This window comes from Aquamicrobium defluvii, assembly GCF_004363725.1.
In the GTDB taxonomy this organism is placed as follows: Bacteria; Pseudomonadota; Alphaproteobacteria; order Rhizobiales; family Rhizobiaceae; genus Mesorhizobium; species Mesorhizobium defluvii.
In genome coordinates this window covers 1-56,528 of record NZ_SNZF01000018.1, presented here as the reverse complement: position 1 = coordinate 56,528, position 56,528 = coordinate 1, and the positions used below count along the sequence as shown (strand labels likewise).

Annotated in this window: 55 protein-coding genes (1 of these 55 running past the window's edge); 8 read left to right on the top strand and 47 right to left on the bottom strand. The window is 64.6% G+C overall.

Annotated features, from left to right (window positions below; all coding sequences use genetic code 11):
- The 5 genes from DES43_RS14255 to DES43_RS14235 all read left to right on the top strand — a co-directional run.
- Nucleotides 1-150, top strand: partial view of a WYL domain-containing transcriptional regulator gene (locus DES43_RS14255; RefSeq protein ID WP_035746472.1) — the 3' end only. Its footprint begins 714 nt before the window's first position; only the last 150 of its 864 coding nucleotides appear in the window; its start codon lies beyond the left edge, outside the window; it ends in the stop codon at nucleotides 148-150.
- Nucleotides 151-175: 25 nt separating this feature from the next.
- On the top strand, nucleotides 176-3,688 hold the full coding sequence (locus tag DES43_RS14250) for a helicase-related protein (RefSeq protein WP_035746470.1): 3,513 nt from the start codon (nucleotides 176-178) through the stop codon (nucleotides 3,686-3,688).
- Nucleotides 3,685-6,483: a DUF1156 domain-containing protein gene (locus tag DES43_RS14245; protein ID WP_133675712.1), complete on the top strand. Its 2,799-nt coding sequence runs from the start codon at nucleotides 3,685-3,687 to the stop codon at nucleotides 6,481-6,483. The genes DES43_RS14250 and DES43_RS14245 overlap by 4 nt, the downstream gene beginning before the upstream one ends.
- Nucleotides 6,484-6,496: 13 nt before the next feature.
- On the top strand, nucleotides 6,497-9,796 hold the full coding sequence (locus tag DES43_RS14240; protein WP_035746468.1) for a DUF499 domain-containing protein: 3,300 nt from the start codon (nucleotides 6,497-6,499) through the stop codon (nucleotides 9,794-9,796).
- 89 nt (nucleotides 9,797-9,885) lie between these two features.
- Nucleotides 9,886-12,006, top strand: coding sequence for a UPF0149 family protein (locus tag DES43_RS14235; RefSeq protein ID WP_035746467.1), 2,121 nt, complete (start codon nucleotides 9,886-9,888; stop codon nucleotides 12,004-12,006).
- Between the two features lie 167 nt (nucleotides 12,007-12,173).
- On the opposite strand, the gene DES43_RS14230 is transcribed toward DES43_RS14235, so the two are convergent.
- Entirely contained in the window at nucleotides 12,174-13,160 is a 987-nt protein-coding gene (locus DES43_RS14230; RefSeq protein ID WP_051930700.1) for a LysR family transcriptional regulator, read from the bottom strand.
- A gap of 250 nt (nucleotides 13,161-13,410) precedes the next feature.
- On the opposite strand from DES43_RS14230, the gene DES43_RS14225 reads away from it, so the two are divergent.
- A complete protein-coding gene (locus tag DES43_RS14225) occupies nucleotides 13,411-14,043 on the top strand; it encodes a TetR/AcrR family transcriptional regulator (protein ID WP_133675710.1) in 633 nt (210 codons plus the stop codon).
- On the opposite strand, the gene DES43_RS14220 is transcribed toward DES43_RS14225, so the two are convergent.
- From DES43_RS14220 to DES43_RS14050, 35 genes are all read right to left on the bottom strand, one after another.
- On the bottom strand, nucleotides 14,038-14,259 hold the full coding sequence (locus tag DES43_RS14220; RefSeq protein ID WP_133675708.1) for a DUF2274 domain-containing protein: 222 nt from the start codon (nucleotides 14,257-14,259) through the stop codon (nucleotides 14,038-14,040). The two genes, DES43_RS14225 and DES43_RS14220, sit on opposite strands and share 6 nt — an antisense overlap.
- 2 nt (nucleotides 14,260-14,261) lie before the next feature.
- Nucleotides 14,262-15,395, bottom strand: coding sequence for a TraB/TrbI/VirB10 family type IV secretion system protein (locus tag DES43_RS14215; RefSeq protein WP_133675705.1), 1,134 nt, complete (start codon nucleotides 15,393-15,395; stop codon nucleotides 14,262-14,264).
- Entirely contained in the window at nucleotides 15,392-16,417 is a 1,026-nt protein-coding gene (gene trbG, locus DES43_RS14210; protein ID WP_133675703.1) for a P-type conjugative transfer protein TrbG, read from the bottom strand. The genes DES43_RS14215 and trbG overlap by 4 nt, the downstream gene beginning before the upstream one ends.
- Nucleotides 16,414-17,103: a conjugal transfer protein TrbF gene (gene trbF, locus DES43_RS14205; protein ID WP_133675701.1), complete on the bottom strand. Its 690-nt coding sequence runs from the start codon at nucleotides 17,101-17,103 to the stop codon at nucleotides 16,414-16,416. Before trbF ends, trbG begins: the two co-directional genes overlap by 4 nt.
- Entirely contained in the window at nucleotides 17,100-18,458 is a 1,359-nt protein-coding gene (gene trbL, locus DES43_RS14200; RefSeq protein ID WP_133675699.1) for a P-type conjugative transfer protein TrbL, read from the bottom strand. The genes trbF and trbL overlap by 4 nt, the downstream gene beginning before the upstream one ends.
- A gap of 2 nt (nucleotides 18,459-18,460) precedes the next feature.
- Nucleotides 18,461-18,748, bottom strand: coding sequence for a putative entry exclusion protein TrbK-alt (trbK-alt, locus tag DES43_RS14195; protein WP_035746458.1), 288 nt, complete (start codon nucleotides 18,746-18,748; stop codon nucleotides 18,461-18,463).
- A gap of 17 nt (nucleotides 18,749-18,765) precedes the next feature.
- A complete protein-coding gene (trbJ, locus tag DES43_RS14190; RefSeq protein WP_035746456.1) occupies nucleotides 18,766-19,548 on the bottom strand; it encodes a P-type conjugative transfer protein TrbJ in 783 nt (260 codons plus the stop codon).
- Nucleotides 19,545-22,052, bottom strand: a complete 2,508-nt coding sequence (gene trbE, locus DES43_RS14185; protein WP_133675697.1) for a conjugal transfer protein TrbE — start codon at nucleotides 22,050-22,052, stop codon at nucleotides 19,545-19,547. The genes trbJ and trbE overlap by 4 nt, the downstream gene beginning before the upstream one ends.
- 10 nt (nucleotides 22,053-22,062) lie before the next feature.
- Nucleotides 22,063-22,344, bottom strand: coding sequence for a VirB3 family type IV secretion system protein (locus DES43_RS14180; RefSeq protein ID WP_035746452.1), 282 nt, complete (start codon nucleotides 22,342-22,344; stop codon nucleotides 22,063-22,065).
- Entirely contained in the window at nucleotides 22,344-22,673 is a 330-nt protein-coding gene (locus tag DES43_RS14175) for a TrbC/VirB2 family type IV secretion system protein (RefSeq protein WP_035746450.1), read from the bottom strand. The genes DES43_RS14180 and DES43_RS14175 overlap by 1 nt, the downstream gene beginning before the upstream one ends.
- On the bottom strand, nucleotides 22,670-23,668 hold the full coding sequence (gene trbB, locus DES43_RS14170; protein ID WP_133675695.1) for a P-type conjugative transfer ATPase TrbB: 999 nt from the start codon (nucleotides 23,666-23,668) through the stop codon (nucleotides 22,670-22,672). The genes DES43_RS14175 and trbB overlap by 4 nt, the downstream gene beginning before the upstream one ends.
- A gap of 404 nt (nucleotides 23,669-24,072) precedes the next feature.
- Complete coding sequence (locus DES43_RS14165; RefSeq protein WP_133675693.1) at nucleotides 24,073-25,989, bottom strand: ATP-dependent helicase; 1,917 nt, start codon at nucleotides 25,987-25,989, stop codon at nucleotides 24,073-24,075.
- A complete protein-coding gene (locus tag DES43_RS14160; RefSeq protein WP_166647756.1) occupies nucleotides 25,986-27,899 on the bottom strand; it encodes an ATP-dependent nuclease in 1,914 nt (637 codons plus the stop codon). Before DES43_RS14160 ends, DES43_RS14165 begins: the two co-directional genes overlap by 4 nt.
- Nucleotides 27,900-28,178: 279 nt before the next feature.
- Nucleotides 28,179-28,622 carry a ribbon-helix-helix domain-containing protein gene (locus DES43_RS14155; RefSeq protein ID WP_058096996.1) on the bottom strand — a complete coding sequence of 148 codons (444 nt, stop codon included), beginning with the start codon at nucleotides 28,620-28,622 and terminating at the stop codon, nucleotides 28,179-28,181.
- 4 nt (nucleotides 28,623-28,626) lie between these two features.
- Entirely contained in the window at nucleotides 28,627-30,612 is a 1,986-nt protein-coding gene (locus DES43_RS14150) for a conjugal transfer protein TraG (protein WP_133675689.1), read from the bottom strand.
- A gap of 25 nt (nucleotides 30,613-30,637) precedes the next feature.
- A complete protein-coding gene (locus DES43_RS14145) occupies nucleotides 30,638-32,392 on the bottom strand; it encodes a relaxase/mobilization nuclease domain-containing protein (protein WP_133675687.1) in 1,755 nt (584 codons plus the stop codon).
- Nucleotides 32,393-32,635: 243 nt separating this feature from the next.
- On the bottom strand, nucleotides 32,636-33,400 hold the full coding sequence (locus DES43_RS14140; protein ID WP_133675685.1) for a lytic transglycosylase domain-containing protein: 765 nt from the start codon (nucleotides 33,398-33,400) through the stop codon (nucleotides 32,636-32,638).
- Between the two features lie 2 nt (nucleotides 33,401-33,402).
- Nucleotides 33,403-33,738: a DUF736 domain-containing protein gene (locus DES43_RS14135; protein WP_012092633.1), complete on the bottom strand. Its 336-nt coding sequence runs from the start codon at nucleotides 33,736-33,738 to the stop codon at nucleotides 33,403-33,405.
- Between the two features lie 68 nt (nucleotides 33,739-33,806).
- Complete coding sequence (locus DES43_RS14130) at nucleotides 33,807-34,352, bottom strand: S26 family signal peptidase (RefSeq protein ID WP_012092632.1); 546 nt, start codon at nucleotides 34,350-34,352, stop codon at nucleotides 33,807-33,809.
- Nucleotides 34,349-34,834, bottom strand: a complete 486-nt coding sequence (locus DES43_RS14125; protein WP_133675683.1) for a DUF2840 domain-containing protein — start codon at nucleotides 34,832-34,834, stop codon at nucleotides 34,349-34,351. The genes DES43_RS14130 and DES43_RS14125 overlap by 4 nt, the downstream gene beginning before the upstream one ends.
- A complete protein-coding gene (locus DES43_RS14120) occupies nucleotides 34,831-35,085 on the bottom strand; it encodes a hypothetical protein (RefSeq protein WP_133675681.1) in 255 nt (84 codons plus the stop codon). Before DES43_RS14120 ends, DES43_RS14125 begins: the two co-directional genes overlap by 4 nt.
- Nucleotides 35,082-35,825: a DNA-methyltransferase gene (locus tag DES43_RS14115; protein ID WP_012092629.1), complete on the bottom strand. Its 744-nt coding sequence runs from the start codon at nucleotides 35,823-35,825 to the stop codon at nucleotides 35,082-35,084. The genes DES43_RS14120 and DES43_RS14115 overlap by 4 nt, the downstream gene beginning before the upstream one ends.
- Nucleotides 35,822-36,475, bottom strand: a complete 654-nt coding sequence (gene parA / locus DES43_RS14110; protein WP_012092628.1) for a ParA family partition ATPase — start codon at nucleotides 36,473-36,475, stop codon at nucleotides 35,822-35,824. The genes DES43_RS14115 and parA overlap by 4 nt, the downstream gene beginning before the upstream one ends.
- Nucleotides 36,472-37,647: a replication initiator protein A gene (locus DES43_RS14105; protein ID WP_133675678.1), complete on the bottom strand. Its 1,176-nt coding sequence runs from the start codon at nucleotides 37,645-37,647 to the stop codon at nucleotides 36,472-36,474. Before DES43_RS14105 ends, parA begins: the two co-directional genes overlap by 4 nt.
- Nucleotides 37,648-37,665: 18 nt before the next feature.
- A complete protein-coding gene (locus DES43_RS14100) occupies nucleotides 37,666-37,947 on the bottom strand; it encodes a helix-turn-helix transcriptional regulator (RefSeq protein WP_133675677.1) in 282 nt (93 codons plus the stop codon).
- A 140-nt stretch (nucleotides 37,948-38,087) separates the two neighbouring features.
- On the bottom strand, nucleotides 38,088-38,597 hold the full coding sequence (locus DES43_RS22710) for a DUF2285 domain-containing protein (RefSeq protein WP_245514586.1): 510 nt from the start codon (nucleotides 38,595-38,597) through the stop codon (nucleotides 38,088-38,090).
- Complete coding sequence (locus tag DES43_RS22945; protein WP_101753485.1) at nucleotides 38,563-38,859, bottom strand: transcriptional regulator domain-containing protein; 297 nt, start codon at nucleotides 38,857-38,859, stop codon at nucleotides 38,563-38,565. The genes DES43_RS22710 and DES43_RS22945 overlap by 35 nt, the downstream gene beginning before the upstream one ends.
- A gap of 112 nt (nucleotides 38,860-38,971) precedes the next feature.
- Entirely contained in the window at nucleotides 38,972-39,247 is a 276-nt protein-coding gene (locus DES43_RS14085) for a DNA -binding domain-containing protein (protein ID WP_166647758.1), read from the bottom strand.
- Between the two features lie 96 nt (nucleotides 39,248-39,343).
- A complete protein-coding gene (locus DES43_RS14080; RefSeq protein WP_058099093.1) occupies nucleotides 39,344-39,595 on the bottom strand; it encodes a helix-turn-helix domain-containing protein in 252 nt (83 codons plus the stop codon).
- 232 nt (nucleotides 39,596-39,827) lie between these two features.
- Nucleotides 39,828-40,229: a single-stranded DNA-binding protein gene (locus DES43_RS14075; RefSeq protein WP_133675675.1), complete on the bottom strand. Its 402-nt coding sequence runs from the start codon at nucleotides 40,227-40,229 to the stop codon at nucleotides 39,828-39,830.
- A gap of 702 nt (nucleotides 40,230-40,931) precedes the next feature.
- Complete coding sequence (locus DES43_RS14070) at nucleotides 40,932-41,348, bottom strand: hypothetical protein (protein ID WP_039194765.1); 417 nt, start codon at nucleotides 41,346-41,348, stop codon at nucleotides 40,932-40,934.
- 160 nt (nucleotides 41,349-41,508) lie between these two features.
- A complete protein-coding gene (locus DES43_RS14065; protein ID WP_133675673.1) occupies nucleotides 41,509-42,444 on the bottom strand; it encodes a DUF2493 domain-containing protein in 936 nt (311 codons plus the stop codon).
- 338 nt (nucleotides 42,445-42,782) lie between these two features.
- Entirely contained in the window at nucleotides 42,783-43,826 is a 1,044-nt protein-coding gene (locus tag DES43_RS14060; RefSeq protein ID WP_133675671.1) for a DUF7146 domain-containing protein, read from the bottom strand.
- Nucleotides 43,826-48,175, bottom strand: a complete 4,350-nt coding sequence (locus tag DES43_RS14055; protein WP_133675669.1) for a strawberry notch family protein — start codon at nucleotides 48,173-48,175, stop codon at nucleotides 43,826-43,828. The genes DES43_RS14060 and DES43_RS14055 overlap by 1 nt, the downstream gene beginning before the upstream one ends.
- A 158-nt stretch (nucleotides 48,176-48,333) precedes the next feature.
- On the bottom strand, nucleotides 48,334-48,756 hold the full coding sequence (locus DES43_RS14050; RefSeq protein WP_074970573.1) for an antirestriction protein: 423 nt from the start codon (nucleotides 48,754-48,756) through the stop codon (nucleotides 48,334-48,336).
- 160 nt (nucleotides 48,757-48,916) lie between these two features.
- Between DES43_RS14050 and DES43_RS14045 the strand changes: the two genes are divergently transcribed.
- Both DES43_RS14045 and DES43_RS14040 read left to right on the top strand, forming a co-directional pair.
- Nucleotides 48,917-49,174 carry a type II toxin-antitoxin system Phd/YefM family antitoxin gene (locus tag DES43_RS14045; RefSeq protein ID WP_028034381.1) on the top strand — a complete coding sequence of 86 codons (258 nt, stop codon included), beginning with the start codon at nucleotides 48,917-48,919 and terminating at the stop codon, nucleotides 49,172-49,174.
- Nucleotides 49,171-49,554: a type II toxin-antitoxin system VapC family toxin gene (locus DES43_RS14040; RefSeq protein WP_133675667.1), complete on the top strand. Its 384-nt coding sequence runs from the start codon at nucleotides 49,171-49,173 to the stop codon at nucleotides 49,552-49,554. Before DES43_RS14045 ends, DES43_RS14040 begins: the two co-directional genes overlap by 4 nt.
- Before the next feature lie 17 nt (nucleotides 49,555-49,571).
- On the opposite strand, the gene DES43_RS14035 is transcribed toward DES43_RS14040, so the two are convergent.
- The 11 genes from DES43_RS14035 to DES43_RS13985 form a co-directional block, all read right to left on the bottom strand.
- On the bottom strand, nucleotides 49,572-50,216 hold the full coding sequence (locus tag DES43_RS14035) for a hypothetical protein (protein WP_012092613.1): 645 nt from the start codon (nucleotides 50,214-50,216) through the stop codon (nucleotides 49,572-49,574).
- Nucleotides 50,209-50,625, bottom strand: a complete 417-nt coding sequence (locus DES43_RS14030; protein ID WP_133675665.1) for a hypothetical protein — start codon at nucleotides 50,623-50,625, stop codon at nucleotides 50,209-50,211. Before DES43_RS14030 ends, DES43_RS14035 begins: the two co-directional genes overlap by 8 nt.
- A gap of 67 nt (nucleotides 50,626-50,692) precedes the next feature.
- Entirely contained in the window at nucleotides 50,693-51,250 is a 558-nt protein-coding gene (locus DES43_RS14025; RefSeq protein ID WP_088233764.1) for a hypothetical protein, read from the bottom strand.
- A 131-nt stretch (nucleotides 51,251-51,381) separates the two neighbouring features.
- Nucleotides 51,382-51,750 carry a thermonuclease family protein gene (locus DES43_RS14020; protein ID WP_012092610.1) on the bottom strand — a complete coding sequence of 123 codons (369 nt, stop codon included), beginning with the start codon at nucleotides 51,748-51,750 and terminating at the stop codon, nucleotides 51,382-51,384.
- Nucleotides 51,751-51,789: 39 nt separating this feature from the next.
- Nucleotides 51,790-52,170, bottom strand: a complete 381-nt coding sequence (locus DES43_RS14015; RefSeq protein ID WP_012092609.1) for a DUF6915 family protein — start codon at nucleotides 52,168-52,170, stop codon at nucleotides 51,790-51,792.
- Nucleotides 52,171-52,180: 10 nt separating this feature from the next.
- Nucleotides 52,181-52,669: a DUF6878 family protein gene (locus DES43_RS14010; protein WP_179285847.1), complete on the bottom strand. Its 489-nt coding sequence runs from the start codon at nucleotides 52,667-52,669 to the stop codon at nucleotides 52,181-52,183.
- A 202-nt stretch (nucleotides 52,670-52,871) separates the two neighbouring features.
- Nucleotides 52,872-53,036, bottom strand: a complete 165-nt coding sequence (locus tag DES43_RS14005; protein ID WP_166507195.1) for a hypothetical protein — start codon at nucleotides 53,034-53,036, stop codon at nucleotides 52,872-52,874.
- A gap of 424 nt (nucleotides 53,037-53,460) precedes the next feature.
- Nucleotides 53,461-53,757, bottom strand: a complete 297-nt coding sequence (locus DES43_RS14000; RefSeq protein WP_088233761.1) for a hypothetical protein — start codon at nucleotides 53,755-53,757, stop codon at nucleotides 53,461-53,463.
- Entirely contained in the window at nucleotides 53,754-54,020 is a 267-nt protein-coding gene (locus DES43_RS13995) for a DUF6117 family protein (RefSeq protein ID WP_012092596.1), read from the bottom strand. The genes DES43_RS14000 and DES43_RS13995 overlap by 4 nt, the downstream gene beginning before the upstream one ends.
- Before the next feature lie 71 nt (nucleotides 54,021-54,091).
- Entirely contained in the window at nucleotides 54,092-54,568 is a 477-nt protein-coding gene (locus DES43_RS13990; RefSeq protein ID WP_133675663.1) for a hypothetical protein, read from the bottom strand.
- Nucleotides 54,569-54,666: 98 nt separating this feature from the next.
- Nucleotides 54,667-56,430: a ParB/RepB/Spo0J family partition protein gene (locus DES43_RS13985; protein WP_208110842.1), complete on the bottom strand. Its 1,764-nt coding sequence runs from the start codon at nucleotides 56,428-56,430 to the stop codon at nucleotides 54,667-54,669.
- Between the last annotated feature and the right edge of the window lie 98 nt (nucleotides 56,431-56,528).

The window sequence follows — 56,528 nt, the reverse complement described above, 5'->3', positions numbered from 1 at the left end:
TCCGTCCGCTACGCGATGCTTTTCTATGTGCTGAAACGGCTTGGTTTGCTTGGCGACGCTGCGAAGCAAAGTGCCTATACGCAGCATATTGTGACAGTAAATCGTAAGGAGACGGAGGCCGCCCTGGAGAAGGCGGGGCTTCGACTTTGAACGTGCCGAAAGGAAGTGCTGACCGATGACAGCAAGGCTTGAAGACATCAAGAACGGCGCATCGGTGCGGGGAATTGCCTCGATCCAACCCGTGCAGGTCGTGTCAGTGGACTGGATCGGCGATCAGGCAATCAACGTCGTCTATCGCGACCACAACGGCACGGTGGCTGAAGCTGTCCTTTATCGAGACGATGAGCATCGTCTTGATGTCGAGCAGAACGGACGGCCCTGGTCGTTCGACGCGGATGGTGCCCTGCTGCGCCTGGTGACGGAAGCCAACCGCATCAAGCTGGCGCATTTTTTCGACCCGTATCTGGCGATCCACACGAGCCTCGTCGATCCGCTGCCACACCAGATTTCGGCGGTCTATGGCGAGATGCTGCCGCGGCAGCCGCTTCGCTTCCTGCTCGCCGACGATCCCGGTGCCGGCAAGACAATCATGGCAGGCCTGCTCATCAAGGAACTTATCGCCCGCAGCGATCTCGAACGCTGTCTCGTCGTTGCGCCGGGCAGCTTGGTCGAACAGTGGCAGGACGAACTCGGCCAGAAGTTCAATCTCGAATTCGACATCCTGTCCCGTGACATGATCGAGAACTCGCGGTCAGGCAATCCGTTCAGCGACCGGGATCGGCTGATCGTCCGCCTCGACGTGCTGGCGCGCAACGAGGAGCTTCAGGAGAAGCTCATGAGCGCCCGTGAATGGGACCTGATCATCTGCGACGAAGCCCACCGCATGTCAGCCACCTATTTCGGGGGCGAGGTCAAATATACGCGGCGCTATCAGGTCGGCCAGAAGCTCGGCCAGGTCTGCCGGCATCTGCTGCTCATGTCGGCGACACCGCACAACGGCAAGGAAGAGGATTTCCAGCTCTTCATGGCCCTGCTCGATGGCGATCGGTTCGAGGGCAGGTTCCGGGACGGCGTCCACTATGCCGACACCGAAGACATGATGCGGCGGCTGACCAAGGAGGAACTGCTCAAGTTCGATGGCCGGCCGCTCTTCCCCGAGCGGCGGGCGCGCACGGTCAAGTATCAGCTCTCGGAAGGAGAAGCCGCGCTCTACACCGCCGTCACCGAATATGTTCGCACCGAGATGAACCGTGTGCAGCGCTTCGCCGAGGGAGACGGGAAGAAGCGCAACAATGTCGGCTTTGCCTTGCAGATCCTGCAGCGGCGTCTCGCCTCATCGCCGGCCGCCATCTACCAGTCGCTCAAGCGCCGGCGCGAACGGCTGGAAAACGAGTTGGGCGAAGCGCGCCTTGCCGCCAAGGGCCGCCGGGCCGGTTTCGACGAGCCGACTATCAACACCGACATGCTGGGCAACATGGAGGAATACGGGCAGGAGGAAATAGACGAGCTCGAGGATCTGATCTCGACCGGCGCGACAACAGCCGAGACGGTCGAGCAACTTGCACTGGAGGTTGAGACGCTGAAGGGCCTGGAGTCTATGGCACTTGGCGTGCTGCGTTCGGGCGTGGACACGAAGTGGAGCCAGCTCAATCGTATTCTTGACGACGACCTCATGATCGACGCCGCCGGCAATCGCCGCAAGCTGATCATCTTCACCGAACCCAAGGACACCTTGCACTACCTGCTCGACAAGGTGCGGGCTCGGCTCGGTAACACGCAAGCCGTGGAAGTGATCCACGGCGGCGTCTCGCGCGAGGAACGGCGCAAGGTTGTCGAGCGGTTCATGCAGGACAAGGACATGCTGGTCCTGATCGCCAACGACGCGGCCGGCGAGGGCGTGAACCTCCAGCGCGGCCACCTGATGGTGAACTACGACCTGCCGTGGAATCCGAACAAGATCGAGCAGCGGTTCGGCCGCATCCACCGCATCGGCCAGACCGAGGTTTGCCACCTCTGGAATCTCGTCGCGGCCGACACGCGCGAGGGCGAGGTTTATGCGCGGCTGCTTGAAAAGCTGGAAGCCGCGCGCGAAGCCCTCGGCGGGCGCGTCTATGATGTACTTGGCGAGCTGTTCGAGGGAACGGCGCTCAAGGATCTACTGTTCGAAGCCATCCAGTATGGCGAGCAGGAAGACGTCAAGGCGCGCCTCTTCCAGCAGGTCGATGGCGCCGTCGATCAGGGGCATCTGCTGGAACTGTTGCGCCGCCGGGCGCTGTCCAACGACACCATGCCGGAGGGGAAGGTCGAGGAGTTGCGACTCGAAATGGAGCGCGCAGAAGCGTTGCGCCTGCAGCCGCACCACATCCAGAGCTTCTTCGTCGAAGCGTTCCAGCATCTGGGCGGTCGTCTCAAGCGCCGCGAGGAGGGCCGCTGGGAGATCACCCATGTGCCCGCGCGCATCCGCGAGCGTGATCGTCAGATCGGCACCGGGGCACCGATCCAGAAGCAGTATGAGCGCATCTGCTTCGAAAAGGACAAGATCAACCAGCAGCCCGTTGCCGCCTTCGTCTGCCCCGGCCACCCACTACTCGAAGCTGTGATCAGCCTGATCCGAGAACAGTATGAGCAGATCATGCGGCAAGGCGCGATCCTTGTGGACGACACGGATTCGGGCGACGCATTGTCAGCGATCTTCCTGCTGGAGCACACGGTCCAGGACGGTCGCGTGACCAGCGCCGGCAAGCCGCATGTGATTTCGCAGCGGCTTCAGTTCGCCGCTATCGACAAGACCGGCCAGACCATCAACGCGGGGATTGCGCCGCACCTCAACCTTCGACCAGCCACGGCCGAGGAGGTTGCCAGTGTCAGCGACCTCCTGGCTGAAGACTGGCTGACCACCGAACTGGAAAAAGCGGCTGTCCGGTTCGCAACGGTGGAGCTTGCCCAGCGCCATGTCGCCGAGGTCAAGGCGCGACGCCTGCCCGAGATCGAAAAGGTCGAGCGGGAAGTCCGCGCGCGGCTGAAGAAGGAAATCAACTATTGGGACTCGCGCGCCTTCGAATTGAAGGAAGAGGAGCGGGCCGGCAAGAAGACGCGGGTCAACTGGCAGAACGCGCAGCGCCGGGCCGAGGAACTGGCGGAACGTCAGAAACGCCGCATGGATCAACTCGAACGTGAGCGTTTCATTTCATCGCAGCCCCCGCGCGTGCGGGGCGGCATGGTCGTCATCCCGCGCGGGCTTCTGGACGCGCGCCAGACCCCCACCTCACCGGGTGTGCCGAACCATTTCGCGGAAGACCCCGCCGCGCGCCGTGCGATCGAACTTGCCGCGATGGAGGCCGTCATGGCGGCCGAGCGCGCCTTGGGCAACGAGCCCACCGACGTATCCGCGCAGAAGATCGGCTACGACATCGCTTCGCTCGATCCCCGCGCCGGGCATCTGCGCTTCATCGAGGTCAAGGGCCGCATCGACGGCGCCGACACGGTGATGTTGACCCGGCAGGAGATCATCACCTCGCTGCACGAACCGGGCAAATACGTCCTGGCCATCGTCCAGATCGACAGCGGCTTTGCCCGTGAGCCGCGATATGTCCGGGGGGCGTTGTCGGAGCACGAGCCCGCGTTCGAACACACCGCGATCCAGTTTAATCTAAAGCGCCTGCTTGAGCGGGCAGAGGTGCCCGCATGACCCAACCCTACAAGAAGAAACTGATCGAAGTCGCCATCCCGCTCGAGGCCATCAACGCCGCCTCGGCTCGGGAGAAGTCGATCCGGCATGGGCACCCCTCCACCCTGCATCTGTGGTGGGCGCGGCGGCCGTTGGCGGCGTGCCGGGCGGTGCTGTTTGCGCAGCTGGTGGACGATCCCTCCAGCCTCCCCGACCAGTTCCCCACCCATGAGGATCAGGAGCGCGAGCGGCAGCGGCTGTTTGCCATCATCGAGGACCTGGTGAAATGGGAGAACTCGACCAACGAGGAGGTGCTGGAACGCGCGCGGGCGGAAATCCGACGCTCGTGCGGCGGGGTGCTGCCGCCGGTCTATGACCCGTTCTCGGGCGGCGGGTCGATCCCGCTCGAGGCGCAGCGGCTGGGCCTGCCGGCCTATGGGTCCGACCTGAACCCGGTGGCGGTGATGATCGGCAAGGCGATGATCGAGATCCCACCGAAGTTCAAGGACATGCCCCCGATCCACCCCGGCATCAAGGAACGGTCGTTCTATCGCAACGCCGAGGGGCTGGCCGAGGATGTGAAATATTACGGCGAATGGATGCGCGAGAAGGCGTGGGAGCGTATCGGGCATCTTTACCCGCAGGTGGACCTGCCAAAGGAGTATGGAGGAGGAAAGGCGACGGTGATCGCCTGGATCTGGGCGCGGACGGTGCCGAGCCCAGACCCGGCATTCGCGGATGTGCAGGTGCCGATTGCATCGAGCTTTCTGCTGAGTTCCAAGGCCGGACGCGAGGCTTGGGTCGAGCCCGTCGTGGACCGTCACGCCAAGACCATCAGCTATCGCATCCGGCAGGGCGGAACGAAGGCCGAGCTTGCGGCGGCGAAAGAGGGCACCAAGGCCGGTCGTGGAGCCAACTTCCGTTGCATCATCTCGGATACGGCAATCACGCCGGACTATGTGAAAGCCAAGGGCAAGGCCGGCCAAATGGGGCAGACCCTGATTGCCATCGTGGCCGAGGGCAACCGCAGCCGCGCCTATGTCGAACCGAAGGCCGATCATGCCGAACTGGCGCTTTCCGCCAAGCCGGAATGGTCGCCGGAAACGCCCCTGCCGAGCGATCCGCGCAATTTCTGGACGGTGGATTACGGACTTGATACGTTCGGAAAACTGTTCACCAACCGCCAGCTTGTCGCGTTGAACACGTTCAGCGATCTGGTGCATGAGGCGCGGGCGCAGGTTCAGGCCGACGCCCTCGCCGCCGGGATGCCCCCCGACGAAACCCCGCTCCGCGACGGCGGCAAGGGCGCAAAAGCCTATGCCGAGGCGGTGAGCGTGTATCTGGGTTTTGGCGTTAGCCGCCTGTCTGATATTCAAAACTCACTTTGCCGTTGGGAGTCATCGAAGACACAAGTTCGGAACTTGTTTGGCCGACAGGCCATCCCGATGCTGTGGGACTTTGGCGAGAACAATGCATTCGCCGATGCCGCTGGAGATTACCGAACAAGCCTTGGCAGTATCGTCAAAGTCATTGAACGCTTCAGCCCTCGTGCAGATGGACTAGAGCGAAACCACGACGCTCAAACGGTTGACTACCCCGTTGGGACGGTTATTTCGACTGATCCACCTTACTATGATAATATCGGCTATGCCGATCTTTCGGACTTTTTCTTCTGTTGGCTAAAGCCCGCGCTTCGCCCAGTTTATCCAGATATTTTCGGGGTGCTAGCAACCCCCAAGGCTGAGGAACTCGTCGCGACGCCATATCGGCATGGCGGCAGAGATGCGGCCGAGGCATTTTTCATGGACGGCATGGGAAAAGCTATCGCAAATATGGCGCAACAGTCGTCTGATGCCTTCCCCGCCTCGATCTATTACGCATTCAAGCAGAGCGAGATAGACCAAGAAGGCATCAGTTCCACCGGCTGGGCAACCTTTCTGCAAGCCGTGGTCGAGGCCGGTTATGCCGTCGTCGGCACATGGCCGATGCGCACCGAAATGGCGAACCGGATGATCGCCGCGGGCACCAACGCCCTCGCCAACTCGGTCGTGCTTGTCTGCCGCAAGAAGGAGGCCTCCGCCGAGGTCATCACCCGGGCCGAGTTCATCCGCGCGTTGAGGCGCGAACTGCCCCCGGCCATCGCCGAGCTTCAGGCCGCCAACATCGCCCCCGCCGACATGCCGCAATCGGCCATCGGCCCCGGCATGGGCGTGTTCTCGCGCTACCGGGCCGTGCTGGAATCCGACGACAGCCCGATGAGCGTCAAGACCGCGCTGCAACTGATCAACCGGGAACTGGACGAATATCTCGGCGGCATCGAGGGCGAGTTCGATTCTGAGTCCCGCTTTGCCATCACCTGGTTCCAGCAGAACGGCAACGGCAAGGGGGATTACGGCGTGGCCGACAACCTCGCCCGCGCGCGCGGCATTTCGGTCGAAAGCGTCAAGCACGCCGGAATCGTCGAAAGCGCGGCAGGCAAGGTCCGCATCCTGACCCGCGACGAACTTGCCGAGGATTGGGAGCCGGAGAGCGACGGCCACCTGACGGTGTGGGAATGCCTCCAGCACCTCGTCAAGGCGCATGAGCGGGACGGCATCTCGCACGATGCCGCCGTGTTGCTGAAAAAGATCGGCAGCCAGGCCGAGGCGGTGAAAGACCTAGCCTATTGCCTTTACGACATCAGCGCGAACAAGCGGAAGGATGCGAAGGAGGCCACGGCCTACAACGCCCTGATCGCCGACTGGGCCGAACTGACGAAGGCGGCTGCGGGCATTCACGACACAAGCGGGGATCGCCAGATCCGTATGGGATTCTGAGGGGAGCCAGAACATGGCCAAAAGCACGCGGCAATATGTATTCGAGGGGATGGAACTGATCCCGACGGCGCTGATCCCCTTTGTCGAGAAGCGGCTGGAAACCGCGATCAAGGGGCATTGGCAGCTTGAGGTGGTCCAGCGCGTTCAGGGGTTGCGCCCGAACTCGACCGGGAATGTGGGCTGGGACCAGCAGGGCTTGCTCAAGACCATGATGGCCTTCTGGAAGGAGGCGTTCGCCACGGTCCTCGGGCACCCGGAGCGGTCCTATGTGTCCGAGCTGCTGGATGTGCGCAACAAGCTCTCGCACAACGAGCCGTTCACCTATGACGATGCCGAGCGCGCGCTGGACAGCATGCGCCGCCTGATGGAAGCGATCAGCGCCGGAGAGGTCGCCGCCGAGATCGGCAAGATGCGCGACACCATCCTGCGCACGAAATTCACCGAACTGGCGCGCAACGAGGAGCGGCGCAAAAGCCAGCGGCTGGAAATCTCGGTCGAGACGGTGGCGGGCCTGCTGCCGTGGCGCGAGGTGGTCGAGCCGCACCAGGATGTGGCGACGGGGGAGTTCCAGCAGGCCGAGTTCGCGGCCGACCTCGCCAAGGTGCATACGGGCAGCGCGCCGGCCGAGTATCGCGATCCGAAGCAGTTTTTCAGCCGGACCTATCTGACCGAAGGATTGAGCACGCTGCTAATCGGCGCGGCCAAGCGCCTTGCGGGTGCTGGCGGGGATCCGGTGGTCGAGTTGCAAACGAATTTCGGCGGCGGCAAGACACACTCGATGTTGGCGCTTTACCACATGGCGGGGCCGACGCCGGTTCAGGACTTGTCGGGGCTGGACCAGTTGCTCGACAAGCAGGGGCTGAGCGTTCCGAAGGCTATCCGCCGCGCGGTGCTGGTCGGCACGTCGCGGGGACCGCAAGACGTGCTGAACGCCGAGGGTGGCCGGAAGATCCGCACGACCTGGGGCGAATTGGCATGGCAGCTTGGCGGGCCGGAAGGCTTCGACATGGTGGCGGAGAATGACGCCAGCGGCATTGCGCCGGGCTCGAACCTGCTTGAGGCGCTCTTCAAGACATACGCGCCCTGCCTGATCCTGATCGACGAATGGGTCGCCTATCTGCGGCAGATCTACAAGGTCGAGGGGCTGCCGTCCGGTTCGTTCGACGCGAACCTGTCTTTCGTCCAGTCGCTGACCGAGGCGGTCAAGGCCAGCCCCGGCACTCTGCTGGTGGCGTCCTTGCCAGCGTCGCAGATCGAGGTCGGCGGCGAAGGTGGGCAAGAAGCACTTGCCCGCCTCAAGCAGACCTTCAGCCGCGTGGAGTCCTCATGGCGACCGGCAAGCCAGGAAGAAAGCTATGAGATCGTCCGGCGGCGGCTGTTCAAGGAAATCCCCGGCGACAAGTTCCATCACCGCGACAACACGCTGAAGCAGTTCGCCAAGCTGTACCGGGAAAACGCCAACGACTTCCCGCAGGGTTGTGCCGACGAAGATTACCGGCGCAAGCTGGAAAAAGCCTATCCGATCCATCCCGAACTGTTCGATCAGCTTTATACGAGTTGGGGATCGCTGGAAAAATTCCAGCGCACACGCGGCGTGTTGCGCCTGATGGCGCAGGCCATTCACGAGCTTTGGATGAGCGGTGACCCCTCGGTGATGATCATGCCCGGCAGCGTGTCGGTCAGTTCGCCGCGCGTTGAGCCGGAGTTGCTGCATTATCTCGACGTGACCTGGCAGTCGATCATCGCCGGCGATGTCGATGGCACGGCATCCACGCCATACAAGATCGACCAGTCGGCACCGAACCTGAACCGCTATTCGGCGACTCGGCGCGTTGCGCGCACGATCTTCATGGGCACAGCTCCGACGCACCAGCAGCAGAATACCGGCCTCGACGACAAGCAGATCAATCTCGGGGTCGTGCAGCCGGGCGAGCGTCCGGCGATCTTCGGCGATGCACTGCGGCGGTTGACCAACCAGGCGAAGTTCATGCACGCCGATCTTGGCCGCTACTGGTACTCGATGTCGGCGAGCCTCAACCGTATCGCAGCGGATAAGGCGGCACAGATTGAAGCGGCACTGGTCGATGTGACAATCGACGCGGAACTCGGGAAATATGTAAATGGCCTCGCCGATCGCGGGCATTTCGACGCGGTTCAGGTCGCGCCGGCCTCGTCAGCCGAAGTCCCCGATGAGGCGGGCGGCGTGCGTGCCGTTGTGCTGGGGGTCCAGCATCCGCATAACGGGCGCGACGGTTCGGACGCGCTGGTCGAGGCGAAAGACATCTTGATGCAGCGCGGCAGCACGCCGCGCGTCTATCGCAACATGCTGGTATTCATCGCTGCGGAAAGTCGGCAACTCGATAATCTGAAGGATGCCGTGCGCGCCTCCCTTGCCTGGGGCGAGATCGTCCGTGACACCGAGCGGCTCAACCTCACCCAGAGCGACAGTGCGCTGGCCAAGACACAACTGTCGGAGGCCAACGAGACGATGAAGACGCGCCTGAAAGAGGCATGGTGCTATCTGCACTATCCGACCCAGGAGAGCGCCCAGGCTGACTGGGAATGGGTGTCGGGCAAAATTCCGGCGCAGGACGGGCTGCTGGCGCGCGCCAGCAAGAAGCTGGTCGCCGAAGAAGGCTTGCTCGTGGAACTGGGGCCGTCTCGCCTCGACCGTGATCTCCAGAAATACATCTGGAACGGCAAGCCCCATCTGTCCCTGAAGGAACTGCGAGAGTTTCTCAATCGCTACATCTATCTTCCGCGCATCAAAAGCCAGGAGGTGCTGATCAAGGCCGTGCAGGCTGCCGTGAGCGGCATTCTGCCCGGCCCCTTTGCCTATGCCGAGCGGTGGGACGAGAAGACAGGCACCTATCTGGGTCTCGCGATCTCACACGCTGGCAACGCCGTTGTGGTCATCGATAGCGACAGCATTATTGTGAAACCGGATGTTGCGGAAACACATAGACCGTCGCCAGTGCCGCCTGAGCCGACCGGTAATCCCGACGAGGCGACCGAGACCTCAGGGGAAACTAGCGGTAGCCAGAACACCGGCGGTACATCAGAATCCACCACCACGGAAAAGAGGCCGACCCGATTTGCCGGAACGGTGATGGTATCTGCCGAGAGGCCGGCGCGGGACATGCACCAGATCGTTGAGGCCATCGTCGAACAACTCACCATCATTCCCGGTAGCGATGTGAAGTTGAGGCTCGAAATCGAAGCCGAGGTCCCTTCTGGCCTCGATCGGGCAAAGGTCAGAACGCTGGTCGAAAACGCCAACACACTCGGGTTCATCGAAAAGTCGGTCGAATAGTCGAGATGGGTTGCTCGTCGTCCCGCAGGTAAGAATGATGGTACAAATTGGCCACGGCAGCGGTGGCGTGATTCAGAAAGTAGGGATACGTGTCGGAAGGACCGATCGAGACAGCATTGGCGGAACTGTCGCGGCTGCGGGACGATGATAACGCGCGCGGCGAGATTCTCGACCGCGCAAGCTTTACGATGCTGCATCGGCCTGCATTGGGTGGGCGTCTGGTCGCGAAGCTCTGCGCCACGGAGGAGAGTGCCCCGGAGCTGGAGCCACTCACCGAATTGCTGGCATCGGCACTGAGTGCCGCGCGTATCGCCAAGGAGAACCGAAAGAAGCGCGGCGATGCCTTTCTTGAGGCGGTGGCGGACGCGGTCGAACTGGCTTCTGGCCAGGGGCGCCTGAGCCCCTTCCACCGCCTGCTTCTTGCAAGCGCATGGACGAGGAACGGACTGCCCGCACCCGCATCTCTGGAGGTTTCTTCCGCCGATATGATGCGCGCAGCGCCCGATCCTGCTCCGCAGGATTTTATCGCGGCGGAGGCGGCGCTGGAAGATCTGTTCCGCAGTCTGATCGAGCAGACCGAGGGCGATGCGCTCGCGCTGCATGCAGCGCTGACCGAGACGTTCCCGGCAATGCCGTCGGCAATGCGTCAGCACGTCATTGCATGGTCGGTTGGACGATCGGAGCCGATCCACGTGAAGCTGGCATGTTTCTGGCTGCTCGATCCGTCAGCGCAGATCCGCGCTGCGGCTGCATGGGCGCTGAGCGAACGCGCCACCGCCGGCACGCTGTCGGAAGAGGTTGCAGGCAAGATGGTGATCCTGCGCAGCTGGATGCCTCAGGACGAGGCCCGCGCCTCGGTGGACAAGGCATTGAAACTCGCCATGCGGTCGGGCCTGGTGACCGGCGCATCAGCCAAGCCGTGGACCATCAATTCGGTCATGGCCACACTGCCCGATGGCGGCGGCGCGCAAAGCCTCATGATCGCGCTGCAATCGGGCGGAAGCCGCAAGACCGCGATGCTGCTCTTCAAGCAGGGCCACGGGGTCAAGGACGCCTATGCCGTGCCCTGCACGTCGGCGAGCGAACAGAAGGCGCTGATCAGCCGCATCAGCCAGGAAACCGGCGCGGTCAAGGTGCCCCTCTCCTGGCTCGAAGGCAGCCTCGCCATGGCGCTGGCCGATGGCCTGGCAGCAGGGCTGCCCCCGGCCCCGGGACTCATCGAGGTGGCGGAACTCTGCGGCCTCGACAAGCTGCGACCTGAAGCCGTCACGACCGAAGCCATGATCTCTGCCTTGCCCGCGTCGGAACGTATACGCGACCTCTCGGCGCAGGCGCGAGGCAAGCTGATCAATGCCAGCGAAGGCTGGTGGGATCGTCATGAGATCGTCCAGAGCTGGTTCGAGGAAAGCGATCATGCGCATGAGGTGCTCGAGGGCCGCCACAGCCCGCGCGCGCTGGACTCGGCGCTGTGGCGATGGCTCGAGACCCGACGCGACTTCTGGGCGCGACTTGTCGCGCGGGCGGCCGATGTGCTGACGGCGGCCGACCACCCGGACGCCAACAGCTTCACGGCCACGGCTGTGGCGCTCCTCGAAGGACGCGATCTGAAGAGGATCCCGGTCATGGCCGATGTCCACGACCAGACAGTCGAGGCATGGGTATTCGACGACCCGGACGTGAATCCGGACGCCACGCTCGAGGAATGGGCGGAAGAGGCGGAGGCATGTACGCCAAAGCCGGAGCGGAAGGGCGAACTGGCACGCCTCGTGAAGGGCTCGGCGATCACGGCGGATTGGATCGACGGGTTCCTGATGTCGGTCACCATCGCGCCGAAGGTGATCGCGCCCAACAGGTGGTTGCCCGAAATCCTCGGCAGCGCCATTGGAAACCTGACGCCGGACAGTATCCAGCGCTTCGCCGATCTGATCCTGATGCGCGCGAACGCCTGCGTAGACCAAGCGAACAAGCCTGCGGAATTCACGGCCGCAATGTCCGGGCGCAGCCAGATGGCCATGCGGAACTGGGCGGCCGGGTTCAGCCATGCCTGCGAGCACTTTCGATCGTCCTGGCCTGCGAAGTCCACGGCCCCGGACGATCGGGCGATGATGCAGCGCGCTGCCGATGCGATGGCCACGGGCTTCAGCGCGGCCGAATTGAAGAGTCTCGGCCAGTGGATCGCTGCACGTCATGATCGAAACAGGGGTTCCTGATAGTTGTTTCCACTGCAAATGTCGTCCGAAGGGGCGAGCGCCTGGGCTATCGCGGCGCGCATCCGGCGGAGGTGAGACTATCCGTCGGATCTGAAGGTGGTTGCTGTTCGAGAGCACGCGAGCCAGAGGAAAGCCCCACGACATTCTTGCTTCGAGGGTTGCCATCCTCAGAGAGGTGGTTGTGACAGCACAGAAGCTTTCCCCATCGCGCGAGCCATGCTCAACAAGCGTCGGCAGGCCGGGTTATCGTTTTGATCAGACCAGACCACGCTGAACGGCAACACTTCGTCCGCCAGTTGCCGGAATGCGATCCCCGGAAATTGCCCGACGGTGGTGGCTTCGCTCGTCAAGGTGAGGCCACGACCGACCGCGACCAGCGACAGGATGTTGTCGCGGCCCACATGCTGGGAGTGAATGTCAGGGTGATGACCGAGACCGGCAAGGTGAGCGACCAGATAGTCGTGGATCTCCTGGCCCGGTGCGACATCGCTCACGATGAAGCGTTCACCTGTCAGATCAGGCCATCCGAGTTGGGCTTTGGCAGCCAGCGGGTGGTCGGTCGGCAGCACGACAAAGACCCGTTCGCACCAGAGATGCTCCGTTTCGCAGCCATCCCAGCGAGCGGTTCCGGTAATGAAGGCGATGTCCAGGTCCAGCTTCCGGACAGCCGCGACATGCTCGGCAGGATTTCCGTCCATGAGGTCGATCTGAACCGTCGGATGGTGCCTCCCGAACTTCCGCAGGAGGTCAAACAGAAACCCCGACGCCAGCGACGAGAAAATTCCGACCTTGAGCAGTCCCTGGTCAGCCCGGCCAACCGCAGCGACTTTTGTCACGCCGATGTCGATCTGCCGAAGGGCATGCCGGGCGCTGCGCAGAAACTCCTGCCCGGCGACTGTCAGCCGCACCCCGCCCGAATGTCGTATGAAAAGAGAAGCACCCAATTCATCCTCAAGGTCGCGGATCTGGCGGCTGACCGACGATTCATTGATGGCGAGCGCGATTGCTGCCTTGCGGAAACTCCCTTGGTCCGCCGCTGCAAGGAAATGCCGCAGCTGGCGCAACCGGATTGTGTTCTTACCGGCGCTGCCCTCGACAATACGCGCGAGGACGGAGCTACCAGATGGGGCGTCCCTGTTCCGGCGCGCAGGCATGACGCATCATCCCGAACCGCAGTCGGCTTCTGGCCGGCGTTCGGTCGCGGCCTGCCGGCGAAGGCGACGGCGCGTGCCACAAGAGAGGCGCGCACCATGATGCCCAGATTCGTACGCGACCATCTCCCCTCCTCTCCGCCTCAAACTGAATGTCATTCAGTTCTTGGAATGGTGCTGCTTGACAACGGGTCCGTCAACGAAAAAAATAAATCACATTCAGTTTTCACGCACAGTTGCAGCAGGGATCCCGATGGCTCGGCCCAGGAAGGAGCAGGAACTTGATATTCCTCGCCGCGCGGTCGAGGAAACGATCCGCCTGCTGGCACAGCAGGGCGACTTCGGTGTTCCACTGACGGCGGTGGCACAAGCCGTGGGATGCACGGCGCCGGCCCTTTACGGCCATTTCCGTAACAAGAATGCTTTGCTGCGCGCGGCACGTGATGAAGGCTTTGGACGGCTCTACAATGAGAAGTTCGCGGTTTTCGAACAGATGCGAGGCGATCCGTTCGGCTATTTGCGCGATGGCAGCTATGCCTATGCGCGCTTCGCCCTGGAGAACCCCACTCTGTACCGGCTGATGTTCTCACCGCCCCCGAAGCTTGGGGTGAGCGATGATCCGTGGTCAAGCGAAGCGGGTCGTCAGGTCCTGAGTCTGCTGCTGACAGGCCTGCGCTCATCTCAGGAGCATGGTTACTTGCCGGGTGCTGACCTGCAACGCTACGGCTTCATGTTCTGGTCAACGATCCACGGAGCGGTCAGTCTGAACATTCAGAACCGCCTGCTGGACCACGCGGCGAAGTGGGACTCGACGCAGAGCGTGATAGACGCGCTCATGGAGATGATCGCGGCAACCGGCCCGGCCAAACACCCGATCACGTCATGAGCGGATCTTTCGCGCCTTTGCAAAGCCACGATCCGTGGCGATGAACCGCTCCAACATCGGCACGATAAGCCTGACGGGATCGGCGACGGACTGGCCGCTCTCGCGGGCCAGTACCTCGGCATAGGCGATCAGATCGCGGTGAAGCGGCGCGGGCAGTTCCACCGTGATCTTCACGGGCTTGTCGTCCGTCAGCGGGCCGAGTTTCAGCTTGGTCATGGTCAACCTCCTGTCGGCTCGAACACAAGGTCGCGGGTGACGATGATCCTGACCGGGAAACCGGGCCTGATGGTCAGCGTGGGCGCGACCTGCAACTGGCGCTGGACAATCTGCTGGCCTGCCTGATTGACGGTATCCTGCGCCCCGTCGCGGATGGCACGGATCAGCCGGTCCTCGTCGCTCGTCGCCAGCTCCGTGCCGACGGCTAGCAGCGTGGACAGCCCTGCGGCTTTCATCAGATCCCACCAGTGGTAATCGACGCCATCCTCAAGCCCGGCGTAGCCGCTGGCGTCCGCGCCCGGCAGGCGCTCCAGAACGATGGAACGGCCGCCCGGCAGGATCAGGCGGTTCCACACCAGCAACACGCGGCGCTGGCCGAAGGTCACGCCGTCATCGTATTGGCCGATGATGCGCGTTCCCTGCGGGATCAGGAGCAGGCTGCCGGTCGGGCTGTCATAGACGTTCTCCGTCACTTGCGCGGTGATCTGGCCGGGCAGGTCCGAACGGATGCCGGTGATGAGCGCGGCCGGGATCACGGCCCCGGCCTGAAGGATATAGGGCGATGCCGGCGGCGCGACGCGATCCGGCGCAACGGTCTGCCGATCCACTGGGCCGTTGAGGAAATCCGTATGGCGGTTCTGTCCGTCCGGCTGCCCGCCGAGGCCGAGGCCGAGGCCAGCAAGGCCGGACATGGACGTTCCCGACGGGGTTGCCGTGCGCGGGCCGGCCTGGAAGAACACACCGCTCAAGCGTGCGGCTTCTTCCTCGGCGAGACGGCGTTGTTCTTCGGGATCGACGGTCGATGTCGCGATGGTTGACGGCACGACCGGCTGTCCGCGGTTCTGCGCCTCGAGGATCGGACGGCCGAGGTCTCCCGGCAACGCCGGTCCCAAGACCGGGCCGGTATAGTCGCGCGGCAAGCCGGCAAGCCCATCTGCCGTGGGCCGGTTCTCGGTCGAATAGAGTTCTTCGCTTGCCGGTCCTGCATCGCGGGTCTGGAGGGCGTAAATCAGTGCGCCCCCGATGCCGAGAAGCGCGACGGCTCCCACGCCCGCCAGCATCTTGCGCGACAGGCGGGTGACGCGGGGCGGCTCGGCGCGCAACCGCATGGGAGCCGTGGTGTCGGTGCCGCTCATGAGGGTGATCCTCCCGTGGTCGCTCCGGCTGGTTGGGCTGCGGCCTCCGTCTGCTCGACGCGGACGATTCTGACGACCTGCTGGCGGTCGCCAGAGCCAAGGCGCAATTCGGCCGCACCAAACAGCCTGTCCACAATCAGGATGTTCTGATGAATGCGGCTGTTGACGATCTGCGGTTCACCGTCCGACCCAAGGACGAACAGGGGCGGCATCTCGCCCTGAATGATGCCGCGCGGGAAAACGACATAGACACGCCTGCCGTCGTCGAAGACGGAAACCGGCCGCCATGGCGGACTGCTGCCCTGCAACTGCAAGCCGTAACGATAGTTGCGCGCGGCCTCGGCCGGGATGACGGGGGCCGACGGCGCGGTCGCGCGGCTGCCCGGCGGTGGTGCGGGATAGGCCCAGGCGACGGCGGGCATGTAGAGTGCTTCTCGTGCGCGCAGCTCGATCATGTAGATCCGGCGGTCGGTGGTTATGACGAGGTTGGTCGCGATGTCCGGCCGAGTCGGCTTCACCAGCACATGCACCCGGCGGGTCGGGCCGCTGCCGCTCTCGGTGTCACCGATGATCCAGCGGGCAGTATCACCGGCGGCAATCGGTCCCGCGCCGGTCAGGCTCTCGCCCGGCTCCAGCGCAATGGTCGTGATCTGCCCGACGGCGGCATAGACTTGATAAAGCGCGCCTTCGCTCCACGGATAGATCTGGATGGCATTGTAGTAGCCTTCCCGGCGCGGCTCGACGCGGGCCGCGGCATTGGCGTTCTCGACGCGGGCCGTGGCCGTGCCGGCAGCCTCGCCGCCCCGCGCCACAGTCCAGGCGGGCGGGACATGCAGCGGCCGGGGCGTTGTGTCGGTCGCAGCCGCCTGCACGGTCGGCAAGGGCGGCACATCGGCATCGTAGCTGAACTGCGGCGTCCGATTGGTCGCGCAGCCGGCCAGCATGGTGGCGGAAAGCAGCAAAGCCGCACAGGGTTTACGGAAAACCGGAAAGGCGGGGTTACTCAGAGACGTGCGGATCATTGGCTCATCTCCCGCGACCAGTTGATCGCGTTGACGTAGATTCCCAGGGGATTGGCGCGCAGCCGCTCGGCGTCCCGCGGGGACTGGATCACGATGGTCAGGATCGCGGTCCATCGCTCGGTGGTGGAGAGCTGGCCGTTCTCGTAGTGGCGTTCGGTCCAGGCTACGCGGAAACTGTCCGGGGACGCCCGGATGATGCTCGACACCTCGACGGCGACCTGCTGTCGACCGACGCGCGTGAACGGATCGTTGGAGCGGGCGTAGTCGTTCAGCGCCGCCGCGCCCCGGTCGGTGGTGAACTCGTAGGCTCTGAGCCAGTTCTGACGGACGACGATGGCGTCGGCCGGGAGCGCGCGCACCTGTTCGATGAAACGGCCGAGGTGGAACGCGATCTGCGGATCGGTCGGTCGATAATCGGCCGCTGCCGGCGCGAGGGCCTGCGCATGGCCGAGATTGTCCACCTGAACCACCCAGGGCACGACGGTTCCGCGCGCCGATTGCCAGACGAGAGCCCCGGCGAAACCTGCCGCGAGGATCAGGGAGCCGAAGGCCATGTAGCGCCAGTTTCGTGCCTGGACGCGGGCAGAGCCGATACGTTCGTCCCAGACCTGCGCGGCGCGCTGATAGGGCGTCTCGGGTTCCGGCACCTTGCCGTAGTGGGTCGTCGGTCGTTTGAAGATGTTCATGTGCGGTCGCTTTCGGAAAGGCTGACGGAGGAGCCGCCACCGTGGCTGTCACCGGACCGGACGGCATGGGCGGCAGCGGTGACGCCATGGCTCATGGCCCGACTGCGGCGCATCTGCTGCGCCCAGGCCGGCGGACCATCGGCGGCTGAGGGTGATGACGGCTCGGGCGAAGGGCCGCCCCCGACCGTGCCCATGGAGGAGCTGCCGCCGGACGCCGCGAACCCGGCTTTTGCGCCATCGGAGTAGCTGGATCTCACACTGTCGGCGGCGCGGGAGGCTGCTCGTTTCAAAGGCGAGATGGCAGCCGAGCCTGCGGCCCGCGCCACACCGCCAAGCCCGGAGGCGACCCCGGCCGCACCGGAGTCGCCCATAGAGCCGAGGGTATAGGCTGACGAGGCTGCACCTGCGGCCGAGGCGCCACCGCGCGCAAGCGCAGCACCGCCCGAGAGTGCGGCACCGCCGCCCCGCGCGGCGAGCATGGTCGCGCCACTGGCAGCGATTGCGGCGCCGCCGACAGCCAGGCCGGTCCCAACAGCGGCACCAGCGCTGAGTTGCGGGCCGCCAGAGACGAGGCCGGTGGCGATGCCGGGGCCGAATATACCGAGACCCAGCAACGACAAAGCCGCCAGCACAATCGCCATCGCGTCGTCGATGGTCGGCGTCGCACCACCGAACCCGGCGGTAAACTGGCCGAAGAGCGTCGAGCCGATCCCGATGATGACGGCGAGAACCAGCACCTTGATGCCGCTCGAGACGACATTGCCCAGGACCCTTTCAGCCATGAAGGCGGTCTTGCCGAAGAGACCGAAGGGGATCAGCACGAAGCCTGCAAGCGTCGTCAGCTTGAACTCGATCAGGGTGACGAAGAGCTGGATCGCCAGGATGAAGAAGGCGAGGATCACCAGTGCCCAGGCGAAGAACAGGCAGAGGATCTGCACGAGGTTTTCAAAGACCGCGATCCAGCCCATGAGATCGGAAATGGATTCGAGCAGCGGGCGCCCGGCATCGAGGCCGATCTGGGCGACGCGGCCAGGGCGCAGGAGATCGGCGGCAGAAAACCCCGTGCCCGAGGCCATGAGGCCGAGGCCGGCGAAGCTCTCGAAGACGATGCGGGCGAGATTGTTCCAGTTGGCGATGATATAGGCGAAGACGCCGACGAAGATCGTCTTCTTCACCAGGCGCGCGATGATGTCGTCGTCGGCGCCCCAGGCCCAGAACAGGGCGGCGAGCGTCACGTCGATGACGATGAGCGTCGTGGCAATAAAGGCAACCTCACCGCCGAGCAGGCCAAAGCCCGAGTCGATGTAGCCGGTGAAGATGCCGAGAAAATTGTCGATGACCCCCGTCCCGCCCATGATTATCGCCCCTCATCCGGGCCAGGCGTCGACGGCGCGGGTGTCCGGCCGAGAAACTGGTCGCGGGTCTCGGCCCAGATGCCCAGGCAGGCGGCATCATTGGCTGCCGCCTCTCCCATCTCCTGACAGCGGCGCTGCCCTTCGCGCAGGGGATCGACCTGACGCGAAAGAGCAGGAGCGGAAGGTGCTGGCGCGGGGGCTTCCTCGCGGGTCATCTCGATGATCGCCGCGGTGATCGCGACGGCGACGAACACGATGGCGGCAATCCGGACCAGCACCTTCCCTTCCATGATCTGCCCTCCCCGGCTCAGTTGAACATCTGCGCGTTGCCGGGCTGGTAGCCCGAACCCGGGGTGAGGAACCGCTCGCGCTGGATGCGGCCCTGCTCGGCGGCGGTCGCGCGTTCGGCCTCCATGAGGGCCTCGGCCCGGCCATTGGCCGAGATGACCGCGATCAGGTCGGAAAGCTGCTGCGACTGGAGGGCGAGAAGCTGGTTGCCGGCCTGAGTGGCCTGAAGCGCGCCGGTCGCGCCCTGGCTTTCGCCGACGAGCGCGGACATCTCGGCCCGGTTGCTGTCGATGTTGCCGACAACGCCGGCCTGCACCCGCATGGCATCCTGGAGGCCCCCGACGGTATTCTCCCAGCGGGACCGGGCATCGGCAATGAGCTGCTGGTCGGTCGCGGTCAGGGACAGATTGCCGTAGTCCTGCTGGAACATCTGGTCGATGTTCTGCACATCGAAGGCGATGTTCTGGGCCTGACCGAGAAGCTGCTGAGTGCGCTGGACGTTCTGCTGAAGCTGCTGGAGCGACGAATACGGCAGGCTCGCGAGATTGCGGGCCTGGTTGATCAGCATCTGTGCCTCGTTCTGGAGCGAGGTGATCTGATTGTTGATCTGTTCCAGCGTGCGCGCGGCGGTCAGCAGGTTCTCGGCATGGTTGGTCGGGTCATAGACGATCCGGCCGAACCCGCCGAAGAAGGCATGGGCCGGTGTCGTGAACACCGGCGCCAGAGCCAGCGGCACGGAGAGCGCAAGCAAGAGCGTCGAGGCGCTTGCCATGCGGATGAACCGGGGAATTGCGCGCTTCATGGGGTAATCTCCTCTTCTTCCAGGATGATGCCGAATTCGTTTTCATCGACGACTGGCGGCAGGTGTTCGCTTTCGGTCGCGAGATTGGTGAGGTCCGGGATGAGATCGGCCGCCCAATCGACGCCGCGTACACGTAGCCAGGCGGCGAGAAACCCGTTGCTGCCATACTCGGCGAGGATGTCGCTGATCAGGGCCTGATCGGACTTGGCCGATGCCGCGCAAAGCGCCAGCCCGACTTCTGACAATCCGAGGTCGAACAGGCGGTTGCCGCGCCGCGACTGGCAGTAGTAGTCCCGCTTGGGCGTGGCCCGTGCGAGGATCTCGATCTGGCGATCGTTGAGGCCGAAGCGGCGATAGATCGCGGTGATCTGCGGCTCGATGGCGCGCTCATTTGGCAGCAGAAGCCGTGTCGGGCAGCTTTCGATGATCGCGGGTGCAATGGCCGAATTGTCGATGTCCGACAGCGACTGCGTGGCGAAGATGACGCTGGCGTTCTTTTTGCGCAGGGTCTTGAGCCATTCTCTGAGCTGGTCCGCGAACCCTTCGTCATCGAGCGCCAGCCAGCCCTCGTCGATAATCAGCATCGTCGGCCGGCCATCGAGCCGGTCGCCGATACGGTGGAACAGGTAAGAGAGGACGGCGGGCGCCGCGCCGGTGCCGACCAAGCCTTCGATCTCATATGCCTGCACATCCGACGAGCCGAGATGCTCGGCCTCCGCATCGAGCAGCCGACCATAGGGACCGCCGACGCAATAGGAGCGCAGCGCCTGTTTCAGGTCATTGGACTGAAGCAGCACGGCGAGGCCGGTGATGGTGCGTTCCCCGACCGGAGCCGAGGCAAGTGAGGTCAGCGCGGTCCAGAGATGTTCCTTCACCTCGGGCGTGATCTGGATGTTCTCGCGCATCAGGATCGCCACGATCCAGTCGGCGGCCCAGGCACGTTCGGATGTCTCGTGGATGCGGGCCAGCGGTTGCAACGAAACCGACGTCTCGGAAGCGTCGGTCAGTTCACCGCCGAGATCATGCCAGTCACCCTGCATCGCGAGTGCGGAGGCGCGGATGGAGCCGCCGAAATCGAAGGCGAAGACCTGTGAGCGCGCGTACCGACGGAACTGCAAGGCCATCAGCGCCAGCAGCACCGACTTGCCGGCGCCGGTCGGTCCGACGACAAGGGTATGGCCTACGTCGCCGACATGAAGGGACAGCCGGAACGGGGTCGATCCTTCGGTTCTGCCGTAAAGCAGCGGGGGTGCGCCGAAGTGATCGTCCCGTTCCGGCCCCGCCCACACAGCGGACGAAGGGACCATGTGGGCAAGGTTGAGCGTCGAGACCGGCGGCTGGCGGACATTGGCATAGGCATGTCCGGGCAGGCTGCCGAGCCAGGCGTCGACGGCATTGACCGTCTCGACCATGACGCTGAAATCGCGGGACTGGATGATTTTCTCGACCAGCCGCAGCTTTTCGTCGGCGCGGCGGGCGTCCTCGTCCCAGACGGTGACGGTCGCCGTGACATAGGCCATGCCGGCCATGTCGGCGCCGAGTTCCTGCAACGCCATATCCGCGTCGGCGGCCTTGTTCGCGGCATCGGTGTCCACGAGCGCGGATTGCTCGTTGGTCATCACCTCCTTGATGATCGCCGCGATGCTCTTGCGCTTGGCGAACCATTGCCGGCGGATTTTGGTCAGCAGCCGGGTCGCGTCGGTCTTGTCCATGAGGATGGCGCGGGTGGACCATCGGTAGGGAAAGGCCAGCCGGTTCATCTCGTCGAGGAGGCCGGGGGTGGTCGTGCCGGGAAAGCCGGTGATCGTCAGCACCCGGAGATGCGACAAGCCCAGGCGCGGCTCCAGCCCGCCGGTCAGCGGCTGATCGGCCAGCAGAGCGTCGAGATACATCGGCACTTCCGGCACGCGGACGCGATGCCGATTGGTCGAGATGGTGGAATGGAGGTAGGTCAGCGTGCCGGCGTCATCGAGCCAGCTACATTCCGGCATGAAGCCGTCGAGCAGCGCCAGCACGCGGTCGGTGCGGTCGATGAAGCCGCGCACCAGCTCCCACGGGTTCACGCCCGAGGTCTCGCGGCCCTCGTAAAGCCAGGACTCCGATCGTGCGGCATCTTCGGCGGGCGGGAGCCAGAGGAAGGTCAGGAAGTAACCGGAGACGAAATGGCTGCCCTCTTCCTCGAAATCGGCCTTGCGCTCGGCATCGACCAATGCCGAGGCGGGATCGGGGAAGCGGTCCGCAGGATAGGTTGCGGCCTCCGAACGCTGTGCTTCCACGAAAATGGCCCAGCCAGAGCCGAGACGGCGGAAGGCGTTGTTCAGCCGTCCCGCGACCGCAACCAGTTCGGCCGCGACGGCGGAATCCAGATCGGGGCCACGAAACTTCGCCGTCCGCTGAAACGAGCCATCCTTGTTGAGGACAACTCCCTCCCCGACCAGCGCCACCCAGGGCAGATAATCGGCCAGGCGGGAAGCGGTGCGGCGGTATTCTGCGAGATTCATCATGGATCAAACCTCACACCGAGAGATGGCCGGGGATGCGCAGATGGCGGCGCGCGACCTCGACGAAGAGCGGATCGCGCTTGGCGGCCCAGACGGCGGCGATGTGACCGACCGCCCAGATCAGGATGCCGGCGAGCCAGAGCTGGAGGCCGAGGCCGACTGCCCCGGCCAGCGTGCCGTTCAGGATCGCGACGGATCGCGGCGCCCCACCGAGCAGGATCGGCTCGGTCAGGGCGCGGTGGACCGGGACAGCGAAGCCCGGCACCGCGTCGAGCGCCTCGAAACTCACGGCCATCAGACCAGCGCTCCGCCGCCGAAGCTGAAGAACGAGAGGAAGAAGGAGCTGGCGGCGAAGGCGATGGAGATGCCGAAGACGATCTGGATCAGTCGCCTGAAGCCGCCGCCGGTGTCGCCGAAAGCCAACGTCAGGCCTGTGACGATGATGATAATCACCGCCACGATTTTCGCCACCGGCCCTTCGACGGATTCGAGGATGGATTGCAACGGCGCTTCCCAGGGCATCGAAGAGCCGGAGGCAAAGGCCGGGGATGTCATCAGGCTCACCCAGGCGAAGGCGGCGGCGGTTGCGATATGGTGACGGATGCGGAAGGCGCGACGGATCATGCAGGTTCTCCAGTGTTGCGAGTGGTGCCGGGTTCTGAAAAGGCGGGGAAAATCCGGTAGTCGCCGTCGGGACCGAGACCATCGACGCGGGCGAGTTCGACAAGCCGCCGTGCGGAACCGCGACCGGCAAGGACGGCCACGAGGTCGATGGTTTCGGCGATCATGGCGCGCGGGACGGTGACGACGGCTTCCTGGATCAATTGTTCGAGGCGGCGAAGCGCGCCGATGCCGGAACCGGCATGGATGGTGCCGATCCCTCCGGGGTGCCCGGTGCCCCAGGCTTTGAGGAGATCGAGCGCCTCGGCGCCACGCACCTCACCGATCGGAATACGGTCGGGACGCAGCCGCAGCGAGGAACGGACCAGATCGGACAGAGTGGCAACGCCATCCTTGGTCCGCATGGCGACAAGGTTGGGTGCCGCGCATTGCAGCTCGCGGGTGTCCTCGATGATGACGACGCGATCCTGCGTCTTGGCCACCTCGGCCAGCAGCGCATTGGTCAGCGTGGTCTTGCCGGTGGACGTGCCACCGGCGACGAGGATGTTCGCACGCGACTGGACGGCGGCGCGGAGCGTTTCCGCTTGACCGGCGGACATGATGCCGGCCGCCACGTAGTCGTCGAGTGTGAAGACCGTGACGGCGGGCTTGCGGATGGCGAAGGCGGGTGCGGCGACGACCGGCGGCAGCAGGCCCTCGAAGCGCTCGCCGGTCTCCGGCAGTTCGGCCGAGACGCGGGGGCTGCGGGCATGCACTTCCACACCGACATGGTGGGCGACCAGCCGCACGATGCGCTCACCATCGGCAGCCGACAGTATCTCGCTCGTATCGGCCAGTCCCTCGGACAGCCGGTCCACCCAGATCCGGCCATCGGGGTTCAGCATGACCTCGACGACCGACGGGTCTTGCAGCAGGGCTGAGATGGCAGGCCCGAGCGCCGTTCGGAGCATGCGCGCGCCGCGGTCCACCGTTGCCTGATTGTGGTTGATGCCTGCCATCTCGTCCCCGTTCCACCGGGGAGGCGAGAGTTCCCCGGATGGGGATGACTAAAAGAGACCCCAAAGCGGCCGTTTCAACAAGTTTCGACCGTCGTAGTAGTGTGGCGTGCAAATACAGGAGAATGGCGGTGATGCTACTCAGGGCCAAGGCGGCGCGGCGTGGGGGAGTCGCTCAACACAAGCCGGCTGATTCGATGAACATTGCGACCTTGCGGACCAAGTTGCCGTTCGCTGCTGAGGCGCGGTAATCGGCTGCACTGCAGCAAGCTCGACCAGCAGGGGCGAAAAGGCGGGCTTTCGCTGCTTCTGCGCCGGAGGCGTGGTGCAATGACGGGAGCGGACATTCGTGGGTTCGTCATCAGTGTCCAGCAGGCCAACCACTTGGTGCTGGACTGATCAGAGCTTCATTGCGCTGGTTGATCGGGCAACACGAAACCCATCTCGCGTAGAAAACGTGACGGTTGCTTGTTCCATCCCCGATAGTTGTCTGCATAGGAGAGGCAGAGCCACTCTCGCGCACGCGTGATAGCCACGAAGCAGTTGCGCCGCTCCTCTTCCATTTCAGCGCTGTTCTCGCCCGCCTTCAGGCTTTGAAAGCTCGGCAAGATGTCCTCCGCCAGTCCGACCACATAAACATGATCGAACTCCTTCCCCTTGGCGCCGTGGATCGTCATAAGGGTCACGGTATTGCTGCCGACTGGGGCTTCCTTTGAGCGGATGGCCAGTTCCTGGAGAAACTGTTCAAGTGGCGCATCGCGGCCGATGGTTTTGCCGATACTTCTCACAAGATCGGACCAAGCCGCCCGGTCTTCTGCAATGTCACTGGCTTCATCGTCCTGCGCCGGGATCATGGCGAGGACTGCGTCAACAAACTGCCTGAACCGCGCGGGCTCCTTTGCGAAGGTTGCAGCTACATCGACGAGAGCGTTGCCATTGACATCATCACCCAGTCCGGCTTTGACCGCTACCGCCCATTCATCGAGCAGGGAGCGTTCCGTCAATTCGGTGGCGGTGATGATGAGATCGACACGGGCGTCAGTGCCAAACCAACGATTGAAAGCGCCGGTCAGGGTTTCCAGCGCACGCCGATCAAGCGGGCGCAGCGCTTGGCGAAGTACGGCAGTGAGCCACAGGAACTGAGGTGATCGGAAATCATCGCGGCGCTGAGAAATGACCGCACTGACCTGCTTCTGCGTCAGCGCGGATTGAAGCTTTTCTAGCATGTAGCGCGTACGGGCCAGTACCGCGACTTCACCCCATCGAGCGCGGTCGATTTTGGCGATGCCTTCCGCAATCGACGCGGCTTCCACCTCGTCGGTGGAATAGCGTAGGACGCGGATGTGCTGTTCATCGGGATATTTCAGCGAGGTCTTGCCCGCCTCCAGCGGCTGCTTGGCGGCCGTGCGTTGCAGATTATGGACCACAAGATGGTTCGCGGCGGCAACAATTGCGGGCGGACAACGGTAGTTTGTGGGAAGCTGCAGTTCCTGCGGGGAAAAGTCGGCTCGGAACCGCTGGATCTGTTGGTAGCTCGCGCCGTTCCACTGGTAGATGATCTGGTCATCGTCGGCGACGGCGAAGACATTCCTGAAATCCTTGCCGGCGAGCGCGCGGATTAGTCGGTACTGCCCATCGGTAGTGTCCTGAAACTCGTCGAACATCCAGTAGGCATAGGTCTTGCGATAGCGTCCGGCGATGCCGGGGAAGTCTGTGACAAGGCGATAGGCCTGGGCGATGAGCGAACCAAAATCTAGGGCATTGGCTTGGGTGAGCGCCGCCTCGTATGCGGTGTATACCTGCTCCACCCGTGCGCCATCGGACGGATCACGAAAGTATCGGGCCGAGCCTGTCGGTTGGATAAGCTGCGACTTAAGCTTGTCAATGGTAGACAGAAGCCGAACGTCGTTTTGGCTCAGGCCCGCCTGTTTGATCGCGTCGCGCAAAATTTCCTGGCGATCGACGTCGAGCGAGTAGATTGCAAAATCAGGGTTGATGCCAATGTGGGAGCCGTGCTGCTGCAGCATCTGCATGCAGAAGGAGTGAAAGGTCCCGATCAGAGCGCGCCGTTCCTGTTCAGGTACCAATGCAGTGACGCGCGCGGACATTTCGTCAGCCGCCTTGTTGGTGAAGGTCAGAGCCAGCACGCGGAACGAACGATCGGGCGTATCGGCAAGCAGCTTGGCCACCCGCGTCGTCAGGACGCGGGTCTTGCCGGAGCCGGGGCCGGCGAGAACGAACATCGGGCCATCGCGCCAAGCGACAGCGATACTTTGTGCTTCGGTCAGTTCTGACAATGCCACGTTGAGGGCGGTATCGGTCATGTTAGGCCTCTCAATGCCAAGATTGCATTGCGGAATGATGCAGGCATGCGCTGCGCCAGCGCCGGGTTCTCGGCGCACTGTTTTGCGAGGACGGCTGCGTAGCCGCTCTTGTCGTTCTCGAGTGCCGCAATCAATGTCGCATCGTCAAAATCCGCTGCTCCTACGTTTCCAAAAGAGACAAGAATTGCTTTCAGTTCGTTTTGCAGTCCATCTGCTATGAGCTGCTGTTCGAGATAACCGGCCGGCAACGAGAAGGTGCGGCGAGCCATTTCCTCGGCGGAAAACTTTCGTGCGGTGATCCTGGCGATGTAGCCGAGCCCGGCGGCATCTCCATCGACGACGGCAAGCCAAGGATAACCGAGCGCTCTTGCAAGTACCGCAAATATCTCGGGGCTGCCATTGTTCTGGAAATCGATGACGGCGACGCCGTGTTCATCAAGGTCGTAGCCAAGGCCCTTGGCGATGCCATGAACCAGATGGTAATCGGACGGGCCCTCCACGAGAAGCCAGCGGCGTGCGAAGAATATTTCGCCACGGATCCGCCGAGCAAATGTCTCCAGCTGCTCCAGTTCCGCGTCCGAGACGAACTCCTGCGATGCATCGGATGCCTTACGCAGCGCGGCGTGGATGGTCTGTGTGTCAGGGCGTCCGCCGTAGGCGATGAGGAGATCGCGATACTGGTTTTGGGGCAGAGCGCCGGACAGCACGAGTTCGTTGAGACCGCGGTCATAAGTGATGAGGCCGGCGGAGGCTGCGATGATGGCGTCAATCTGGGGAACATGCGGGACGGGCGCGCGGAATTGACGGGGGAGAGAGCTTACAGTTGTGCCGTTTGCCTCGACACGGACGACGCGGATATCGCGGAACGGAACGTGCTGTAGGAAGTACGGCGAATGTGTCGTTACGATCTTCTGGCCTGGGAGCTCAGTGATATGACGCCAAAGGCTGCGGGCCGCCTGAGGATGGAGATGTGTCTCCGGCTCCTCAAGAGCCAGGACAGCTGTGCTTTCGGGCCGGTACAGATCGCTCAGGATCAGCTCAACGAAGGCTTTGAAGAGGAACATGACGGAAAGGCTCTGCACGCCTTGACCGTGCCGCGCCAACGGTAGCCACGGTTTGCCGCCCTCCGTCTGATAGATGACCTCCGCCTTCGAGAGGATATCCCATGTATTGAGGGGCAGCAGCCGCAAGTCCGCCTGGCCTGGGACGTCGGTGGCGGCGACGCGGCTGATATGGGAAAGACCGTTGGCAAGATTGGCCAGAAGCGGATCAGCGTCGAGCAAGCGTCGATTCAGAAGGTCGAAGATCCGCTTTGATTTCTGCTCGAGAGGTTCAGGGATTTGCACCGTCCGGAGCAACTTGCCCCAGAACTGGCTCCTTGAGGAAAACTCGTCCGTGACGTCGCGGAGCGCCTCAAGGTAGAAGACGGGCAGAAACTGGAAGAACTCCTGGAGATTGACGGCGCGAGCGCCGCGCCCGGCGAGTGGGTTCCTTTCGACGTTCAGGAATTCCCATCGTGGCACGAAACTCTCTTCGGCCGCTTCCCATGAGCAGCTGACGCGCATGATTATTGACGCGCGGCCGGTCACTGGATCGAGTTGGATGATGTCTTCGAGTTCGCCGTGGAGGTCCTCGGGCCACTCGTTGGCGACAGCCTCCTGGAACTCGACCTCGATAACGACGGGATCGCCGACTTTTGGATCTGGCCTACCGTCGCACAGATGCACATCATATTCAGTGAATCCGGTTCCGCGCTGTCCCCACCGTCTGGTAAGCGCGATGCGGATCGCTTCCAGTATCGCCGACTTTCCGGCGTTGTTGGTTCCTATAAGGACTGTAACCGCGCCAAACTGAATGTCTGCCTCTTTGATAGAGCGAAAGTTTGATATTTTAAGTCTACTTATTTCCACTGCTGAACATCCCTCCCGCCCTTGGCCAACGATACCGAGCGAACAGCGCTTTGCACAGCTTGAACCGCAAGTATCCGCCGAAGGCCGCCGCCGTGTCTTACTGATTGGGTGGATTTCCGTTCGGCAAGAGTGCGGTGTCCGCTTTCGGACATGTCGCCAGGCAGGATCGACAGCGCTCGAATGTCTACTTTGGGCCGGGTCTTCTTCCGCATCCGTGAGGGGCTGCGCCATACCGCAGTCTGCCTGAATGTCGCTGATGGGCTCGAAATGGTATACCAATCAGTGTGTCCCCGCACCCTGTTCTGATCCGGCCACATCCTCCGAGATTTCCTGCCGGAGCTTCGGCCCCTGCGCGAGGCGCCGGCCGAGTGCGGTGATGAACGCCTCATATCGTTCCGCCGACTTGGCCTTCGCGGCCTTCGCCGCTGGCTCAGGCAGCGCCGGCGTTGTCGTGACCCAGAACCGAATGAACACCGCCAGGCTTTCGACGGCGATGCCGACGTCCCGCTCAAGCCGCGCCATGCGGCGGTCGAGCTGGTCGAGGCGCTTGACGACAACCGCTTCGCGCCGCTCGGCATCGTCCGGCGACAGGAACGACGCGATGGCGGCTTCGGCGATCATGGATTGCGAGCGATCCCGGCGTGCCGCAAAGTCCGCCAGCGCCGAGGTGACATCGGGGTCAAGATAGATCGTGATCTTCGATTTCTTCCTGTGGCGTGTCATGGCGCTACAGCTCCATGCCGTCGTTCGGGTCCATGGCGACCTGCCGGGCAATCCCCTGCACCTGGCGGATCATGCGTCGGTTCCGGGCAACATCTTCTTCCACGTCATCGGAAAGATCGGGCTCGAACTCGTTCTCGATGGGCTTTTTCTTCTCCACCGGCTTCACGCGGCTGAGTTCGGGCTGCAAGCGGCGTTCGGATTCGGTCGGATCTTCATCATCCCTTATGTGGTCCTCGTCATCCTCGGCAGGACCGGGTCGCGCCGGGATCGGCAACGCGGTCCAGTCGTCGGCACGGGTTCCTTCCGGGCGCGTCAGATCAGGCGGGGAAAGAACGCGCTCCTGAAACCGGGTATCCTCAAAGTAGCGCGCCTTCGTCGCCCGGATCGGCGGGATGCCCGCCACCATGACGATCTCCTCATGTGGTGGGAGCTGCATGATCTCGCCCGGCGTGAGCAACTGGCGCGCGGTTTCCGAGCGCGAGACCATGAGATGCCCCAGCCAGGGCGACAGCCGGTGCCCGGCATAGTTCTTCATCGCCTTCATCTCGGTGGCGGTGCCGAGGGCGTCCGACACGCGCTTGGCGGTGCGCTCATCGTTGGTGGCGAAGCTCACGCGGACATGGCAGTTGTCGAGAATCGAGTTGTTCGGCCCATAGGCTTTCTCGATCTGGTTCAGCGACTGCGCGATCAGGAAGCTCTTGAGGCCGTAGCCCGCCATGAAGGCCAGCGCCGTCTCGAAGAAGTCCAGCCGCCCGAGCGCTGGAAACTCGTCGAGCATCAAGAGCAGCCGATGCCTTCCGGCATTCGCTTGCAGATCCTCGGTGAGGCGACGGCCAACCTGATTGAGCAGCAATCGCATCAGGGGTTTGGTGCGGTTGATGTCGGAAGGCGGCACGACGAGGTAGAGCGTGGTCGGCTGATCGCCGGCCACAATATCGCTGATCCGCCAGTCGGAGCGGCGCGTGACCTCGGCCACCACGGGATCGCGATAGAGGCCGAGAAACGACATCGCCGTCGACAACACGCCCGACCGCTCGTTCTCGGACTTGTTGCGCAGCTCGCGCGCCGCACTGGCCACGACCGGATGCGGCCCCGCCTCACCCAGATGCGCGGTTGTCATCATGGCGCGCAGGGTGGAGTCCACCGGACGCTTGGGATCGGACAGGAATCTGGCCACACCTGCCAGCGTCTTGTCAGGCTCGGCATAAAGAACATGAAGGATCGCGCCGACGAGGAGCGAATGGGAGGTCTTTTCCCAATGGTTGCGCTTGTCGAGGCTGCCTTCGGGATCGACGAGGATGTCGGCGATGTTCTGCACGTCCCTCACCTCCCACTCGCCGCGACGCACTTCGAGCAGCGGATTGTAGGCCGAGGATTTCGGGTTGGTCGGATCGAACAGCAGCACGCGACCATGGTGTGAACGAAACCCCGAAGTGAGTTGCCAGTTCTCGCCCTTGATGTCGTGGACAACTGCCGAGCCCGGCCAGGTCAGCAGCGTCGGCACCACCAGGCCGACGCCCTTGCCCGAACGGGTCGGCGCGAAGCACAGCACATGCTCGGGGCCATCATGCCGCAGATACTCGCGGTCATATCGGCCGAGGACTACGCCATCGGGATCGAGCAGGCCGGCGGCCTTCACCTCGGGCTTTGAGGCCCAACGCGCCGAGCCGTAGGTGGCGACGTTCTTCGCCTCGCGCGCCCGCCAGACCGACATGCCGATGGCGACCGCGATGGCGATGAAGCCGCCCGAGGCCGCGATGATGCCGCCCTTCGCGAAGATCGGCGGCGCATAGGCTTCATAGAAATACCACCACCAGAAGATCGCCGGGGGATAATAGATCGGCGTCCCGAGCAGTTCGAACCAGGGCGGGCCGAGTTGCGGCTGATAGCCGAGGCTCCAGGCGACATATTGCGTCGCGCCCCAGGTGGTGGCAAGGATGATGAGGAAGACGGTGGTGATCTGTCCCCAGAGAATTTTGGTGGCGGACATGGGCAGAGATCCTTTCCAGTTGAGGTCAGAGGCCGAGGCTGCGCTTGCGCCCAAAATCCCAATCGATGCCGCCATCGTCGCGGGCCACGCCGGAGACGTGACGGCCGATCTGCTTTTCCAGCGAGGGCAACCAGGGCACGAGCTGGAAGCCGAGACCCCCGTCAGGTCCGGGACCCTCGATCATGGCGAAGCGGCCGGAGGCGAGTGCGAAGCGCTGACGATAGGAACCGGCGACATATTCGCCGCTGGCGGCGCGCTCGAAGGACATGCCGGTATCTGCCGCGAGCTTCTCGGCGAGGCTGTCGAGTTCGCGCCTGCGCAGTGTGCTGAGCAGTCGGCGCGCGAAGACGACGCGGCCGCCCTGCCGCTCGGCATAGCCCTCGCCGATCAGATGCTCCGCGCGCTCATCCAGAGCCTGACGGACCTCGGCACCAAAGCCGCTGTCCGATAGGGCGATGGGCTCGCGGGCGATGGCCTGCCGATCGAGCCAGGTCGCACCCGAGGCGCCGATCTGCGCGCCGAGATCGAGATCGGAGCGGACGGCAAGCGCGACACGGCGCGCGCCTTGCGCATCCTCATAAGCGCGCAGCTCGACAATCGAGCCGGGCGGGCTGTCGCCAGCGGCGTCCAGATGCGGCAGCCTGATATGATGGCTGCGACCGTCAACGCCATCGACCACGGCATAGGCGGTGCCCTTCAACTCGTCATCAAGGCCGCGCTCGACCAGGCGGCCGATGACCGGAACGTCGAGGCTTTCGCCGGCCAGCACATAGCTGGCCGAGCCGCGCTCGATGCCGCGTTCGGTCAGGGCGCGGTGCATGCGCTTGATGATGTCGCCGCGCTCGCCCAGCTCGCGCAGGACCGTTTCGGCCTCGGGCTTGATGAACCATTGCGAATGGCCAATCTGCCCGGCGACGCCAAGAACTTCGAGGGTGCGGAGCCGGCCGACCTTCAGCGTATGGAACTCGTCCTGCGGACGGTCGGCGAGCGGGGCGAGATCGACGATACCGGATTTGCCAGCGTCGCGGACAAGCTGGCGGTCGAGTTGTGTCCAGCGTTCCGCCTCGATCTGGGCCTCAAGGCTGCGGCGGATGTCGAGATCGGTGCGCGGCCCCAGCTCCTGGGTGACGAGATCGCACGCCCGGTCCCGCATCCCCTCCTTGATGTAGTCGCGGGAAATCACGAGATCCTGCCCGTCGTCGCGGGTGCCGCGCACGATCAGGTGGACATGCGGATGCGCCGTGTTCCAGTGATCGACCGCCACCCAGTCGAGGCGTGTTCCGAGATCCTTCTCCATCTGCGCGACAAGATCGTCGGTGAAAGATCGGAGGTCCGACATATCCGGAGCGTCGTCGGGCGAAACGATGAACCGGAAATGATGCCGGTCATCGCCGCAGCGCTCCGCGAAGGCGCGACCATCGGCGTCCTCCGTTCCCGGCCCGAACAGCCTTGCCTTCTCGCCGTCTCGGGTCACGCCGTCACGGCGCAGATAATCAAGATGCGCCCCAAGCGGCGCCGACGACGCCATGTGGCGAACGACGCGCGCCTTGACGACGGCGCCCCGTGTGCGGGAGGTGATGAGGCGGTTGGCCTGGATGCTGGCGCGCTGGCCGCGCCCGAAACGGGAGCGATTACCGGAGGTGACGCGACCGGATCGCGAGACGCCGCCTCCGGCCTTCTTCGCGGCGGCAATTGCCTGCGCGATGAAGGGCCGGGTCTGCTGCGCGCGGGTCGAGCGGATGCGCCCCGGACGGATGCGAAACTCGTGCTCATCGGACATGGCACATCCCCGCACGGTGCAAAACAGAGAAGAAAATCAGGAAGATGGGCGCGAAGCACACGGCGCGCATCAGCGCGGCACGGTGCGAAACGCGCCAGAAACATGAACAAAAACAACCGCCCGCCTGAACCGCACCGTGCGCGCTTTTATCCTGCCATCTTTCGGTCGTGGTGCCTGCCGCCACCCTCTGCGCCCTCCATGACACGCCAGCGCCCGATGGGATGCGAATTGCGGTGCCGCTGCTCATGGCCGGTCCCCACCGGCATCGCGGGCGGCGAACAGCCCCTCCGACTGCAAGGCGGTGAGTGCGTCCGGTGCCGCCGGGACGAGCGAAGGGGCATCGTCCGGCGTGCGGTCGGGGGACGCGGGATCGGCAGCGGAAGCGCCGATTTCACGCGCGACGAAGAGCGCCGCCTCGCGCCAGTCGGGCGGCGGAACGACCGTCGAGCCGCTGCCGGAAGGCCGCTCGCCGAGCAGGATCGGCGTCAAAGCAGCGACATAGGCGCGCGTCTCGGCAGGCAGCGGACGAGCCGTCGCGCGGTATTCATCGTAGCGACCGGGACCGGCATTGTAGGCCGCGAGCATCGCGGCGACATTGCCGTAGCGATCCCACATCTCGCGTAGGTAGGCGGTGCCCGCGAGGATGTTGTCGCGCGGCTCGAAGGGGTCGCGGCCGAGAGCATGGCGGATGCGCAGCTCCGCCCAAGTCGAGGGCATGACCTGCATCAGCCCCATCGCGCCGGCAGACGATATGGCGTGCATATTGCCCGCGCTTTCGACCTGCATCACGGCGATGATCCATGCCGCCGGGATGCCGAACCGCTGCGAAGCCTCTTCGATATGGGCGCCGTGCGGATGCACGGCGACGGCACGACCCATCACGGCGATCTGCGCCAGGCCGGGCAGCGGGGCAATGGCTGTGACGAACAGGCCGGAAAGAAGAAGGAAGAGGATGCGGCGGCGGGCGCCACATCTCCCCGAGGCGGGACGGATGCAGGACTTGACCATGATCACTCCTGCTCGTCGCGCTTCTTTTGGCGGGTCCAGTGCAAGCCCCAGTCGCGGCCGTCTTCGTCCGACTGGAACAGGCGGGCGCGGATCGGCTGCTGGAAAACTGGATCGTCGAGAAGCACGGAGACGAACGGTCCCGCGCGCTCCCCGGAATGTTTCCAGCCTGCGCCGACTTCCGGCCCATACTCATCGCCGAGATGGATGCGATAGGCAGGCGCCTTGTCGGCGTCCGCATTTTCCGACGGCGTGAAGGTTAGCTCGACGTCCAGCGAGAGCGTGCGGAGTCGCCCGGAATAGCCGGACGGGGTGCGGGTAAACTGGCCGATCTGTGCCATGGAAGGCTCCTTTCCTATGCGGTGGAGAAGACGCGGGACGGCTCAACGGCCCCGCTCTGGACGCGCTGTCACCGCATCGGCGCGCGCCAGACAAAGCGGCCCTCGCCGTCTTCGTCGGTGAAAAGCGGGATCGCGTGGCCGATCACCGCCGAGGCGGGGAACGGGCCGAAATAGCGGCCGTCGAGGCTGTCGCCGACGTCCGGGTTCATCAGGAACACTTCGCCCTCGGCGATGACGCGACAGCCCTGCCAGACCGGCAGGTCTCGGCCGAAGCTGTCGTGGTCGCGCGCCTCGCCGAGCGGAACGCCGTCGACGATAATGGCGCGGCCATCGCGGCACAGGCGCTGTCCGGGCAGGCCGAGAACGTGCTTCAGAAGCGGCACGTCGCGTGCGACGTAGCCGCGCTCGACCATAAACGAGGCGAAGGGTTCGGGTGGGATGACGGCGACCAGATCGGGCACCGCGATCCGGTCGTCGGGTGCGACAGTATAGAACCCGATCGGCACGCTGGCCGATGCGTTCCAGACCAGCCTTGGCGCAGTCGGAACGAATCCGGCAAAGGCGATCCCGAGCGTGGCAACCGTCGTCACCATGACATAGCGAAAGCGCGTCATGGGGCGATCTCCCGCCGCCAGAGCCATGCCTGATGACGCTCCGCGGTGTAGGGACGCGGCACTTCGCCTGCGTTTATCCAGAGGGAGACGTGCCGCCAATGATCGGGATCGACTTGGGCCGGATCGACACCTATGGCCTCGATCCCGTCGACATGGCGAAGGACAGCCTCGACCTTCGGCCAGCCTTCGATCTTCAGCAGGATTTCGCCGCCTGGACGGACGAAGGGCAGCGTCTGATAGGACTGGCCCGGCGCAACCGCGCGCAGGATGTCGAGGCGCGAAATGATCGTGCCGTGGTCGTTCGCCGCCCAGCGGACGAACGCAAACACCGTGCCGGGATGGAAGAATACAACACGCCGGTTGCGATCGAGGATCTGCTCACCAGTCGCATGGCCGAATCTGATCCAGTATTCGGTCTTGCCTTCCACCCAGGTCAGTTCCGCGCGGGTCAGATCGCCGTCATGGGCGTCGATGCCGATCATGGGCGGTCTCCCCCTATGTCGGGAAACTCGCGCGCCAGCAGGTCGCGCAGCATGTCGGCGACGGTGATGCCGCGCTGGAAGGCCGCGATCTTGATGCGGCCGCGCAGCGCCGGCGTGATGTCCACGGTCAGCCGCGCCGAATAGGCTTCGGCGGTATCCGTGCGCGGCGGCGGCGCGTCGCCGGCCTTGATCCAGCTATCGGGATCGGCCGGGCGCGTAGCGAAGCTGCGCTTCTCGGTGCGCGCCGTCATGACGAAATTCCGTCATGGAATGGCAGCACGGTGGCGATGCGCGCCCGCGCGCACTCTGCCATGTCGGGGTCGATCTCGCAGCCGAGATAGCGCCGGCCGGAAAGCCGGCAGGCTTCCCCGGCCGCGCCGGAACCGGCGAACCAGTCGCCGACCAGGCCGCCTTCGGGGCAACTCGTGCGGATCAGGATCTCCAGGAGCGCCGACGGCTTTTCGGTCGGATGGATGGCGCGGCCGTGGCAGTTGCGCAGGTAGATGACCGAGCGCATGAGGCGCGGCCCGCCGTCATGGCTGACATAATGGCCGGCGTCGATCTGGCCGGTATGGGGCGGGCGCTGCTTGCGCCGCACCGTGCGGGCCGTCGCGTCGGGCGTGGTCTGGACATCGTTGTAGATGTCACGCCAAGCGGTCTCGGCGGGATAGAACTGGACGGCCAGTTCATGCACCCGCTTGAAGCGGTCGGCATGAAAGCCGGTGCCGTTCTGCTTTTCCCAGACGATCTCCTGCGCGATCCGCAAGCCGGCGTCAGTGAAGCGGTCGGCGGTCGCCATGAAGCTGCGCAGCGAGCCGAAGACCCAGAGCGAGCCGGTCGGCCTGAGGGCGGCGCGCGCCAGCACGACCCAGCCCTCGACGCGCCGATCCCAGGCGAGCGAAGTGTCGCCATAGGGCGGATCGGCGATGATCATATCGTAGGGTGCGTGCCAGGGCATTTCTTCGCGGCAGTCGCCGGTAAGGATCGTCATGCCGATACCCTCCCGATCCCCAGCAGGCCGATCTCGGCGGCCAGGGCGGCAATCTCGCGCGCGGCGGGTGATCGGCGCCCGATCTCGCGGACGAGCCGCCCGGTCTGCGCGGCGTCGGCGAAGACGACGCGCTGGCCGATGGCGCTGGTGAGCACGGGAGGATCGTGGTCCGCCAGCGTCTCGGCGGTCTCGCGGGCGATGACGGTGCGGGCACCGCAGCGGTTGAGCACGAAGCGGGCAACGAGCTGGGGCCGGTAGATGCGCGCCTCCGCCAGGAGGGCGAGCATCTCCGCCGAAGCCCAGCCGTCGAACGGCGATGGCTGCACCGGGATCAGCACGAGATCGGCGGCGAGCAGCGCGGAGCGCATGAGGCCGGCGACGCGCGGTGGCCCGTCGATGACGATGCGATCGACATCGCGGGCGAGTTCGGGCGCTTCGCGATGCAGCGTGTCGCGGGCCAGGCCAACGGTGCCGAAGGCGCGTGGCAGGCCCTCACGCGCGCGTTGTTGCGACCAGTCGAGGGCGGAGCCTTGCGGATCGGCGTCAATCAGGGTGACGCGCTTGCCACCCTGAGCCAGTTCACCGGCAAGATGCAGCGCCAGCGTCGTCTTGCCGACACCGCCCTTCTGGTTGAGGAGCGCGATGATCATTTGCACCCCCCCGGCAGATCGAGAGGCAGGCGGGGTCTTTCTGCAGATTCAGGAGCCTCGGTTGCGCCTCGATCAGATGCCGGTCGAGGCGATGCCGGGGCGTCGGATGCCCTCTTCTTAGCGGCTCTACCAAGGCTTCTGGCGGTGTCGCGGATGAGGTTTTCCACATCGCGCGCGCGCTCTTCAAAGTTAGACTCTTTGTTAGACTCTAAGTTAAGGGCGCGATTTCCTGAATGGGTTCCGAGTGTTAAGCCCGGTTTCGGTTCCTGATAGCACGAGCCTCCGGTTCCCGATAGCACGATAGTCCGGGTTCCTGATAGCACGAGGCCATCCACAGGTTTTCCACAGGGCGCGACCGGCTCGAAGGCCAGCAGCATCCGCCCGCCAACCTCAGCTTCGAGAAACAGCGAATAGCCCGGCAGAGGCTGGCGCCGGATGATGTCGCGCAGCTCGAAGGCGAAGCGCTTGAACGGCGACAGGCTGCCGGATTTCTGGTGAAGGTGACGGAAATCGAACCGCCAGCCATCGCGCTGGCGGCCGCCGTGCTTGCGCACCAGGCGATAGAGCCAGCGGTCAAGGCCGCCGGTTAGGTCGAAATAGGTCCGGTCGATGGTCAGCACGAGCGCATCGTCGAGGACGGCCTGGTAGAACCAGTCCGGCACGATCATCTCGATGCCATCGGGTCTGCCGCTATGGTCGGTGCGTTCCTGCCATTCGTTGATCCAGGAGAAGCGATGCCGGCGCCCTTCGACCGGCTGGCGGATCGAGGTGGAAATCGTGGTCGATTGCAGCCGGTCGAGCGCCGCCTTCAGGCGCTGATAGTCGCGCAAGCCGGTGCCGCGCCCGACATAGGTGAGAATCTCGTAGGGCGTGGCGGCCATCAGCCGGGAGGTGCGAAGGCCGCTGTCGCGGGCTTCGACGATCTGGCTCGCCGCCCAGATCAGAATATCGGCGTCCCAGATCGTGGCCATGCCGTGATCGGGAACAGCCTCGACCCGGATGGAGACATTGCCGGCGGCGAAGTCGATGGGCGCGATGCGCTTCGACTTGGCGAGGGAGAAGAAGGGATAGGCCATGAGATCCTGCGCGTCTCGTGGCGCGAAATCGCCGGGGAGCGCCCTGAACAGGTCGAGTTGCCCGCGCTCGGAAAGGGATCGACGTCGCACCGTCATGAAGAAAACCGCGAGCGGTCAGCGGGCGTAACGACCAGCCTGCGTGCCGGACGGAAACGCATGACGCTTGGCGGGCAGCACGGAGCCGCGCGGATCGGAGGTGGAGGTCACCGCGCCGCGCTCGGTCCAGGCCTCAAGATCGTCGATGGCATAGACCACACGGCCGCCAAGCTTGCGATAGGCTGGCCCGGTTCCGTAGGTGCGGTGTTTTTCGAGCGTCCGGGCCGAGAGGCTGAGAAAGGTCGCGGCCTCCTTGGTCCGTAGAAAACGCGGCGGCAGGACGACGGGTTCATGTGGCATGATCGGGCCTCCGTGGGGTTGCAAACGGCCGCTGCGGATCAGCGGCGGGCAATGACCACGGTGGCGAAGGAAGAGCGGCGAGTTGCAGGGCGAAGTTGGGGGGCATCGAAATCGCCCACTATCAGAGGCGCAAGCCCGCGCTACTTTGGGCGGCGATGACACAGGAGTTTTCGATAACCGCCCGCAACCATTGCACGGGCGTCACGCAGGAGTGCCTTGATGGCATGACGGGCGGAAGATGCCTGCCATTCGTCCCGGTCAAGCCGGCCGGCGTTCAGGAGAACCCGCGCGATCTCCTGCTGCGTTGCGCCGGCCCGATGGCCATCGAAGGCCCGCAGCATCCGTCGGAGGCGCGCGCGTTGCTGGCGTGTCAGGCGCGTATCCGGCGGGATCGCGCGACCATGCAGGGCCGAAAGGAAGCGTTGAATGGCCTCGATCCGGTCGAAACCGGCGAGGCTGAGAGGGACGACGGCGACCGCGATCGCGTCCCCCATAATGGCGCCGTCGAAGATCTGGAGCTTCTGCCCATTGCCAAGCGGGACATGGAACTCCGCGCCAGCGTTCTCGACCGAGAAGTCGAGGCGCCAGTTCGGCGGAGCGCCGTCAGTGCTGTCGTCAAGTTCCGAAGGGGCTTCGGTCAGCACCACCACACTTGTGTCCTCCGCTGGGAGCCAGAAGACCGGCGCATCGGGTGGCGGGACCAGCGGATCGACAGGGAAATCGCAACCCCCAGCGCTGCCGGATCCGTTCGGTCAGCGGTTGGGGGTCTCCTTGGTCGGCAATCGAGGCTTCAAAATCTGCGTCATAATCGTCATTGCGGCGCAGCCATTCCCAGGCCAGATCGGATGCCGTCAGTTCATCCAGATGGTCGTATCGCGCCGAAGAACGCCAGGTCGATGCGTCAGGGGTCATCGCGGCCTCCCGAATCCACTCAAACGAATAGGGAAGGCTCAAGATTCCCGCATGAGTTGCGTTTCGGAAGTCAGGCGTTGGTCAACAGGTGATGCGCGGCACGCATCACGGGTCAGGTCTTGCGCTGACTTTCGCGGACCAGTTCGCGGTAGCCGTGTTCGGTCATCCAATGCGCGCGAGCGAGATGAGTATCATGGATGGAGCGGCAGCGGTCGGGATCGCACTCTGGATCGAGGCCAAAGAGAACCTGCACAGCTTCGCGCCAATCGGCGCCATCACGCTCGGCATCGAGAAGGCGCATGTAGAGCTTCATGTGCTCGCGATCATAAGACGTCAGCGTCTGGCTGGACGGTGGTGTGTCGAGATATGTCTGTGTCGCGCGGCCCATCATTCGCTCACGTTCGGGTAACGTATTTGTTAACCATCTTCGGCGGAAGATAGCCATTCCTTTTGACGAGAACCTGACATCACGCTGGCCGCTATTTCACCGTTTGTCGGTGTTGGCCCCATTGTGTTGCAGCAACACGCCCTCGCCCTTGTCCGTCGACAGGAATACGATCCCGGCCGCTTCGAGAGCGCGGCGCACCTGGTCACGGGTGGACTCGAACACCTCGAGCCCGCTTTGGGATTCGAGGCGTTTGAGTGCGGTCAATGCGACCTGGGCCTTGTCGGCGAGCGTCTCCTGTGTCCATCCCAGTAACGCGCGCGCAGCCCGTGATTGGCGAGCGGTGATCATACATGATCACCTCCCACCGGGATATGCACGCACTCCAGAACTACGGCTATAATAGTCGTTCTCGCTGTGAGCACCAGCCGAAATTCAGGTGCAATTATCAAGGATAGAGAGACGACGCTCCCGTCCATGCCCGTCTGATTCGGTCGCTGGACCTTGCCAGAAGCGGCGGGCGCGATCCGGTGAAGCAGGAGGGAAACCCGGCGGCTTGCGCCGCCGGGCCTCGGGTTCCCGATCAGAACGGAATGTCATCGTCGTCGATGAACTTGCCGTCGTCGTTCTCGGTCTGCTTCGTCCGGCTCAGGAAATCGACCGTCTCGGCGATGATCTCGCAGCCGTAGCGATCGACCCCGGCGGCATCGGTCCATTTGGTGTAGTGGATGCGGCCGCGTACCAGAACCTTCATGCCCTTGTCGCAATGCTGCTGGACCGTCTTGCCGAGGCCGTTGAAGCAGGTGATGCGGTGCCATTCGGTGTCCTGGACCCGATAGCCGTTCTCGTCGCGCAGGACGCGGCCTTCCGAATAGCGGGGGCGCGAGGTGGCCAGGGTGAAGTGGGTGATGCCGGTGCCGCCCTGGGTGGTGCGGGTTTCGGGGGCCTGACCGATGTTGCCGGCGAGGATGACGATGTTCTGCATTGTAGGTCTCCGTTGCTCCTCGGAGGGACCGTCCCTCCGACGAGACCCGGCCAAGGCCGTCGGAAGACTCCCGCAACTGCCGCCCTTGCGGCAGCTTGCCCCTAAGGCCCCAGGTGGGGCGGGCAGCCGCGTTTGCGCGGCAACACGGCTGGGAGCCGCGGGGGTTGCTGGTGGAAGCCGAACGGACTTAGGGGATCAGTCAGGCGGAGGGATGGTGCTTTCGAAAGCAGATCGGGGACGCACAGCAGAACCATCGTCCTTGCTGGCGACAGCGACCAGGCAGGCCCCATGCGAACCGAGACCACCGGCATGGCACTCCTTCAACCGTCTTTGCCGGTCACCGTCGTGTCCGCCGCCGGAAGGCCATGTCATCCGCGATGTGATCGGACAGGCTATCGGGTTCTCAGGTCCGGTATGGCGCCGCCCTGCTTCATCGGCCAAAGGCTCGGTCCCTCAGCATCGTGAAGGGACAAGGAAGGTGTTCGCGAAGGCCCCACGAAACGACGTGGACCGATGCAGCGGGGCATCGACCGCACGGGACCGCGGTTCGCACCGCAGACCATTTCAAGCGCCGCGAGAAGCAGACCGGGTGCGATGGTGACATGCTGCGACGAACTGCTTTTCCGTCTTGGGCGAAACGACCGGGGCTCGGCGGCGCAAGCTGCCGGCCTTCCTCAGAAGTGGCTGATCGCGTCTGCCGTTTCAGCGCGAGAACACCGACTCGCCGAGGGCGTTCAGATTGACGATGGCCGAGATGCCGATGACGAGACCGCCCATGCCGCCGAACAGGTTGAGAACCAGCCCCGAGTCGATGGCGTTCTTGGTGATGCCATAGACAAGGGCATAGCCGGCGATGACGGCGGGCACGGCGAAGAGAGCGAGCGCAATGAGCCGCAGGGCCGGGTTCTTCGCGAAGCCAAGAGTCACGATCACAAGCGCGATCGAGAGCACGGCGGCGCCGATGGCCATGAGGCCGGACATCACGACCCCGGCGCCCGCGCCCCAGGCATATTGCGCGGCCGTGATGGCTGCCATGACGGGCAAGGCATAGATCGCGAGATTCCAGGCGATCACGCAGGCCGCGATGGTGAGCGAGATGGCGAGCAGGATCAGCGTCATGGAAACCTCCAGAGAACGGTTGGGGATCACGACAGGCTGCCGGGAGATGCGCTCCGCCTGCGACTATGCTGCTTCGCCGGTTCTGCAAGGATGTTCCATCAAAGGCGCGGCCTTGCATCTTGTCAAGTATCGGCGGCCGAAAGCCGCCAGGCGGCGGCGCTTACGCGCCGCCGTCGAACTTCATGACCGGGATGCCGAGCTTGCGGGCCTTGTCGGCGAGATTCTCCTGAATCCCGGTGCCGGGGAAGACGAGGACGCCGACCGGCAGCACGTCCAGCATGGCATCGTTTCGCTTGAACGGCGCCGCCTTGGCGTGCTTGGTCCAGTCGGGCCGGAAGGCGACCTGGGGCACCTTGCGGTGATCTGCCCAACGGGAAGCGATCAATTCGGCTCCCTTCGGCGACCCGCCGTGCAGCAGCACCATCTCGGGGTGCTTGGCATGGACCTGATCGAGCTTCGCCCAGATCAGGCGGTGATCGTTGAAGTCCGCGCCGCCAGTCACGGCAACCTTCGGGCCGGCGGGCAGCATCACCTCGGTCTCGGCCCGGCGCTTCGCGGCAAGGAAGTCGCGGCTGTCGATCATCGCGGCGGTCAGGTTGCGATGGTTGACCATCGAGCCGCTGCGCGGCCGCCAGGCACTGCCGGTGTGGTGCTCGAAAGCCTCGGCCGCGAGGTCGCGGAAGAGTTCCATGCTGGCGCGCCGTTCGATCAGGCTCTGCCCCTCGGCCGTGAGGCGTTCGAGTTCGACCGACTTGACCTCGCTGCCGTCCTGTTCCCGCTGAAGCCGGCGCTGCGCCTGCTCGTTGTCGTCGAGATCGCGCTCCACCCGGCCGGTGGCGCGGTGGAAGAGATTGACGGTCCCCCAGAGCAGCTCTTCGAGGTCGGGCTCTAAGCGGGTGTCGCCGAGCGTCGCGACGAGGGCGTCGAAGATGTCGGTGACGGCGGCGGCGACGGTGTTGCCCTCGGGCAGCGGCCTCGGATCGGGTTCGTCCTGGAACGGGCGCCAGCCGTAGAGCTGGAGTTCGGTGAGGGTGTGATCGGTCTGGGAGGAGGTGTGGACCGGCTCGTCGCCTGCGGAATAGGTTTCGTTCGTCATCGGGAGCGTCCTTCGTCTGGAGACCGCGCCCATCGCGGCCTTCGCAGGCGTCGAAGCGCACGGGCGGGACGGGTTGGCAGCCCTCGCCCGCTCCGCGAGGGCCTTGATGGCCGGGGGTGGGCTATTTTGACTTTCGCGATGCAAAGGCGGGGTTCGTCCCCGCCGGCGGAAAATAGTCCAAACCCGGCCATTGCCTGCCCGGCCCGTTTGTGCGCCGATCGCCCTCTCCGAAGGCCGTGGGCGCGGGACTCTCCGACGATGGATGCACCTGCCGATGGCGAAAGACTGAAACCGGCAGAGGATGACGCTGGGCCGCGCCTCCGGGACCGATCACACTATCACCCCGCCATGAAACGGCGGACGTCTTCAGGATGAAGCTGATCCTTCAGACGCGCCCGGAGGGCATCGGCGCCGTGGCGTCGCAGATCATCGTTGAAATCGCCGTTGAGCGGCGTGAGCGACATCGCCTCGATCCCGAGGCTCTCTGCTCTGGCGGCCAGGCCGTCTCTTGCACCGTCCCCGGCCGGGTCGCGATCCCTGACGACATAGAGCCGGCGCAGCGACGGCGGGAACAGGATGGCAGCGAGGTGAGCGGCCGAAAGCGCCGCCAGCATCGGCATGCGGGGCAGAACCTGACGGGGCGACAGCACGGTCTCGATGCCCTCGCCGGCGGCGAGAACCTCAGCGGCGGTTCCGAAGCGGACAGCGTGCCCGAGAAGGACGCCCATCGCCCGCCGCGGTGTTTCGACAGCCGCCTTGCCGGAACCGTCCGGGGCGAGCCAGGTGCGATGCGCGCCGGTCTGCTGGCCCGCAAGATCGGTGACGGCGGCAACGAGTGCCGGCCGGATCTCGGTGGGTGAAGACTCGTCGGGTCTATAGTAGCACCTCGGATGGTAGCGCAGCGCGGTGGTGTCCGAGAGGGAGGTGATCGCCCGCCCGTTGAGGTAGATCGCCGCAAGGGTGCCGTGGATCGGCTGCGCCATGGCGAAGAGGCGGCGCGACGCTTCAGGCGAACCGGGCACGCTGCTGGATGTGCTGCCGGTCGGCGTCCTCGTCTTCTCCGGTTCAGGATGCGGGAGGGCAAGGAAACGGCGCGCTTCCTCGGCCACGTCCTTGAAGTCGACAAGGCCAAGCGCCTCGCGGATGACGTCGAGCAGATCGCCATGCTCCCCGGTGGCCATGTCGGTCCATTTCCCCGCCGCGCCCTTGCCGGAACCCGGGCCGGTCAGGCGCACGAACATCGAGCGGCCAGGAGTGTTCTGCACATCGCCGACCAGCCAATATCGCCCGGCGCGGTGGCCGGACGAGAGATAGTGGCGGCAGACCGCCTCGGCCTCTCGGCCGAGACGGGTCGCCAGTTCGGAGGCGTCGTGACGCGGCATCAGGCTGCCTCCCGTTCACCGATGCGCTCGACCGGCCAGCGGTCGAAGAGCTTGGCCAGCACGGCGGGTCCGCTGGCATCGACTGGCACGAACATGCGCAGCTTCCAGGAGATGATCTCGTGGAAGAGGCCGTATGCCGTGAGACGCTGGCGCATGGTGTCGGTGAAGCCGGAAAGCTCGATGCGGTTCACCCCCATGACGCGGACCCGGCGAAGCTGGAGGCCCTCGGAGAGATCGAGGATCGTCCGGCCTTCCATCAGCGCCGCGAAAGCATCCTTCGGCGTGACCTTCGCGATGCCGGTCGTGGTCGCGTTCGCGGCCCAGGCCGGGGAGACCTTGCGGCCGATGATGCGCTCGCCCGCGTCAGACTGGAGGCGATAGACGCGGGTGGACTCGTTCGGCAGCCGTTTCCAGATCGGCAGCAGCAAGCCCGTCACCATATGCAGGGTGCTGTCTGCGAACTCCGGCACCTCCGCAAGTTCCGCATTCCAGGCCGCAGCGAATGCGTCCCGGTCGGCCTCGACCCAATGGGTCTCGCCCATCATCCTGATGGGGATATTGTGTGCTTCCATCGGCCGGATCAGCCTGACGCGGCGCTCGATCTCGCCATCGTCCAGCATGACGCTGGTGGTGGGGATTTGCACCGCCGCGCGGCCTGAGCGTCCGTTGATCAGGAGCTTCGCGCGCGGATCGTCGAGTTCCGCTAGGGCGGCATCGAGCATGACGGGCCGGTTGCGCTTGCGTTCGGTGATCGTCAGCAGGCTGGTCTCGGCCCCGGTGCGGGGATGGGTGTAGATCACCTGACGGTCGGTGACGGTGAAGCTCTCGGCGCGCAGGGTCTCCAGCCCGGCGTCATAGGTGCCGGAGGCGATGGCGCCCTCGATGCGGGCGGTCAGAAGTTGTTCGAAGGCGGTGAAGAGGATGCCCTGAAGCTCGATGGTCAGCGCCAGCAGCCGGTTGAGGAAGGTGGTGATGGCCGGCAAATCGTCCTTGATGCCGTTCGCATCCATCAGCTTCAACCCGGTGGCAGCCTCGAACCGCTCCAGTGAGCAGCCGTCGACCTTGCCGCGCACCAGCAGGAGATAAAGCTGGCGCAGCGCGTCACGGGCGTAATGCGATTCCAGGTTATCTTCCGGGCGGAACAGGCCCTGACCACCGGTCTGACGCTGGCCGCGCGTAATCGCGCCCAGCGTGTCAAGACGGCGGGCGATGGTCGAGAGGAAGCGCTTCTCGGCCTTCACATTGGTCGAGATCGGTCGGAACAGTGGCGGCTGTGCCTGGTTGGTGCGATGCGTGCGGCCGAGGCCCTGGATGGCGGCGTCCGCCTTCCACCCGGCTTCGAGGAGATAGTGGACACGCAGCCGGGTGTTCTTCGCCGACAGTTCGGCGTGATACGACCGGCCCGTGCCGCCCGCGTCAGAAAACACCAGCACGCGCTTGGCATCATCCATGAAGGCTTGCGTCTCGGCCAGATTGGCAGAACCGGCACGACTTTCCACGACAAGCCGGTCGATGGTGACGCCACGCTTGCGGACGATGCGGCGCGAGCGGCCCGTCACCTCGGCCACCGTGTCGGTGCCGAAATGCTGGATGATCTGGTCGAGCGCGCCGGGAACCGGCGGCAAGCTGGCGAGGCTTGCGATCATCTCGTCGCGCCGGGCCACGGCCTCGCGGCTCTCGACCGGCTGGCCGTCGCGATAGACCGGGCGTGAGGACAGGTTGCCCTCCGAATCTGTGAACGGCTCGTAGAGCTGCACCGGGAAGGAATGGGCGAGGTAATCCAGGACATATTCACGAGGTGAGAGGTCCATTTTCAGATCGCCCCATTCCTCGGTGGGGATCTCCGCCAGCCGCCTTTCCATCAGCGCTTCGCCGGTCGAGACGATCTGGATGACGGAGGAATGGCCCGCGTCCAGATCGCTGGTGATCGACCGGATCAGCGTCGGGGTTTTCATGGACGTGAGCAAATGGCCGAAAAACCGCTGCTTGGCGCTCTCGAAGGCCGAGCGGGCGGCGGATTTGGCCTGCCGGTTCAACGTGCCGGACCCGCCGTCGCCGCCGGTGATGTTGGCGGCCTGCATCGCCGCATCGAGATTGTTATGGATGACGCTGAAGGCATCGGCATAGCTGTCGTAGATGCGGACCTGTTCCGGCGTCAGCTCATGGTCGAGCAACTCGTATTCGACGCCTTTGAAGGACAAGGACCGGGCGGTGTAGAGGCCGAGGGCGCGCAGGTCGCGGGCCAGCACTTCCATCGCCGCAACGCCGCCGGCCTCGATCGCCTCGACGAACTCGGCTCGGGTCGAGAACGGGAAATCCTCGCCGCCCCAGAGGCCCAACCTTTGCGCATAGGCGAGATTGTGGACGGTGGTGGCGCCGGTGGCCGAGACATAAGCCACGCGGGCCTGCGGCAGGGCATGTTGAAGGCGCAGCCCGGCACGGCCCTGCTGCGAGGCGGCGACATCGCCGCGTTCTCCCCTGCCTCCTGCTGCATTGGCCATGGCATGCGCCTCGTCGAAAATCACCACTCCATCGAAGTCGGAACCCAACCATTCGACGATCTGCCTGACCCTGGAAATCCTTTCTCCGCGGTCGTCGGAGCGCAGCGTGGCATAGGTTAGAAACAGGATGCCTTCGTTCAGCGTGATGGGCTTGCCTTGCGGGAATCGCGACAGCGGCGTGACCAGCAGCCGCTCCATGCCGAGCGCCGACCAGTCACGTTGCGCGTCCTCCAACAGCTTGTCGGATTTCGAGATCCAGATCGCCTTACGCCGCCCCTGCATCCAGTTGTCGAGGATGATGGCGGCGGATTCCCGACCCTTGCCGACGCCGGTGCCGTCGCCGATCATGAAGCCCTGACGGAAACGGATTGCTCCCTCGGCATCCTCCGGCGCGGCGGCGAGATTGTCGAGCGTGTCATCGATCGTCCAGCCCCCGGCGAGGAAGCCCCCATGGGCCTCGCCCGCATAAATCACGGTCTCCAGCTGCGCCTCGGACAGCTTGCCGAGAATGTCGTTGGGAAGCGTCGGCCGATAGCTGGGCTTCGGCGGCGCGATGCTCGCCATCGAGGCCGACTGCACGAGCTGGGTCGGATGCGCCTGCGCCCCGTCGATGCGGATGGTCTGAAGCCCGTATTCCTCGTAGATCGCGTCGGAGAGGCCGCCGCCCTCGGCCGGTTCCCAATCCACGGTCTCGTAGGCGACCGGCACGGCCTCCGGTTCCGCAAGGGGCGCGGCGGGCGCGGATCGCGCGGCGCGGTTGACGTAGCCGCGCACGGTGCGGGGCGCGGTGGGTCGGGCGACCGGCACCGTCAGGCCGGGATCGACCGGCAGCCGCGTGGGAAGCAGGTCGGCTAGCCAGGCGATCAGCGTGGCCACGTCCGGCGCGACACCAGGCGCTGCCGGAAACACCGCCGCATCTTCGGCCGGCAGCTTGTCGATGACCGTGAGCCGGGTCGGGACAGTGGTGCCTTGCTTGGCATAGACCGAGCCGTCGATGGCGGCGGAAAAGGTGACGCGACCGCGTTCCTGCAGCCGGGTCCAGGAGGCGGTCCACGCCGGATTATCGGGGGCGAAGCTCGCGCCGGTGATGGTCACGAGCCGTCCGCCGGGCGCAAGACGCGCCAGCGCTGAAGCGACATGGCGAAAGGCGGCGTCACGCATGCGCCCCTCGACATTGGCCATGACCGAGAACGGTGGATTCATCAGCACGACGGTCGGGACAAGGCAGGGATCGAGATGGTCATCGATCTGGGCCGCGTCGAAGCGGGTAACGGAAAGGGCCGGAAAGAGAGAGGAAAGCAGGCCGGCGCGCATCTCGGCCAGTTCATTTACGAGAAGCGTGCCGCCGGCGATCTCGGCCAGGATGGCGAGGAGCCCGGTGCCGGCCGAGGGCTCCAGCACACGGTCGGCAGGCGTGATCGCCGCCGCCGTGACCGCCGCGAAACCGAGCGGGATCGGGGTGGAGAACTGCTGGAAGGTCTGCGCTTCTTCCGAGCGGCGCGTATGCGTCGGCAGAAGCCCGGAGATCTTGCCGAGCTGCGGCAGGATCGCCGACTTCGAGGCGGCTTTACGGAAAAGCACATTGCCGTATTTGCGCAGGAAGAGGACGGTCGCAGCCTCGCAGGCATCATAGGCGATCTTCCAGGTCCATGCGCCGGTAGCGTCGGAAGCGCCGAAACCCGCTTCCATCGCGCCGCGCAGCGTGGCGGCGTCGACACGCTGACCGCGTTCCAGATGCGGCAGCAGCAGACCGGCAGCGGTGAAAACGCAGGCTGCGGTCTCGGCGCCATGGTCGAGCGGAAGCGGCGCGGTGGCGGATGCCGCCGCGGATGCGGAAATCATGTTCATCGGGGATTCCTCGGGAGAGCAAGTCAGGATCAAGCCGGGCAGCGCTCTCTCTCGACCGCACCGGCTCAAACCCCTTCCGGCCCATCTCTCGCTCTGAAGCCGTGGCGAAAGCAGGCATGAAACAAGCGCCCGACCGTCAGGCTGGGCGCTTGTGGGTTTCAGTCGATGGCCTGGAAGATCGCCGCCGCCTCCGGGTGATTGGCGGCATGTTCGTAGAGACGGCCATAGCCCTCTGCGAGTTCGTCGTCATCGTAGCGGAAGGAAAGATGCGAGAAGGCGAAGAGCGTGGCGATGATCCCAGCCGCATCGCATGAGACCTCGCCCTCGAAACCGTTGCCTTCGCAGAACAGGAGGTAACGGGGCTTTGATGTCGGCGCGAGATAGAGCGGCTGGCCGGCGCGTTCGTAGAAATCCCAGAGCCCGCCGCCGTAATCGGCGGGGCTGAGGATCTCCATGAATCGGAAGACGGCATGCTCGCCGATGATGAGCAGGCGCCGGCCGAAAAGGCGCGGCAGGAACTCCATGCGGCGCGCGTCGGGGACACGGGTTGCGGATTGAGAAGCAAGTTCGGGCAAAGCCATGATCGGTCTCCTGGAGGGAAAGGGACGGCAGCCGGACGACCCTCTCTCAACCCGTCCGGAGGCACCCTCTCCCGGCCCTCCTCTCGCTCTGGGGGCTTGAAATGGACCATTCTATGGACCATCTTGGCAGGATAGCGGAGAACATCTGGAGCGATGTGCGATGAGGGTTTCTGTCACCGAGGCGAAGGGGCAGCTCACCGAACTGGTGAAGCGGGCCGAAGCCGGCGACGAGGTGATCCTGACGCGGCGGGGCCACGAGGTCGCCCGCCTCGTGCCGGTTGCCGTGGTGGCGACCCCGAAAGGCCGGCGCGCGCTGATGGAGCGGGTCCGGGCCACGGCGCGGGGCAAGGCATTGCCCGGCGCGGCTGCCGCGCGCAGCCAGGATTTCCTCTACGGGGATGACGGGATGCCGGCATGATCGCCGTCGATACCTCGGCGCTGATGGCCATCGTGCTGGACGAGCCGCAGGCCGAGACCTGCATGGTGGCGATCGAGGCGGCAGACGGCCTGCTGATCTCGGCCGGAACAGTGGCCGAGGCGCTGATCGTCGCAGGGCGCCGCAATGTTGGGGAAGAGATTGCCGCCCTGATCGAGGGCCTTGGGTTCGAGGTGGTCTCCGTCACTGAAGCCTCGGCACGCAGGATCGCCGAAGCCTATGCCCGCTGGGGCAAGGGCGTTCATCCCGCCGGACTCAACTACGGGGATTGCTTCGCCTATGAGGTCGCCAGCGAACGCGGCTGCCCGTTGCTCTTCGTCGGCGACGACTTCTCACGGACGGACCTGCTGTCGGTTCTGTGAGGCAGCGCAGAAGGGTTTCAGCCGAAGCGCTTTCCATCAACTGTGAAGCTGTATTCGTTGGCAACGATGGCCTCATCGACCGCCTCATCCGAAGTCAGGTAGTCGTATTCGCGCTCAAGCTGGCGATAAAGCCAACGGGCGAGATCGCGCAATGCCTCCATGACGGTCTCCTCGGCATCGGCGGTCATGTCCTGCCAGGTCGGGCTGTCGCGGGTGACCGAGATCGCCATGCAGTATTCGTGATAGTATCGCCCCCGATGGGTCGCCTCGGCGGTCAACTGGTAGAAGTTGCGGCGTTGCGCCTGGTGCAGGGCATCCGCGATGCGGTGCAGCTCCACATCCTTCGGCGCATAGGTACGGATTTCCGCCGCCGTGCCTTTGCGATAGGAATAGTGGCCTTCGAACGCGGCGCCATCGCCCTGCGACCAGAAGCCCGTAAACCAGATGCAAGGCTCTTGTCGCACGCCGCCGCCCATGAGGCGGACGGTGCGGCTCTTGATGCGGATGCCGAGGATGTCCGCGATCCGCCGGAAATCCTCATAGACGGCATCGTACCAATCGTAGTCGAAGCCGCCCTCGCGATACCAGGCGCGGGCATTGTCTTTCGCGGCTTCGGAAAGCTCGTCGAGCCGATAGACCGTGGTTTCGATGACGTCAGGCATTGGGGTCGGCCCCGTCCAGAACGGTGGAAAGCCAACCGTCGGTGTAGATCCAGTCCACCGTCTCGCCGGTGGCGAGGTCGAGGACATGCGCGCCGCCCCCGAACCCGTCGATTCTTGGACGTGAGCAGGTATTGGCGTATTGCATCCCCCAGAGCCCGGTCAGGCCGAACGCGGCGGCACAGCGTTTGACGAACTGGATGACATGCTCGGGATCGCCGGTGCCGTCATCGCGCATCCAGAGCTGGGTGCCGCCATGCTCGGGCTGGATCGAAAGCATGAAGGCGTCCGAGGGCGGATCTTCGGCGGCATTTTCACGCGCCAGCGCGTTGTAGAGATCAAGCGCGCGGGCGGCGTTCTCGGGGCTGCCCACGTCGAGCAGGCAGGAGAAATGGGTGAAGTAGTCGGCCATGACAGGCTCCTGAAACGAGAAGGCCCGGCGCGGGGCCGGGGCCTAGTGGATGGAAAGGGGCGACAGGTCAGGCAGCTTGTGGCAGCCGCAGCAGATCGGCAGTCGTCTCGCGCCAGAAGGGATCGACCAGCCGCGCCTCGAGCAGGCTGGCGCGGTGGCGGAGATCACGAGCCGATACCGCATCGCCGCGCCCGGATGCCGTGAAGGCCATGCCCCGCAGACGGCTGGCCTCCGTGACGGTGCGGCGAGCCTCGGCGTCGGACGCGACCGGATGCTGCCAGAGCACGATCCCGGCCCGGACCTCACCGGCAAGGACAAGGCCCAGTTCTTTGTCCTGAATGACCATGACGCGGGGGCGAAAGCGCAGCGCATCGCCCTGTCCAACGCGGAAATCACCGCGCGCAACGCGCTGGCTGGCGATGATCAGCGCCTCTTCGGGGGATTGGCACTGGCCGATGACGAGCGTGCGGTCGAAGCCGCCGACGTCATCGCTTTCGTCATCGCTGGCGATACCGATGCAGGAGATGCGCAGCGGCAGCTTCTGGGCATGACGCAGCCGGGGCAGGATCTGTCGCGCGACAATTTCGCCGATCGAGGCGAAAGTGGTGTGGTGGGAAAGGCTCATGGGGAATGCTCCGCGACGGACGGCGGAAGCCCCTCTCCCGCCTCACAATCCGTCACGGCCAACCGGCCCGCACTCTTACTCTCCCGTCCCGACGGTGGATCGTCCCGCACCTCGGCGGGACGATCCGGCGATCAGCACCAGGGCTCACGCCGCCCGGCCCAGGTTCTCGCCAGCCCTTCATCGACGAGAATATCGCCGACATCGCGGCCTTCGACGCGTATCGCCGCCAGGGTCCGGCCATAGCGGTCGGTCCCCTGACGCAGGATTTCGACCCGCCGACCTTGCAGGATTTCCGCCAGCCTGATCTTCGCTTGCCGGGCAAGGTCGGTTTCATGGATGCAGCGGCCCTCCATTTCGGGAGCGTCGATGTTGAATATCCGAACAGCTTCGGACTGCTGTCCCATACCCAGCCGGATCGAGTCACCGTCCCAGACGCGGATTTCCGCCGGTTCGCAGGAAGCCGTACAGAGCAGGACGGAGATGACGATATGGCTGAGCATGGCAAGAGGCTTTCATAAGGGGGAGGCTGACGCGACTGCTCAGACTTCTTCCTGAAGTCGGCCATTGACGCAATGCGGATCGACCTCCGCCTCGATCCGCTGCGTCCGCCCCATCCAAGGCGCCGGGTGGATTGCCCGCGCCCAATCGGCGAAGGACGGGATACGGCCCAGATCCTCGCGGACATGCTGCTCCCCGACCCATCGGGCCGGGATCACCCTGCCGGTGGACAGGGTGATCGTCGCCCCGAAAATGGTCTCGGCCATGAAGATGCCCTCGGCATGGTGGCGAAGCGCGCGATGACGAAAATCGGCCAGGATCTCCTTGCTGGCATCGAACCAGCTATGGATGGGCAAGTAATCCTCGACCGTGCCGCCCCATTTCTTCACCGACGAGAGCGCATGATGATAGGGATGTGCCATTTCCGCCCCCTCAGAACTCGTGACTGTAGAATTCGGTGGCGGTGTAGCGCTCGTTGTAGTCGAGCGTGATGGTGCGCGCCGCCACATCGAAGCTGAATTCGCCATAGGCGCCATCATTGTTCTCCCAGCCGCCATGGGTTTCCGAGAGGAAGTCATAGGCGAGCTGTTCGATGGCCGCCTCAACGCCCATTGAGATTGCGGTCACCTTGTCGGTTCCCCATGCCACCGTGGCAATGGTGATCTCGCCCTGCGGCAGGTCCACGGTCCGGTCGTCCGATTGCGCGGTGATGTCCTCGATCTGGCCGCTGTCGCCAGAACCGTCGAAGGTGACGGTCACGAGAGTGATGCCTGCGGCGGCCAGCGCATCGAACAGCGCCGTCTTGTTGTCGGGACGGACCGCTTCAGCGCGTCGGTTGCGCTCATCGCGCTCGGTGAAGAAGCGCGCGACGCTGGCGGCCATGTCGAATTCCGGCGTGGCTGGTTTGTCGGTATCGGTCAATGGATGATCCTCCAGGAGAGCGGGATGATATGGCCCGGCATCACTCTCCTCTTCTTCCGCCGGGCTCGCCCCGATCCCGGCCCAACTTTCCCTCTTCCTTGCCGAGGCAGGCCTCGGCGTCGCCGCTGGCGATGGGCAATCGGCGCAGGACTGAAGGCCCGGATGCGGAATCCGGGCCATCTGGCGGAGGCGCTTTCGCGCCTCAGCCGAAGGGATCGAGTTCGAGCTTCACCATCTCTTCGTCGCCGTCGAACTCGTCGGCGGGCATGGCGCCGTGGGTGCCGTCCCCGGCCTGGAACACGACGATCACGACCATCAGCGTGGTGGCGAGGCTGGCGGCGAAAGCGGTGGCATCTGCGTAGGACATGGGTTCCGGCTCCTGTCTTTGGAGGCGGGGGACCATCCCCCGCGCGACAGGCGCCCGAAGTGTCTGACCGGATCTGCAATCACCCTCGGGCGTTCGGATTCTTTCCGAATCCCCGAGGGCGGCACGCGCGCGTAAGCCGACCCCACCGGGGTTGAATGCAAAGAGACGGTCGGACCAAGGTTAGCGAATGGAAGCGGGGGATGGTGCTTTGCGTCGAGCAGGTGCCGGAAACCCGTCGCAGATGCTTTGCTGCGCCAGCCTCGTTGCCGGCGGATATTCAGGGTGTGTTTCAGGCCGGGGACGGAACCCGTTGCCCCCACAACACCAAGGAGTTGGCGCAATGGTGAAGCTCGAACTCGATCCATCGCTGCTTGTGCAGCGATACCCGATAGCCCCGTGTGCAAGGTTCGGCTTTCAGGGTCGGTCAGTCCCAGAACCCATCGGCGATTTCGCGGGCGATCATGGCGCGGGCCTTCATCATCACATCGTCGCCGGAGGTGTCGATATGACCGAAAAAGCGCGTCCGGGCGCCATGGGCCGTCCAGTCGGCATAGCGGCAGTATTCGCGGGCATCGAGCCGGAAGGCGCGCATGTCCTCGGCCCAATGCGGTTTCGGTTCCACGATGACGGTGACGCCGCCGCGGGTTTCCTCCCAGGGAAGCGAGCGCTCCGATGGCGGATTGCGGCGGTCATCGGCGAAGATTTCATCGACCGTCATCATGATGCGCCCCCATCTTCGGCCTTCTCGACAAAGCCGGCAGGATCGTCGGGATCCGGCGGCAGATAGGCGTCATAGGGGTTGCCGCTTGCGAGATGGCCGAACGGCGTGAAGACGTAATCACCCCCGTCGCGGCCGACCGCGCACAGGACATAGCGTGTCTCACGGGTCGCGGCGTCGAGGCATTCCATAAGGGCGAGATTGCCGTCATCGGCAGCACGAAGCAGAGTGTCGAAGTTCGTTCGAACGGGATCGGGAATGGCCATTGTGTTCTCCTGAAACGAAGAAGGCCTGCCGTCACGGGACAAGCGGGCCGGATGAACGGGATCGGCGAACGTCACGCGGCAACTCGACCCTCGACGGCGTCGGCGCCTGCCTCGTCGGCGGTGATCTCCTCGAGGCGCGCGCGGGTGTAGCCGTTCCTGGCTAGCCAGAGTTCGGCCGCCTCTTGGTTCTCCGCGAGGTGCAGCAATTCGACGTTCTCTCCGACATCCTGCACAACGCGGACTTGACCGATCTTCGGGCGTTCGATCACCCGGAAGCTCAGATCGCTGTCGATGCCGTAGCTGCGCATGACGGTGATAAGAATGATGCGGCCTTCGCCGAAATCGCCTTCATGCAGGGTGAAGGACGGCGTGGTCGTGTAGGTCGGGCGCTCGCGGCCCGGTTCCTTGCGCACGAGACGACCGGCCCCGTTGCGGGATTTCCACGCGGCGAGCTTCTTGGTGAAACGTGCGGGCGGCTTCGGCTGGCCGTCGCTGTAGGCCACGAGCGAGCCGAGCGGCACGATGTCGAAGATGAGGGAAGCGGACATGATCTTGCTCCTGAAACGAAAGCGGCCCGGCGAGATGCCGGACCTTGAGATGGAAGGGATGGAATGCGGGGCGACGGAGGCCGCCCCGCTGATTCGCGTCACTCGGCGGCGACGAGGGCCTCCGGATCGTCGGCGGCCTCGGCCGTGTCCTCATGGCCACCGGCGAGGAAGTCGGGCAGCGCCACGCTGTCCTCGTCCTGATCGGTCGCGCCATCCACGGCCTGCGCCTCGATGGCGGGGCGCAGCGGCTCCGGCAGCCAGCCGGTATCGGCCAGGAGCCGTTCGGCCTCCTTCGCCATGTCGCCCTTCTTGAGATGCGCGATGAGATCGGCCGCGCGATCGCCGGCACCCTCGCGCACCGCCTCGATGATGCGGGTCTTGGTCACGCGGCCCAGATAGTTCTCGACCGTTGGCCTCCAGCCCGCTTCGACGAGGTCGAGGCCGGTGGCCTGCGCCAGCCGTTCGGCCTCGGCCATGCGGCGGTCGAGACCGTGCTGCGAGATGCCATTCCCCGAATAGGGGTTGGGCCGCTCGTAGAGCGCGTTGACGCCGAAACTGACGCAATGCGCAAGCAGCGCCAGGCGGCTGGCATCGTCGAGACCGTCGATCCAGTCCCAGAGCCGGTCGTCATCACCGGAGGGAATGTCCCCCCGCCAGGCGTCCGCGCGCTCGTCGATCATCTTCGCGGCGGCGCTGTCAGCGAGCCCGGTCGCATCCGTGGGAAGATAGATATGACGCACGGCGGCATAGAGGCTGGTTCCCGAGGTGGCGGTGCGCTCGAAAGTATCGAGAACCAGCTTGTGCAGCAGCGCCGTCATGGCGACATGAGGATTCTCCGCGAGCGCATTGCGCAACGCCAGCGTCCGCCAGGCGGTCAGGTCGGTCACCAGCCGCTCGGGCAGCGGCTTGACGGCATCGTCCTCCTCTTCATCGCCGTCCGGGACCGGCTCGCCGCCGACGGTGATAACCGCGCGCTGCACGGCATCGGGATCGGACGGGTCGGCACCTTCGCCCGCATCCTCACCATCGACGGTCTCGGGCTGCTCGTCCTCGGGGCGGACATAACCGGGACTGACGATCAACTCGCCATCGCGGTCGATGCTGACGAAAACACCGGCACGGGCGATGTCTTCCGGCGCGAAGGTGACGGGCCGGTTCTCGAAGCCTTCCAACTCGGCTTCGATCTCCCCGAGCCGCTGGTCGATCTCATCGGGCAGGTCGTCGGCTTCTGCATACTGCGCTTCGAGTTCGTCATACTCGTCGCGCAGCGCCTCGCGGGCGGTGCGCTCCTCGTCGGTCAGCTCCTGGGTCACACCGACCAGCCTGCGCAGGCCGTTGGAGTAGCCGTAGGGAAGCTCGACCGCCGCGTCGATCCACTTCCAGCCCTGACCGGCGGTCTCGTCGGCGACGGCGCGCAGCTTCTCGTCAACCAGGCGGTCGAGCAGCGTGACGTCCTGCAACCAACCGCCGTTCTCGTCGGAGAAGAGATCGCGCAGCACCGGGCCGCCCGCCGCCTCATAGGCGTCGATGCCGATGAAGCGGGCGCGCTTGTCGGCAGCCGGAACCGTGGTCTCGGTCAGCAGGCTGCGGATGTGCCAGGGCTCTTTCTGCCACGACGTGCTGATCCGCTCCCAGACCTGCTGCTGGCGCTCATGATCAGGGTTGACGGTGAAGGCTTCCAGCATCGCCAGCGTCATCTCGCTTTTCGCGTAGGCATCATGCAGGGACGGCGCGACCGTCGCGAGGCGTAGACGCTGCATGATGTAGCGCGGCGTGGTGCGCCAGGCGTCGGCGATCTCCTCCTTCGACATGCCCATGTCGAACATCCGCTTGAACGCCTTGAACTGGTCGAGCGGATGCATCGCTTAGGTTATGCGTCAAGTGTCCTGTTAGCTGGATGACGCTGATTCTAAGGACTTTTCAGCTGTGAGCGGTAGTTCGAGTGTATCTTTGGCTCCGC

Bases quoted from the DNA above. Each gene is read 5' to 3' on its own strand.
- DES43_RS14250 (WP_035746470.1), top strand. From the start codon at position 176: ATGACAGCAAGGCTTGAAGACATCAAGAACGGCGCATCGGTGCGGGGA.
- DES43_RS14245 (WP_133675712.1), top strand. From the start codon at position 3,685: ATGACCCAACCCTACAAGAAGAAACTGATCGAAGTCGCCATCCCGCTC.
- DES43_RS14240 (WP_035746468.1), top strand. From the start codon at position 6,497: ATGGCCAAAAGCACGCGGCAATATGTATTCGAGGGGATGGAACTGATC.
- DES43_RS14230 (WP_051930700.1), bottom strand. From the start codon at position 13,160: ATGCCTGCGCGCCGGAACAGGGACGCCCCATCTGGTAGCTCCGTCCTC.
- DES43_RS14225 (WP_133675710.1), top strand. From the start codon at position 13,411: ATGGCTCGGCCCAGGAAGGAGCAGGAACTTGATATTCCTCGCCGCGCG.
- DES43_RS14220 (WP_133675708.1), bottom strand. From the start codon at position 14,259: ATGACCAAGCTGAAACTCGGCCCGCTGACGGACGACAAGCCCGTGAAG.
- DES43_RS14215 (WP_133675705.1), bottom strand. From the start codon at position 15,395: ATGAGCGGCACCGACACCACGGCTCCCATGCGGTTGCGCGCCGAGCCG.
- trbG (WP_133675703.1), bottom strand. From the start codon at position 16,417: ATGATCCGCACGTCTCTGAGTAACCCCGCCTTTCCGGTTTTCCGTAAA.
- trbF (WP_133675701.1), bottom strand. From the start codon at position 17,103: ATGAACATCTTCAAACGACCGACGACCCACTACGGCAAGGTGCCGGAA.
- trbL (WP_133675699.1), bottom strand. From the start codon at position 18,458: ATGGGCGGGACGGGGGTCATCGACAATTTTCTCGGCATCTTCACCGGC.
- trbK-alt (WP_035746458.1), bottom strand. From the start codon at position 18,748: ATGGAAGGGAAGGTGCTGGTCCGGATTGCCGCCATCGTGTTCGTCGCC.
- trbJ (WP_035746456.1), bottom strand. From the start codon at position 19,548: ATGAAGCGCGCAATTCCCCGGTTCATCCGCATGGCAAGCGCCTCGACG.
- trbE (WP_133675697.1), bottom strand. From the start codon at position 22,052: ATGATGAATCTCGCAGAATACCGCCGCACCGCTTCCCGCCTGGCCGAT.
- DES43_RS14180 (WP_035746452.1), bottom strand. From the start codon at position 22,344: ATGGCCGTGAGTTTCGAGGCGCTCGACGCGGTGCCGGGCTTCGCTGTC.
- DES43_RS14175 (WP_035746450.1), bottom strand. From the start codon at position 22,673: ATGATCCGTCGCGCCTTCCGCATCCGTCACCATATCGCAACCGCCGCC.
- trbB (WP_133675695.1), bottom strand. From the start codon at position 23,668: ATGGCAGGCATCAACCACAATCAGGCAACGGTGGACCGCGGCGCGCGC.
- DES43_RS14165 (WP_133675693.1), bottom strand. From the start codon at position 25,989: ATGACCGATACCGCCCTCAACGTGGCATTGTCAGAACTGACCGAAGCA.
- DES43_RS14155 (WP_058096996.1), bottom strand. From the start codon at position 28,622: ATGACACGCCACAGGAAGAAATCGAAGATCACGATCTATCTTGACCCC.
- DES43_RS14150 (WP_133675689.1), bottom strand. From the start codon at position 30,612: ATGTCCGCCACCAAAATTCTCTGGGGACAGATCACCACCGTCTTCCTC.
- DES43_RS14145 (WP_133675687.1), bottom strand. From the start codon at position 32,392: ATGTCCGATGAGCACGAGTTTCGCATCCGTCCGGGGCGCATCCGCTCG.
- DES43_RS14140 (WP_133675685.1), bottom strand. From the start codon at position 33,400: ATGGTCAAGTCCTGCATCCGTCCCGCCTCGGGGAGATGTGGCGCCCGC.
- DES43_RS14135 (WP_012092633.1), bottom strand. From the start codon at position 33,738: ATGGCACAGATCGGCCAGTTTACCCGCACCCCGTCCGGCTATTCCGGG.
- DES43_RS14130 (WP_012092632.1), bottom strand. From the start codon at position 34,352: ATGACGCGCTTTCGCTATGTCATGGTGACGACGGTTGCCACGCTCGGG.
- DES43_RS14125 (WP_133675683.1), bottom strand. From the start codon at position 34,834: ATGATCGGCATCGACGCCCATGACGGCGATCTGACCCGCGCGGAACTG.
- DES43_RS14120 (WP_133675681.1), bottom strand. From the start codon at position 35,085: ATGACGGCGCGCACCGAGAAGCGCAGCTTCGCTACGCGCCCGGCCGAT.
- DES43_RS14115 (WP_012092629.1), bottom strand. From the start codon at position 35,825: ATGACGATCCTTACCGGCGACTGCCGCGAAGAAATGCCCTGGCACGCA.
- parA (WP_012092628.1), bottom strand. From the start codon at position 36,475: ATGATCATCGCGCTCCTCAACCAGAAGGGCGGTGTCGGCAAGACGACG.
- DES43_RS14105 (WP_133675678.1), bottom strand. From the start codon at position 37,647: ATGACGGTGCGACGTCGATCCCTTTCCGAGCGCGGGCAACTCGACCTG.
- DES43_RS14100 (WP_133675677.1), bottom strand. From the start codon at position 37,947: ATGCCACATGAACCCGTCGTCCTGCCGCCGCGTTTTCTACGGACCAAG.
- DES43_RS22945 (WP_101753485.1), bottom strand. From the start codon at position 38,859: ATGACCCCTGACGCATCGACCTGGCGTTCTTCGGCGCGATACGACCAT.
- DES43_RS14085 (WP_166647758.1), bottom strand. From the start codon at position 39,247: ATGGGCCGCGCGACACAGACATATCTCGACACACCACCGTCCAGCCAG.
- DES43_RS14080 (WP_058099093.1), bottom strand. From the start codon at position 39,595: ATGATCACCGCTCGCCAATCACGGGCTGCGCGCGCGTTACTGGGATGG.
- DES43_RS14075 (WP_133675675.1), bottom strand. From the start codon at position 40,229: ATGCAGAACATCGTCATCCTCGCCGGCAACATCGGTCAGGCCCCCGAA.
- DES43_RS14070 (WP_039194765.1), bottom strand. From the start codon at position 41,348: ATGACGCTGATCCTGCTCGCCATCTCGCTCACCATCGCGGCCTGCGTG.
- DES43_RS14065 (WP_133675673.1), bottom strand. From the start codon at position 42,444: ATGACGAACGAAACCTATTCCGCAGGCGACGAGCCGGTCCACACCTCC.
- DES43_RS14060 (WP_133675671.1), bottom strand. From the start codon at position 43,826: ATGCCGCGTCACGACGCCTCCGAACTGGCGACCCGTCTCGGCCGAGAG.
- DES43_RS14055 (WP_133675669.1), bottom strand. From the start codon at position 48,175: ATGAACATGATTTCCGCATCCGCGGCGGCATCCGCCACCGCGCCGCTT.
- DES43_RS14050 (WP_074970573.1), bottom strand. From the start codon at position 48,756: ATGGCTTTGCCCGAACTTGCTTCTCAATCCGCAACCCGTGTCCCCGAC.
- DES43_RS14045 (WP_028034381.1), top strand. From the start codon at position 48,917: ATGAGGGTTTCTGTCACCGAGGCGAAGGGGCAGCTCACCGAACTGGTG.
- DES43_RS14040 (WP_133675667.1), top strand. From the start codon at position 49,171: ATGATCGCCGTCGATACCTCGGCGCTGATGGCCATCGTGCTGGACGAG.
- DES43_RS14035 (WP_012092613.1), bottom strand. From the start codon at position 50,216: ATGCCTGACGTCATCGAAACCACGGTCTATCGGCTCGACGAGCTTTCC.
- DES43_RS14030 (WP_133675665.1), bottom strand. From the start codon at position 50,625: ATGGCCGACTACTTCACCCATTTCTCCTGCCTGCTCGACGTGGGCAGC.
- DES43_RS14025 (WP_088233764.1), bottom strand. From the start codon at position 51,250: ATGAGCCTTTCCCACCACACCACTTTCGCCTCGATCGGCGAAATTGTC.
- DES43_RS14020 (WP_012092610.1), bottom strand. From the start codon at position 51,750: ATGCTCAGCCATATCGTCATCTCCGTCCTGCTCTGTACGGCTTCCTGC.
- DES43_RS14015 (WP_012092609.1), bottom strand. From the start codon at position 52,170: ATGGCACATCCCTATCATCATGCGCTCTCGTCGGTGAAGAAATGGGGC.
- DES43_RS14005 (WP_166507195.1), bottom strand. From the start codon at position 53,036: ATGTCCTACGCAGATGCCACCGCTTTCGCCGCCAGCCTCGCCACCACG.
- DES43_RS14000 (WP_088233761.1), bottom strand. From the start codon at position 53,757: ATGATGACGGTCGATGAAATCTTCGCCGATGACCGCCGCAATCCGCCA.
- DES43_RS13995 (WP_012092596.1), bottom strand. From the start codon at position 54,020: ATGGCCATTCCCGATCCCGTTCGAACGAACTTCGACACTCTGCTTCGT.
- DES43_RS13990 (WP_133675663.1), bottom strand. From the start codon at position 54,568: ATGTCCGCTTCCCTCATCTTCGACATCGTGCCGCTCGGCTCGCTCGTG.
- DES43_RS13985 (WP_208110842.1), bottom strand. From the start codon at position 56,430: ATGCATCCGCTCGACCAGTTCAAGGCGTTCAAGCGGATGTTCGACATG.